We start from the raw sequence: 56,498 nt of genomic DNA, 5'->3' as shown, positions 1-56,498 counted from the left end.
CATGTACTCGACGCCTTCGTCGGTGTGACGCTGGCCGAATACGATCGGACGAATGCCGTGGGGGTCGCGGAAACCGACGATGCCGTAACCGGTGATCATCGCCACCACCGCATAACCACCGACGCAACGGTTGTGCACGTCGATCACGGCGGCGAACACGTCTTCTTCGGTCGGCTGCAGCTTGCCGCGCTGGGCCAGCTCGTGGGCGAACACGTTGAGCAACACTTCCGAATCGGAGCTGGTGTTGACGTGGCGCAGGTCAGATTCGTAGATCTCCTTGGCCAGTTGTTCAACGTTGGTCAGGTTACCGTTGTGCGCCAAAGTGATGCCGTAAGGCGAGTTGACGTAGAAAGGTTGAGCTTCGGCCGAGGTCGAGCTACCGGCAGTCGGGTAGCGCACATGGCCAATGCCCATGTGCCCGACGAGGCGCTGCATGTGACGCTGATGGAACACGTCACGCACCAGGCCATTGTCCTTGCGCAGGAATAACCGGCCGTCGTGGCTGGTCACAATACCGGCAGCGTCCTGGCCGCGGTGCTGGAGGACGGTTAGCGCGTCATACAGCGCCTGATTGACGTTCGACTTACCGACGATACCGACGATGCCACACATGCGACGCAACCCCTACTTAATGAATCTTGACTGAACACAGCTTACTGAGGCGTTTTGGCCGGTAAGAGGTGTTCCTTGAACGGAAGATCAGCGGGTACGCTGATTCCGCTGGCCAGCCACTGACTGCTCCACCCCAGAATGAGGTTCTTGGACCAGTCTGCAACCAATAGAAATTTTGGCACGAGTACCGACTCCTGCCACCACGAATCCTGCTGTACCGGCCCCAGGCTCAACAGCCCGACCGCCACGACCACCAGCAGCGCGCCACGCGCAGCCCCGAAGGCCATGCCGAGAAATCGATCGGTCCCTTCGATGCCGGTGACACGTATCAACTCGCCAATAAGATAATTGACCATTGCCCCCACCAACAGCGTGGCGATGAACATGATGGCGCAGCCCGCGATGACGCGAGCCGAAGGTGTCTCTATGTACCCGGCCAGGTAGACCGACAGTGAACCACCGAACATCCAGGCTACGACTCCTGCAATGATCCAGGTCAGCAACGACAGTGCTTCTTTTACGAAGCCGCGGCTCAGACTGATCAAAGCGGAGATGGCGACGATTGCAACGATCGCCCAATCAACCCAGGTAAATGGCACAGTGCAGCCTACGTACGGATAAGGCGGCGCATTTTAGCAGAGCGCCGGGCTATCGGTAAGCGGTGATTGCGGGTGCTTTGCAAATCAATAGATTGGGAGCGAGCAAGTCGATCTCAACCCCATCACAAAACCAATGTGGGAGCGGGCTTGCTCGCGAATGCGGTGGGCCAGCAACAAATAAGTCGACTGATCTACCGCATTCGCGAGCAAGCCCGCTCCCACATTTGAACCGCGCCGCCAGCCAAAGCCGGTGTTTGTTCAGCCGCGCTCGGGCTGGAAACGCACCACAAACCCGTTGAGGTTCTGCTGACGACCCAGCAAATCGCGCAGGCGATCTGCCTCGGCACGCTCGATCAGCGGCCCCACAAACACACGGTTCTTGCCATCGGCACTGCGGATATAGGCGTTATACCCCTGGGCACGCAGCTTTTTCTGCAAGGCATCGGCGCTTTCGCGATTGGCCAGGCTGGCGAGCTGGATCGACCAACTGATCGGCAAGCCATTAGGGTCGATGCGGCTCTGACCCACATCCGGCTTACCCGGTGCAGCAGGCTGCGGCGCCACAGGCTTGGGCGCTGGCGCCGGTGCAGCCGGTTTGGCGGCGACAGCCGGGGCTGGCGTCGGCTTGACCACCGGCACACTTGGCTGCACCGGCATCGAAGGGGCCTGCGAAGGTGCCTGCTGGGTGACGACCTCCTCCTCGACGGGCACAGGTTCTTCCGGCAACACCTGAGGCTCAGGCACAACTACCGGTTCGACTTGAACCTGGGGCACCACCGGCGCCTGGGGCGCAGCGGGAGCTTCAACCACCACCTGGCGCTGTTCGTCCTGACGGGAAAACAGCATCGGCAGGAAGATCACCGCCAACGCCACCAGCACCAGGGCCCCGACCATTCGCTGCTTGTATGCGCTATCCAGTAATGCCATGTGCAGCTTCCTCCGTGGAGCGCCGGGCCAGCCATTCGAGCGCCTCGGCAACACAATAAAATGATCCGAACAACAGGATTTCGTCTTCGGCCGCAGCCAGCGCACACTGCGCCTCAAGGGCGGCAGTGATGCTTGCATACGACGTCACGGGCGCGCCAAGGTTCTGCAAGGCAGTTTCCAGCTCAACCGCAGGACGGCTGCGCGGCGTATCCAGCGGCGCAACGGCCCAAGACTGTACGCTGCCAAACAACGGCGCTATTACGCCATCAAGATCCTTGTCGGCCAGCAACCCGAACACCGCCAGGCGGCGGCCGGCCGGTGGTGTGCGCGCCAGGCGCTGAGCCAGATAGTGAGCCGCATGGGGGTTATGCCCGACATCCAGCAACAGGTTCAGGCGCTTGCCTTGCCAGTCCAGCACCCGGCGATCCAGGCGCCCCACCACCTTCGTCGCTCGCAGGGTTGCGCCGATCTGCTTGGCATCCCACGGCAGATCCAGCAGCAAATAGGCTTGCAGCGCGAGTGCGGCGTTTTCCATCGGCAGGTTCAGCAACGGCAAATCGAGCAGCTCTACCACCTTGCCACGGGCATCACGCCCACGCCATTGCCAGTGGGTCGCACCGATGTCGAGATTGAATTCACGACCGCGCAGGTAGAACGGGCAATCCAGCTCGCGCACCTTGTCCAGCAAAGGTTGCGGCGGATCCAGGTCGCCACAGAGCGCGGGCCTGCTCTGGCGGAAGATCCCGGCCTTTTCATAGGCCACAGACTCGCGGGTATTGCCTAGATAGTCGGCGTGATCAACACCGATGCTGGTGACCAGCGCCAGGTCGGCATCCACCACGTTGACCGTATCCAGGCGCCCGCCGAGGCCGACTTCCAGCACGACCACATCCAGCTGCGCACGCTCGAACAGCCAGAACGCCGCCAGGGTGCCCATTTCGAAATAGGTCAGGGAAGTCTCGCCACGCCCGGCCTCCAGGGCTGCGAAGGCTTCGCACAGCTGGGCATCAGTGGCTTCTACGCCATTGAGCTGCACCCGCTCGTTGTAGCGCAGCAGGTGCGGCGAGCTGTACACGCCGACTTTGAGGCCCTGGGCCTGCAACAGCGCGGCCACAAAAGCACAGGTGGAGCCTTTGCCGTTGGTGCCGGTCACCGTGATCACACGCGGTGCCGGCTGACCCAACCCGAGGCGGGCCGCTACCTGTTGCGAGCGCTCCAGGCCCATGTCGATGGCGGACGGATGCAACTGCTCAAGGTAGGCGAGCCACTCGCCCAGGGTACGTTGGGTCATAGGTTTGCAGGCACCGGCGGCACGACGATCGGCTCGACTTTAGGCGCGACGTACACAGGCGTCGGCAGGCCCATCATTTGCGCCAGCAGGCTGCCCAGGCGCGGGCGCAACTCGCCACGCGGGATGATCAGGTCGATCGCACCGTGCTCCAGCAGGAACTCGCTGCGCTGGAAGCCTTCCGGCAGTTTCTCCCGCACGGTCTGCTCGATCACGCGTGGGCCGGCAAAGCCGATCAGGGCTTTAGGCTCGCCAACGATCACATCGCCCAACATTGCCAGGCTGGCGGACACGCCGCCGTAGACCGGGTCGGTCAATACGGAGATGAACGGAATGCCTTCTTCACGCAGACGCGCCAGAACCGCCGAGGTCTTGGCCATTTGCATCAGGGAAATCAGGGCTTCCTGCATACGCGCACCACCGGAGGCGGCGAAGCAGATCATCGGGCAACGGTTTTCCAGGGCATAGTTGGCAGCGCGAACAAAGCGCTCACCGACGATGGCACCCATGGAACCGCCCATGAAGGAGAATTCGAAGGCCGAAACCACCACCGGCATGCCCAGCAGCTTGCCGCTGACCGAAATCAGCGCGTCTTTCTCGCCGGTCTGCTTCTGCGCGCCGACCAGACGGTCCTTGTACTTCTTGCTGTCGCGGAACTTGAGACGGTCAACCGGCTCCAGGTCGGCGCCCAGCTCATTACGGCCGCCGGCATCCAGGAAGATGTCGATACGGGCGCGGGCGCCAATACGCATGTGGTGGTTGCACTTGGGGCAAACGTCCAGGGTCTTTTCCAGCTCCGGGCGATACAGTACCGCGTCGCAGGATGGGCATTTGTGCCACAGACCTTCAGGAACCGAGCTTTTCTTCACCTCGGAACGCATGATCGAAGGGATCAGTTTGTCTACTAACCAGTTGCTCATGCTTTCTTTTCTCCAGTACCGGTGGCTTGAACACAGCCCCGCGTATGCCCTTGAGCTAAATTCATATGTGGCGATGACACAGGCGGGACGGGGTCAGACGTTGGACCTGCCATTTCCCGCTCGTATCCTCAGCCTTCCAGACAACCTGCCAGCGCAGGGTTGCCACTTCGTTTCCGGGCCACCCACAGGCGGCGCCGGGCTGTTTTACACAGTGGTAGTTATGGACGGCGGCAGACTGCCAGCCGTCACATCCCACCCCTGCTGTTGCGCACGGCCTGCATGAACGCGCGAATCTTGCTCGGGTCCTTGATCCCCTTGCCCTGCTCCACCCCACCGCTGACGTCGACGGCATACGGCCGAACCTGTTCGATGGCCGCCTGGACATTTCCTGGGGTGAGCCCACCCGCGAGAATAACCGGCTTGCTCAACCCCTCGGGAATCAGCGACCAGTCGAACGCCTCGCCCGTACCACCGGGTACGCCTTCGACGTAGGTGTCCAGCAGAATCCCGCGAGCGCCGGCATACGCGGCGCAGGCTGCGGCAATATCGTCCCCGGCCTTGACCCGCAACGCCTTGATGTACGGGCGCTGATAGCTTTCGCATTCCTCTGGCGATTCGTCGCCGTGGAACTGCAACATATCCAGCGCCACCGCATCCAGGGTCTCGTTGAGCTCGCAGCGGCTGGCATTGACAAACAACCCCACGGTGGTCACGAAGGGCGGCAACGCAGCGATAATCGCCCGCGCCTGCAGCACATTTACCGCCCGTGGGCTCTTGGCATAAAACACTAGGCCAATGGCATCCGCCCCCGCTTCGACTGCCGCCAGCGCGTCTTCTATGCGGGTAATCCCGCAAATCTTGCTGCGAACGGCTGACATGTCGTAGGAACCTCAGGGTTGGTCCGAGAAAGTCCCGGATGGTAACAAAAGCTTTTCCGGGCGTCAGCCGCCAAGTTCGCTGAAACCGGTGAGGAAGTGCGGCCCGATAAAGCGTTCCGGCAGTTCGAACTCGTCGCGGTACTCCACATCCACCAGATACAAGCCGAACGGATGCGCCGTGACCCCGCCCGTGCGGCGGATGCGGCTTTCCAGCACTTCCTTGGCCCACTCCACCGGGCGCTCACCGGTGCCGATGGTCATCAGCACCCCAGCGATATTGCGCACCATGTGATGCAGAAAGGCCCCGGCACGGATATCCAGCACGATCATCTTGCCGTGGCGCGTCACCCGCAGGTGGTGGACTTCCTTGATCGGCGACTTGGCCTGGCACTGCCCGGCACGGAAGGCGCTGAAGTCATGCACCCCCACCAGATGCTGCGCGGCTTCGGCCATACGCTCGGCATCCAGCGGGCGGTGGTTCCAGGTGATTTCTTCATTGAGGTGCGCCGGGCGGATCTGATCGTTGTAGATCACGTAGCGGTAACGCCGGGCGATGGCCTTGAAACGGGCGTGAAAATGCGCGGGCATGACCTTGGCCCAGCTGACACTGACATCATGGGGCAAATTGATATTGGCCCCCATCACCCACGCCTTCATCGACCGCTCGGCCTGGGTGTCGAAGTGCACCACTTGGCCACACGCGTGCACGCCGGCATCGGTGCGCCCGGCACACATCAGCGACACCGGCGAGTTGGCGACTTTGGACAGGGCGTTTTCCAGGGTTTCCTGCACCGTCAGCACCCCGGAGGCCTGACGCTGCCAGCCGCGATAGCGCGAGCCTTTGTATTCCACGCCCAGGGCGATGCGGTAAAAGCCTGCGGCCGCCATTTCGGCAGCCGCGTTATCTATATTTGCCAAGAACTGAGAGCCTGATGAGTTGCGCAAAGGCGGGCATTATAGGGCGTCAGGGTGCATGAGTGGACTTTAAATATGGGAGCGGGCTTGCTCGCAAATGCGCCGTGTCATCCAGCACATCAGCAACTGCACCACCGCATTCGCGAGCAAGCCCGCTCCCACATTTTTCTGCGTCGGCCGTTAGATTCTGCCGAGCATTTCCTTGGCTTCGCTACGCTGACCCTCGTCGCCTTCGGTCAACACTTCGGACAGGATGTCTCGCGCGCCGTCCGCATCGCCCATGTCGATGTAGGCCTGGGCCAAGTCGAGCTTGGTGGCCACTTCATCAGTGCCAGAGAGGAAATCGAACTCTGGCTCATCCTCAGCACCCAGCGCGGCATCTTCAGCCGTGAAGGAAGGCTCGATCGGCGGATGCTCCAGACTCTGTGACAAACGATCCAGTTCAGCGTTGACGTCGTCCAGCTCCGAAGCAAAAGCATCGGGCTTGGCTGCCGGGGCGCTCGGCTCGTCCGCCAGCGACAGGTCAAAGTCTTCTGGCAGGTCGAATTCGTCCAGCGCGGCCGGCGTCAGGGTCGGCGGCTCAACCGGCGGGACATCCTTGATCTGCCCTTCAAGGCCCGACAGGAAGTCGTCATCGGATTTCGACGTCGGCGGGTCCAGTTGCAGGTCCAGGTCAAAGTCCGACAGATCCTGCGCATCGGCCTTGGGCTCAGTCTGTTGTTTGAGCAGCGCTTCAAAGGTTTGCTGGTCTTGCGCGATCTCGGCCGGCGAGGCGGCTTCCAGGTCATCCAGACTCAGGTCGAAATCGGTGTCGAAGGTGTCTGCCTGCGGGGCTGGGGTCGGCTTGTCATCGAGCAGGTCCTTGACGTACTGCGCATCCAGGGCCGCGGCAGCCACTGCGGCACTGACACCCGCCGCCAACACGGCCATGGCCGGGAAACGCGCCTTGAGCTGCTCGACCTGGGCATGGTTCTCACCGTTGGCCACCAACTGGCGCTCCTGGGTGACGAACCCGTCCTTGTTGTTCTGCAGCCCATAGACTTCCATCAGCTTCAAACGCAGGTCGCTGCGCTTGGGCTCGCGCTTGATGGCTTGTTCAAGCACATCCGCCGCCTGGTTCAGATGGCCACGGTCGATATGGGATTGGGCCTGGGCCAGGGCGTCACTGGCGTTTTCCTGAGCCACGGCAACCGCCAACGGCGCCAGCACGGAGGCGACCGTCGGTGCCACTACCGTCTCAACCACCGGCGCCGGCGCGGGCGCAGATGCTGGCGGCGTTGCGGTGGCGAGCTTGACGCTCGGCGGCGGCACTTCAAGGCCCTCGAAGCTGTCAGGCGGCAGGTCTTGATCGATATTGGAAACGAACTCAGGCTCTTCGGCCAACGCCCGTGCCATACGCAGATGTTTCTCTTCTTCGCGGCGAGCATTGCGATGGCGTGCCCACAGCAGCAGAAGCAGCAACACCACCAGCAGGGCCGCACCGCCAAGGATGCCGAGCACAATCGGGTTGGTCAGCAGGTCGTTGAACTTGCCTTCGGTGCTGGCCGGCGCAGCAGCCGGCTTGGCCGGTTCAGGCACTGGCGCTGGTGTTGCAACGGGGGCCGCCGGCTCAGCTGCAGGTTCACCCGGCAACTGCGCGGGCATCGCGGCTGTCTGTGGCTCGCCCGTTTGCGCTTGCAAACGAGCCAATTGGTCATTCTTCAGCTGGATCAGCTTCTGCAGCTTGTCCAACTGGCTTTGCAAGTCGGCGGCACGGCTTTTCAGTTCTTCGTTGTCGCGCCGCGTGGTGTCGAGCTCTTCCTGGGTCATTGCCAGCTTGTCGCTCAGGGCGCGGCTGTCACCGACGGTGCCCTTCGCGCCTTTCTTGGCAGCTTCGGCCGACACCAGACTCAGGTTATCCTTGGCCTGGGTACTCGACGGCGCATTGCCGGCCTGGGTGCGTTTGGTCGCGTCCAACTGCGGCTTGCCGGCCACTTGGCTCTGAGGGCCACGGCGGCCCTGGCGCCAGGCGGCGTTCTGCGCGCTCACTTCGGCAATCGCTTGCGGCTGCGCCAGCGCTGTACTTTGCGTGGTATCTGGCAGGCGCAGGACCTGGCCGGTTTTCAGGCGGTTGATATTGCCGTCGACAAAGGCATCCGGGTTAAGCGCCTGGATGGCCAGCATCGTTTGCTGGACCGAGGCGCCATTGCGGTTCTTTGCGGCAATTTCCCACAAGGTGTCGCGGGACGTGGTGGTGTGCTGGGCAGGCGTGCTGGCGGCTGGCGCGGTACTGGCCGGCGCGCTCGCCGTCGGCGCTGGCTGATCGAACTTGGCCGGGTCGAGCAGTACGCTGTAGTCACGCATCAAACGGCCATTGGGCCATTGCACCTGCATGAGGAAGCGCACATAGGAATCGGGCAGAGGCTTGCTGGAGGTCACGCGCACCACGCTGCGACCTTCGGGGTTGATCACCGGGGTGAACGTCAGGTCATCGAGAAACGCCTGGCGGTCGACACCCGCATCCACGAAGGCCTGGGCCGACGCCAGGCTAGGGGTGATCTCGGACGCCGTAAGGCCGCCCACATCGCGCAATTCGATTTCCACCGACAGCGGCTGGTTCAACTTCGACTTGAGGGTCATCTCCCCAAGTTGCAGCGCCTGCGCCATACCGGAGGACAGCGCCGAGGCGGCCGCTATTGCTAACACCAGTTTGCGAACTTGAACCATAGCCTCATCCTTTGTTTGAACGCTTCCCGCCCTGCGAGAAGGTTGGTAACCGCTGCCATTAGGCATGGCGAGCCGATAGGTCACCGACGCGCTTGTGTTTCACTTGGGACCAAGCATAGCGCCTGGTTAGAATCAATCTACAAATTGCCGCCAAGTATCTTTTACACAAGGCCTTTTATCAACAACTGCGCCAGCTCCACGGCGTTCAGGGCCGAGCCTTTGCGTACGTTATCTGACGTCAGCCAAAGATTTAGTTCCGCCGGGTCGTCGATACCTGCGCGAACTCGCCCTACGTACACCACGTCCTGGCCGACGGCATCGCCTACGGCCGTGGGGTAATCGCCCTCCTCGACCCGCTCTATTCCCGGTGCAGCGTCGAGCGCACGGTTCACCGCGTCCAGGTCGACCGGCGCGGCCAATTGCAGCGACACAGCCAGGCTATCGCCGAAAAACACCGGGGCTTGAACGCAGGTGGCGGAAATCTTTAGTAAAGGTGTTTCCAGCACCGCACGCAGTTCGTGTACGAGACGTTTCTCCAGGGCGGTATGACCTTGGGCATCCGGCGTGCCGACTTGCGCCAGCAGGTTGAACGCCACTTGCCGATCAAAGAACGCCGGTTCCAAGGGACGCACGTTCAACAGTTCAGCGGTCTGGCGCGCCAACTCGCTGACGGCCTCGCGGCCCTGGGCAGAGATGGCCAGGTTAGCGGTGACACTCACGCGCTGGATGTCCACCACACCGCGCAAGGGCGCCAGCACCACCGCGAGGTACGTGGCACAGGGGCTCGGGCTGCCGAGTTGAAAAGGCTTTTTCAACGCGTTCAGCACATGGGCGTTGGCCTGCGGTACCACTTGCGGCGCCTGCTCGGCGGGCAATGCGCCGGACAAGTCAATCACCGCGCAACCAGCGGCGGTGGCACGCGGAGCGAAGCTCAAGGTCACCGCCGGGCCTGCAGCGAAGAACGCCAACTGCACCTTGCTGAAGTCAAACGTGTCGACTTCTTTGACCCGCACGTTCTTGCCCCGAAACGGCACCGAAGCCCCCGCCGAGTTGCTGCCCGCCAGCAAGTACAAGGTGCCCACAGGGAACTCCAGCTCTTCAAGAATCTGCACCAGGGTTTCACCCACGGTACCGGTGGCGCCGATCACGGCGATTTCAAAGGTCTGGGTCATGGGGTTGCCTCGGGCATTACGGGGGAGCGGCACTTTACCGGGTGGTAGAGGGTGAGGCAATTACAGCCCCCCTGATCGTTCCCACGCTCTGCGTGGGAATGCCTCCTGTGACGCTCCGCGTCACGCCTCTAAAGCAGACGCAGAGCGTCCAGAGCTGCATTCCCACGCAGAGCGTGGGAATGATCACAAAGGCAACAAAAAACCCGCGCCTGTCACCAGAACGCGGGTTTCTGTTATTGCTTCAAGCGATCAACGCTCCAGCAAAATCCGCAACATGCGACGCAACGGCTCAGCCGCGCCCCACAGCAGTTGGTCGCCGACGGTGAACGCGCCGAGGAACTGGCTGCCCATGTTCAGCTTGCGCAGACGGCCCACCGGTACATTCAGGGTGCCGGTGACCTTGGTCGGGCTCAGCTCCTGCATGCTGATATCGCGGTTGTTCGGCACCAGCTTGACCCAGGGGTTGTGCTGGCTGATCAGGCCTTCGATATCGGCGATCGGCACGTCTTTGTTCAGCTTGATGGTCAGCGCCTGGCTGTGGCAACGCATGGCGCCAATGCGCACGCAGATGCCATCCACCGGGATCGGGTTCTTGAAGCGACCCAGGATCTTGTTGGTTTCGGCCTGGGCCTTCCACTCTTCACGGCTCTGGCCGTTAGGCAGTTCCTTGTCGATCCACGGGATCAAGCTACCGGCCAATGGCACGCCAAAGTTCTCGGTCGGGTAAGCGTCGCTGCGCATGGCCTCGGCCACACGGCGGTCGATGTCGAGGATGGCGCTGGCCGGGTCAGCCAGTTGATCGGCGACAGCGGCGTGGGTCGCGCCCATCTGCTTGATCAGTTCGCGCATGTTCTGCGCGCCGGCGCCGGAGGCCGCCTGATAGGTCATGGCGCTCATCCACTCCACCAGGCCCGCTTCGAACAGGCCACCCAGGCCCATCAGCATCAGGCTCACGGTGCAGTTGCCGCCCACGTAGTTCTTGGTACCGGCGTCCAGTTGCTGATCGATGACCTTGCGGTTGACCGGATCGAGGATGATCACCGCGTCGTCCTGCATGCGCAGGCTCGAAGCGGCGTCGATCCAGTAACCCTGCCAGCCGGCTTCGCGCAGCTTGGGGAAGACTTCGCTGGTGTAGTCGCCACCCTGGCAGGTCAGGATCACGTCGAGGCTCTTCAACTCTTCAATGCTGTAGGCATCCTTGAGCGGGGCAATATCCTTGCCCACGGACGGCCCTTGGCCACCTACGTTCGAAGTGGTGAAAAACACCGGCTCAATAAGATCGAAATCCTGCTCTTCCAGCATCCGCTGCATGAGCACGGAACCGACCATACCGCGCCAACCGATCAGACCTACACGTTTCATCGCAACTACACCTTGTTAAAAAGTGGGCCGCCTTGCAGCAACAACTGCAAGCGGGCCCGAGAGATTACAGATTCCGCAGCGCGGCGACTACTGCGTCGCCCATTTCTTGCGTCCCGACCTTGGTGCAACCCTGGGACCAGATATCGCCCGTGCGCAAGCCCTGATCCAGCACCAGGCTGACAGCCTTCTCGATGGCGTCCGCCGCATCGCCCAGGTTGAAGCTGTAGCGCAGCATCATCGACACCGACAAAATCGTCGCCAGCGGGTTGGCAATGCCCTGCCCCGCGATGTCTGGCGCCGAACCGTGGCACGGCTCGTACATACCTTTATTGTTGGTGTCCAGGGACGCCGACGGCAGCATGCCGATGGAACCGGTGAGCATCGACGCCTGGTCGGACAGGATGTCGCCGAACAGGTTGTCGGTGACGATCACGTCGAACTGCTTGGGTGCGCGCACCAACTGCATGGCGGCGTTGTCGACGTACATGTGGCTCAGTTCGACGTCCGGGTAATCCTTGGCGACTTCTTCGACGATTTCACGCCACAGCTGGCTGGAAGCCAACACGTTGGCTTTATCCACCGAGCAGACCTTTTTACCGCGCACCCGCGCCATGTCGAAACCGACACGGGCGATACGGCGGATTTCGCTCTCGCTGTACGGCAGCGTGTCGTAGGCCTGGCGTTCGCCATTTTCCAACTCGCGCACGCCCCGTGGCGAGCCGAAGTAGATACCGCCGGTCAGCTCGCGCACGATGAGGATATCCAGGCCCGCCACCACTTCCGGCTTGAGGCTCGACGCGTCGGCCAGTTGCGGGTAGAGGATGGCCGGGCGCAGGTTGCCGAACAGGCCCAGTTGCGCACGGATTTTCAGCAGGCCGCGCTCAGGGCGGATGTCACGCTCGATCTTGTCCCATTTCGGCCCACCCACGGCGCCGAGCAGCACGGCATCGGCAGCCCGGGCGCGGTCGAGGGTCTCGTCGGCCAGCGGCACGCCGTGCTTGTCGATGGCGGCGCCGCCGATCACATCGTGGCTCAGCTCGAAGCCCAGGCTGTACTTGCTGTTGGCAAGCTCAAGGACCTTGACCGCTTCGGCCATGATTTCCGGACCAATACCGTCGCCAGGGAGAATCAGAATCTGCTTGCTCATGCGTTCCTCATTTCATCAAGCGACCCGCCCGTGGGCAGGTCGGGAAAAATCAATCAGCGTTCGGCGAAGACCACCAGCACATCGGTGCTGAAGGTGCCGTCGGCTTGAATGTCGTAATAATCGCGCACTTCCTGGCCCATCGCCTGTTGCAGCTCAAGGATTGCCGCACGCAATACCTCTGGCGTGCGCATGCGCTCGACCCACGAGGTGTATTCCAGGCGCAAGCGCTGGCGACTGCTGTTGCGCACGTGCAGGCCAGCCTCACTCAACTGGCGCATCCACTCGGCGCCGGAGTAATCACGCACGTGGCTGGTGTCGCGCAGCACTTCGACGGTTTGCAGGTAAGTGTCCAACAGGGGGCTGCCCGGTGACAAGACATCCACAAATGCCGCCACGCCGCCCGGCTTGAGCACCCGGCGCACTTCACGCAGGGCCAGGCCGAGGTCGCTCCAGTGATGGGCCGAATAACGGCTGAATACGAAGTCGAACTCACCCTCGGCAAAGGGCAAGCGCTCGGCGGCGCCGTGCACGGTGCGGATGTTGGCCAGGTTGCGGTCCTTGGCGGCGGCAGCCACCACGTCAAGCATCTGCTGGGAGAGGTCGTAGGCCACCACTTCTTTGACCAGAGGCGCCACCTGGAAGCTGACATGACCTGCGCCGCAGCCCAGGTCCAACAGTCGTGCAGCGCCCTGCCCGGCCAGCTCGGCCTGTAGCACAGCGAATTCGGTGCCCTGGGCGTGTACGGCGCTGCTCAGGTAGGCCGAGGCTTGCTCGCCGAATTGTTTTTGCACGACTTGGGAGTGGGCGGTGGTGGTCATGATGTTGTCCTTGAATGTGGGAGCGGGCTTGCTGCGCGAAGAGGCCAGACCTGCTTACATCAAATCAGGCATCGCGAAACAACCAGGGCTGGCTCGCCCGGTGTTTGGCTTCAAACGCGGCAATCGCATCGCCGTCCTGCAAGGTCAGGCCAATGTCATCCAGGCCGTTGATCAGGCAGTGCTTACGGAAGGCATCCACTTCAAAGTGGTACACCTTACCGTCCGGGCGGGTCACGGTTTGCGCGGCCAGGTCCACCGTCAATTGGTAGCCGACATTGGCCTCCACTTGCTGGAACAACTCGTCCACTTCTGCGTCGCTCAAGATGATCGGCAACAGGCCGTTCTTGAAGCTGTTGTTGAAGAAGATATCGGCGTAGCTCGGCGCGATGATGCTGCGAAAGCCGTACTCTTCCAGGGCCCACGGCGCGTGTTCACGGCTGGAGCCGCAACCGAAGTTTTCCCGGGCCAGCAACACGCTGGCACCTTGGTAACGCTCGGCGTTGAGCACAAAGTCCTTGTTCAGGGGGCGCTTGGAGTTGTCCTGGTAGGCGTAGCCCACGTCCAGGTAGCGCCACTCATCGAACAAGTTGGGGCCGAAACCGGTGCGCTTGATCGACTTCAAAAATTGCTTGGGGATGATCTGGTCGGTGTCCACATTGGCACGGTCCAACGGCGCTACAAGGCCTGTGTGTTGGGTAAAAGCTCTCATCGGGTTTTCCTCAGATCAATTCGCGAACGTCGATGAAACGACCGTTGACGGCAGCAGCGGCGGCCATGGCCGGGCTCACCAGGTGGGTACGCCCACCCGCGCCCTGACGCCCTTCGAAGTTACGGTTGGAGGTCGATGCGCAATGCTCGCCCGACTCCAGGCGGTCCGGGTTCATCGCCAGGCACATCGAGCAGCCCGGCTCCCGCCATTCAAAACCGGCTTCGAGGAAGATCTTGTCCAGCCCTTCGGCTTCCGCCTGGGCTTTAACCAGCCCGGAACCTGGCACCACAATGGCTTGCTTGATAGTCGAGGCCACCTTGCGGCCCTTGGCGATCACCGCCGCGGCGCGCAGGTCTTCGATCCGCGAGTTGGTGCAGGAGCCGATAAATACACGGTCCAACTGGATATCAGTGATCGCCTGATTGGCGGTCAACCCCATGTATTTCAAGGCGCGCTCGATGGAGCCGCGCTTGACCAGGTCGGCCTCTTTGGCCGGGTCCGGCACGTTCTGGTCAACGGCCAAGACCATTTCCGGCGAAGTGCCCCAGCTGACTTGCGGCTTGATCTGCGCAGCGTCGAGTTCGACCACGGTGTCGAACACCGCATCGGCGTCGGAGACCAGGTCTTTCCAGGCTTCGACGGCGGCGTCCCAATCGGCGCCTTGCGGCGCGAAGGGGCGACCTTTGACGTATTCGACGGTTTTTTCGTCCGCCGCCACCATACCCACGCGGGCACCGGCTTCGATGGACATGTTGCAGATGGTCATGCGGCCTTCAATGGACAGGTCGCGGATAGCACTGCCGGCGAACTCGATGGCATGGCCGTTGCCGCCTGCGGTGCCGATCTTGCCGATCACAGCCAGTACGATGTCCTTGGCGGTCACGCCAAACGGCAATTGGCCTTCGACGCGTACCAGCATGTTCTTCATTTTCTTGGCCACCAGGCACTGGGTGGCAAACACGTGCTCCACCTCGGAAGTACCGATGCCGTGGGCCAGAGCGCCGAACGCACCATGGGTGGAGGTATGAGAGTCACCGCAGACCACGGTCATGCCCGGCAAGGTTGCGCCCTGCTCCGGGCCGATGACGTGGACGATGCCTTGGCGCACGTCGTTCATCTTGAATTCGGTGATGCCGTATTCGTCGCAATAGTCGTCAAGGGTCTGCACCTGCAACCGCGAGACCTGGTCGGCAATGGCTTCGATGCCGCCTTTGCGCTCAGGAGTCGTCGGCACGTTGTGGTCCGGCGTGGCGATGATGGAGTCGACGCGCCAAGGCTTGCGCCCGGCCAGTCGCAGGCCTTCGAACGCTTGGGGCGAGGTCACTTCATGGATGATGTGACGGTCGATATAGATCAGCGACGATCCATCATCGCGACGTTTCACTTCATGGGAATCCCAAAGCTTGTCGTAAAGCGTTTTGCCGGCCATCAGTCGGTCCTCATCAGCGGTGCTTCTATACGCCGGGCTTTTCAATAACCCTTTGGCTTGTGAGGCTGATGGTATGGCGCTACATTAAATAACTCAAATTCATATTTTTTATGCTTTGGATTACCAACTGGAATAGCACCATGGACCTGGCCAACCTCAACGCCTTTATCGCCATCGCCGAGACCGGCAGCTTCTCCGGCGCCGGCGAACGCCTGCACCTGACCCAGCCGGCCATCAGCAAGCGCATCGCCGGTCTGGAACAACAATTGAAGGTACGACTGTTCGACCGCCTGGGCCGCGAAGTCGGCCTGACCGAGGCCGGGCGGGCCTTGCTGCCCCGCGCCTATCAAATCCTCAACGTGCTGGACGACACCCGCCGGGCCCTGACCAACCTCACCGGCGAAGTCAGCGGCCGCCTCACCCTGGCCACCAGCCACCATATCGGCCTGCACCGCCTGCCACCGATTCTGCGCACCTTCACCCGGCAATACCCGAATGTGGCACTGGATATTCAGTTTCTGGATTCAGAAGTGGCCTACGAAGAAATCCTCCACGGCCGTGCGGAAGTCGCAGTGATCACCCTGGCGCCAGAGCCCCACAACCTGGTACGCGCCACCCGGGTGTGGGACGACCCGCTGGATTTTGTGGTGGCGCCGGAACACAGCCTGATCAGCAACGGTTCCGTCAGCCTGGCGGATATAGCCGGGCATCCGGCGGTGTTTCCCGGAGGCAATACCTTTACCCACCATATTGTCAGCCGCCTGTTCGAGGCGCAGGGCCTGATGCCCAATATCGCGATGAGTACTAACTACCTGGAAACCATCAAGATGATGGTCTCCATCGGTCTGGCCTGGAGTGTGTTACCACGCACCATGCTCGACGATCAGGTGGCAAGTATCGCTTTGCCGGGCATACAGCTCAGTCGCCAGCTAGGCTATATCGTGCACACCGAAAGGACGCTGTCGAACGCTGCGCGGGCTTTCATGAGCCTGTTGGATGCACAGGTCGATCTGCCAGGGTTATCGGCATGACACCGTGCGGGCCAGGGGTTTGGGTCAAACCGCGCGGTTTTCTCAATGAGCCAAGGCCCTTTGATAATGCGCAACCCTGTTGACCCGGTACCCCCCCTGCCCCGCATCTACGCCCTGGACCCTCAAGCGGCGGAACAAAGCTGGGACAGCGCCCCGCAACTGCTGGCGGCCCTCAATGCCGCGCGGCTGGGTGCCTGGTGCTGGGAAATCGACACAGGAAGAATCAGTTGGTCACGGGGCACCCAGGCGCTATTCGGCTTTGACCCGCGCCAGCCTCTGCCCAAGGACCTGGACTACCTCGACCTGCTGGCCCCGCAAGACAGCGCGCGGGTGGTGCGCGGCTTTCATGCGGTGCTCGCCGGAGAGCCCTTCGACCGCGCCATGCACCACCGCATCCAATGGCCCGATGGCAGCCTGCACTGGCTGGAAATCAGCGGCAACCTGGCCCCCGACAAAGCCGGACGGCGACGCATGATCGGGGTGATCCGCGAGATCACCCACCAACGCGACCGTGAACATGCCCTCAGCCATTCGGAAAAGCGCTTCGCCACACTCTTCCACCTGTGCCCGAACATGGTGCTGCTGACGCGCCAGGCCGACGGCTTGATCAGCGAAGCCAACCAGTATTTCGAGATGCTGTTCGGCTGGCCAGTGGCCGATGCCATCGGCCGCACCACCCTGGAACTGGGCCTGTGGCGCCATCCGGAACAGCGGGCTCTGCTGGTCAAGGCCACCCAGCGCAAAGGCGAACCCATCACCATGGAAGTGCAGTTCTGCGCCAGCAACGGCCAGATCCATGACGGCACCCTCAGCGCACAAAAGGTCGAACTGGACGGCGAGGCGTACCTGATCAGCACGTTCCTGGACACCACCGAACGTAAAAACGCCGAGCAAGCACTCAAGGACAGCCAGGAGCGCCTGGACCTGGCTCTGGATTCCGCGCAACTGGGCACCTGGGATTGGCACATCCCCAGCGGCATGCTCTACGGCTCGGCGCGTGCCGCCCAGTTGCACGGGCTGGAACCCGCGCCGTTCCATGAATCCTTCGATGCGTTTTTTGAGGGCATGTCCGATGAAGACCGCGAGGGTATGCGCCATGCGTACCGCAGTTTGCGCGAAGGCCCGGACGGCAACTATCAGTTGACCTACCGCGTGCAAATGGAAGACGGCAGCCCGCGTTACCTGGAGAGTCGCGCACGCCTGTATCGCGATGAGTCAGGCAAGCCCCTGCGCATGGCCGGCACCTTGCTGGATATCACCGACCAGGTCGAGCGCGAGCAACGGCTGACCGCCTCGGAGGAAAAGTTCGCCAGCCTGTTCCAGGCCAGCCCCGACCCGATCTGCGTCACCTGCCTGGACAGCGGCGCGTTCATCGAGATCAACCCGGCGTTTACCCAGACGTTTGGCTTTACAGCCGCCGAAGTACTCGACAAAAGCGCCGAACAAATCGGCCTGTGGGACGACTCCAGCAAGCGCCTGCAACGCATCGAGCAGGTGATTCGCGAGCAGGCCCTGAGCAATGTGGCCATCGTGGTGCATCACAAGGACGGCCAAAGCCTGACTTGCATGATTTCCAGCCGTTTAATCAAGGTCAGCGACCAGCCGTGCATCGTCACCACGCTGCGCGATATTACCCAACAGCAACGCTCGGAAGCCGCACTCAAGGCCAGCGAAGAGAAGTTCGCCAAGGCGTTCCACTCCAGCCCCGATGCGATTTCCATCACCGAGCGCGACACCGGCCGCTATGTGGAGGTCAACGATGGCTTTTGCCGCCTGACCGGTTACCGCACCGAAGAGGCCATCGGCCTGACCCTGTACCAGATCGGCATCTGGGCCGACGAAAACCAACGCGCCGCACTGTTGGCCGAGTTGCAGATCAAGGGGCGCATTCACCACCTGGAAATGCTCTGGCGCAACAAGCGTGGCGAGGTACTGGCGGTGGAGGTCTCGGTGGAGCCGATCACCTTGAATGAAACCCCCTGCCTGCTGCTGACCGCACGGGATGTGAGCCTATTGAAGAACGCCCAGGCACAAATCCGGCACCTGGCCTATCACGACCCGCTGACCAACCTGCCGAACCGCGCACTGCTGATGGACCGCCTGAGCCAGCAGATCGCCCTGCTCAAGCGCCACAACCTGCGCGGCGCCCTGCTGTTTCTGGACTTGGACCACTTCAAGCACATCAACGACTCCCTCGGCCACCCCGTTGGCGATACCGTGTTGAAAATCGTCACCGCGCGCCTGGAAGCCAGCGTGCGCATGGAGGACACCGTGGCGCGCTTGGGCGGCGATGAGTTTGTGGTATTGCTCAGCGGCCTGGAGGGCACCCGCCAGACGGTCAGCAGCCAAGTGCAAGCGCTGGCCGATACCCTGCGCGAATTGCTCTCGGAGCCGATGTTTCTCGACGGTCATCGGCTGCAGGTCACACCCAGCATCGGCGTGGCACTGATCCCCGACCACGGCACCACACCCGCCGATTTGCTCAAGCGCGCCGACATCGCCCTGTACCGCGCCAAGGACTCCGGGCGCAACACCACGCAGATGTTCCACAACAGCATGCAAAGAACCGCTAGCGAACGCCTGCGCATGGAGACTGACTTGCGCCTGGCCTTGTCACGCGGCGAATTCAGCGTGCATTACCAGCCCCAGGTGGATGCGCGCGGCAACCGGATAGTCGGCGCCGAGGCCCTGGTGCGCTGGCAGCACCCACAATTGGGCGCGCAGTCACCGGCGGAATTTATCAAGGTATTGGAAGACAGCGGCCTGATCCTGGAGGTCGGCACCTGGATTCTCGATGAAGCCTGCGGCGCCTTTGCCCAGTTGATTGCCGATGGCCTGGTAGACCCGCTCAATTTCAGCCTGTGCGTGAATATCAGCCCCCGGCAGTTTCGCCAGAACGACTTTGTGGAACGGGTGGAGCACAGCCTCAAGCAACACGGCCTGCCGTTCAGCCTGCTGAAACTGGAAATCACCGAAGGCATCGTGATCCAGAACCTGGACGATACCGTGGTGAAGATGCGTCGCCTGAAAAAACTCGGCGTGAGCTTTGCAATGGATGATTTCGGCACCGGCTACTCATCCTTGACCTACCTCAAGCGCTTGCCGGTGGATGCGCTGAAGATCGATCAGTCGTTCGTGCGCGATGCGACCCACGACCCCAATGATGCAGAAATCATCCGCGCCATTGTGGCCATGGCGCGCAGCCTGAACCTGGAAGTCATCGCCGAGGGGGTGGAAACCCTGGAGCAACTGGCGTTCCTGCAAAAGCTCGGCTGCCATTTATTCCAGGGCTATTTGCACAGCCGACCGTTGCCGATCGAGGGGTTCAGGCAACTGCTGGAGTAAGGCTGCCGGTTAAACGGCTGTTGGATGCGGCATGCCCAGCAGGCGGCTGACTTGGCCCAAGTCCGTCTCGCGGCGCAGGGCCGTGAACAACTCCACTGCCTCCGGGTAGTTGCGCGTGAGCATCGCCAGCCACTGTTTCAAGCGGCCGGGCGCCTGCTTTTCCGTGAGTTGCGCCACCGACTGGCGCCAGAACTCCTGAAGCATCGGCTGCATCTGCGCCCAGGTCATCTCGACCACGTCTTCGCCGGCCTTGGCCGCCACAATCTGCCGCGCCAGGTCGGGCCGCGCCACCAGGCCACGGCCCAGCATGATGTCTTCGGCGCCGCTGATTTCGCGGCAGCGCTTCCAGTCTTCGACGCTCCAGATATCGCCATTGGCAAACACCGGCACCTTGACCACGTCCTGCACCCGCGGGATCCATTCCCAATGGGCCGGCGGCTTGTAGCCATCGGCCTTGGTGCGCGCATGCACCACGATATGCGCCGCGCCGCCCTCGGCCAGGGCCGTGGCGCACACCAGCGCGCCATCCGGGCTGTCGAAGCCCAGGCGCATCTTGGCGGTCACGGGAATATGCGCCGGTACGGCACGACGCACATGCTCGACGATCTGGTTGAGCAGCTCCGGCTCCTTGAGCAGCACCGCGCCACCTCGGGATTTATTCACGGTCTTGGCCGGGCAACCGAAGTTCAGGTCGATGACCTCAGAGCCCAGCTCACAGGCCAGGGCGGCATTTTCCGCCAGGCACACCGGGTCAGAACCGAGCAACTGCACCCGCAACGGCACACCCGCCGCCGTGTGGGCACCGTGCAGCAGTTCAGGCGCGAGCTTGTGGAAATAGGCAGGCGTGAGCAGGCGGTCGTTGACCCGGATAAATTCGGTCACGCACCAGTCGATACCGCCCACGTGGGTCAACACGTCCCGCAGGATGTTGTCGACCAACCCCTCCATGGGCGCCAAAGCAATTTGCATGGAAAACACTCAACAAAAATCGTGGCGCAGTTTACTGGGTTTCCCGCGGCAACCGTTAACCCCCTGTCAGGGCGGGGCCGTAACCTTCAATAAACTCGGCGGGCATGCGCTTGGGCTTGCCGCTGGACAACTCAATACATACGAAGGTTGTTTGCGCGCGCAGCAGGGTCGCGCCGTCACGGGGGCGTACCAGTTGGAAACGGCGGGTCATCTTCAGGCGCTGGTCCCAGTCGACGATCCAGGTGGCCAGTTGTAACTCATCGCCCTCATAGCCTGCCGCCAGGTAGTCGATCTCATGGCGTACCACGGCCATGGCGCGGTCGAGGCGGCGGTATTCGGTGAGGTCCAGCCCCAGGCGCTGGGAATGGCGCCAGGCACAACGCTCCAGCCATGAGACGTACACCGCATTATTGGCGTGCCCCAGGCCGTCGATGTCCTCAGCCGCAACCTGCAGATCGATGATGAACGGCGTTGCCAAATCCCAGCCCATGCCTTGCTCCAGTCGATTGATGTCGGCGGGGCAGTGTATCAGGCGATCTGGCGCTCCTGTAGACGGCAGCCGGCCAATAGGGCGAGCACAGCATCGATGACCTGCGGGTCGGCGAGCACTTTCTGGTGGCCGCCCTGCTCCAGGCGCAGCAGGCGGCTGTCGAACCAGGCTTCGTGAATGGCTTGAGCCGCCCTGACCGGAACAAAGGTGTCGTCTTCGGCGTGGACGATCAGGCCGGGAATGTTCAGTTGGTAGTGGGCCACGTCCAAATGCTTGAGCGCCATGCCCATGCTCAACTCCACCTCTTGGATAAAGGCTGAGCGCGCCCGTGGCGGCAAGCCGACCATGCGGGTGAACCCGCGTAGCACATCCAGAAAGCGCGACGGTGCGGCAATGCTGACCAATGCCTGCGTACGCAACCCCAACTGCACCGCCAACATCGCACTGGCGCCGCCCATGGAATGGCCGACCACCGCATACAGCGGCGGCAGCTCGGCCGCCGCCTCAAGCATGGCGCGGGCAAACAGCAGTACATGGGCTTCACGCCCTGGCGAACGGCCGTGAGCGGGACCGTCCAGGGCAATTACCGAATAGCCGTTGTCGACCAACGCCGTGATCAAGCTAGCGAACTGGGTGGGCCGGCCTTCCCAGCCATGCATCAGCAGCACCGCCGGGCCATGCCCCCATCGCAACGCCGACAGGCCGAAACGCAGGGTGATGCGCTCCGACTGGGCCAACAGCGGCAACTCCCAGTCACGCGGCGGCAGATCGCGCGGGGTCATGAAGGTGCGACGCATCTTGCTGGCGACCGCATGCGGCGCAAGGCGCCCCACCGTGCCATTGAAACCACGAACCCAGGTCAATGCGCCCATCTCGCGTCCCCTTTTTCAGCGTACCGCCGACTTGGCCGCACGTATCACCCGATCCGATAACTCGCCCGGCCCCAGCGCCCGCGCCAGGGTCAGCCCCCCGACCATCAAGGCCATGTCCGCCAGGGCTTTGTCGATCTCTTCAGGGCTGCCGGCCAGTTGCGCAGCCATCAACTCGACGTGCTCGTTCAAGACCTCGCGAAAAGCGTCCGGTAAGCGCCCCATCTCCCCCACCGTCGCGGGCAACGGGCAGGCCTGGGTCGTGGAGTCGCGGTGCTTGCGTGACAGATAAAACGCGGCGACCAACGTGCGGCGCTCTTCGCCGGTCAGCTGGTCATCCAAGTCATCGATGGAGGCGCGGCGCTGCGCCAACAACTGGTTGAACGCTTCCAGCATCAGTGCGTCTTTGCTTTCAAAGTGCGCGTAGAAGCCTCCTACCGTCAGCCCAGCCGCCCCCATCACTTCGCCCACACTGGGCTCAGCCGGGCCACGCTGGATCAACGCCGCGCTGGCAGCCTGCAAAATACGTTCGCGGGTTTGCGCTTTTTTATCGCTCATCGTAGCCTCCGTCTCTCATGGGTTTAATATTATTACCATAATAATATTTGGCAAGCGACAAGCACGACCGCCGGTCAGAACAGAAAAATGGGTAATAAAGGAGGGAATTGGCCAAACGCCAGACAAACAAAAGGGCCATTCAATAATTGAATGACCCTTAAAAATCCCGCAGAGCGGGTAATCGTGGCGTCCCCTAGGGGACTCGAACCCCTGTTACCGCCGTGAAAGGGCGGTGTCCTAGGCCACTAGACGAAGGGGACACAAACCTTCTATACAACTGATCAGCGCTGAGAACTGATCGATTCAAGGACGGTGTGGCCGGAACCTTGAACCTGTAAAATTGGTGGAGCTAAACGGGATCGAACCGTTGACCTCTTGCATGCCATGCAAGCGCTCTCCCAGCTGAGCTATAGCCCCGGATTTTTCGTCTCGCGACGCAGCAGACCTTTCGAGCTGCTTGTTGAAACTGGCGTCCCCTAGGGGACTCGAACCCCTGTTACCGCCGTGAAAGGGCGGTGTCCTAGGCCACTAGACGAAGGGGACAAAACCTTCTGTACATCTGATCAGAGCTGAGACCTGATCAATTCAAGGACGGTGTGGCCGGAACCTTGAACCTGGAAATTGGTGGAGCTAAACGGGATCGAACCGTTGACCTCTTGCATGCCATGCAAGCGCTCTCCCAGCTGAGCTATAGCCCCTCATCGGTGAGGACGGGGCGAATCTTAATGGCGGTTTGGGAACGTGTCAAATTTATTTTCAACAATTTCCAAAATTTTTTGCCGGGATAACAATCACTTACCGACGAAACCCCGAAAAACCGGGGTTTCGTGCCCTAAGCGGCCTGCTTAAGCGATAGCGCCCAGCAGCTTTTCCCATTCCTTGTTTTCTTTCTTCGATACACCCCCAAGCAAATCAAGGGCTTGGCGTAGACGGAAACGAGTCAAGTCCGGGCCGAGAATTTCCATCGCATCAAGCACCGACACCGAACTGGCCTGCCCGGTGATTGCGGCAAACATCAGCGGCATGGCATCGCGCAGTTTTAGCTCCAGGGATTCCACCACCGCCTGGATGGTCGCGGTGATCGCATCCTTCTCCCACTGACGCAGGCTTTCAAGCTTCCACAGAATCAACTGCATCAGCTGGCGCACCTGATCACCGGAAAGCTTCTTGGACTCGAACAGCTTGGGATCGGGATTCACGCCACCAGCAAAGAAGAAACTGGCCAAGGGTGCGACCTGGCTGAACGTCTCTACCCTGCCCTGCACCAACGGCGCAATTTTCATCATGTACTCGGGGTTCAATGCCCACTGCTGCACACGGGAGGCAAACTCCTCCACGGGCAAGTCACGCAGCCACTGACCATTGAGCCACGACAGCTTCTCGATATCGAAGATCGGCCCACCGAGGGAGACGCGGGACAGGTCGAAGTTGTCGACCATTTCCTGCAGCGAGAACTTCTCGCGCTCGTCCGGCATAGACCAGCCCATGCGACCCAGGTAGTTGAGCATCGCCTCAGGCATAAAGCCCATGCGCTCGTAGAACGTCACCGACGTCGGGTTCTTACGTTTGGACAGCTTGCTCTTGTCCGGGTTACGCAGCAGCGGCATGTAGCACAGCTGCGGTTGCTCCCAGCCGAAGTATTCGTACAGCAGGATCAGTTTCGGCGCCGATGGCAGCCACTCTTCGCCGCGCAGCACATGGGTGATGCCCATCAGATGGTCATCGACCACGTTGGCCAGGAAGTACGTCGGCAAGCCGTCGGTCTTCATCAGCACCTGCATGTCCATGCGGTCCCACGGGATTTCGACGTCACCGCGCAGCATGTCCGGCACCACGCATACGCCTTCGCTTGGCACTTTCATACGAATGACGTGAGGCTCACCGGCGGCCAGGCGCGCAGCCACTTCTTCCTTGGACAACAGCAGCGCACGGCCATCGTAGCGCGGAGTTTCGCCACGGGCCTGTTGCTCGGCGCGCATCTGGTCCAGTTCTTCGGCGGTGCAGAAGCACGGGAAGGCATGGCCCATATCGACCAGTTGCTGGGTGTACTGCTTGTAGATGTCGCTGCGCTCGCTCTGGCGATACGGGCCATGCGGGCCGCCGACATCCGGACCTTCAGCCCAGGTAATGCCCAACCAGCGCAGGGCATCGAAAATCTGCTGTTCGGACTCACGGGTGGAGCGCAGTTGATCGGTGTCTTCGATCCGCAGGATGAACTCACCGCCATGCTGCTTGGCAAAGCAGTAGTTGAACAGGGCGATGTAAGCAGTACCGACGTGGGGATCCCCAGTAGGCGATGGCGCAATGCGCGTGCGGACGGTGGTCATGGCAGGTCTCGAATGGGCGATATAACTGAAAATTGAAACAAGGGGCGAATGGTAACAGCCTGGGTGATTTCTGGAAAACCGAGGCGCGGCCATCGCAGGCAAGCCAGCCCCCACATTGACCGTGTTCACAGATCAATGTGGGAGCCGGGCTTGGCCGCGATGAGGCCAGCCCAATCTACGCAAATCAAACAGCCAACAGACGCTCACGCAACTTGCCAATCTCATCACGCGTCTGCGCCGCCGCTTCAAACTCCAGATCCCGCGCCAGCTGGTACATTTTTTCTTCCAACTGCCGAATCCGCTTGGTGATCTCACTCGGCGAGCGCAGTTCGTTCTCGTACTTGGCACTTTCCTCGGCAGCCTTGGCCATGCCCTTGCGCTTCTTGCTGCGCGAGCCTGGCACGGTGGCGCCTTCCATGATGTCGGCAACGTCCTTGAACACGCCCTTGGGGGTGATGCCGTGTTCCAGGTTGAACGCGATCTGCTTGTCGCGACGACGCTGGGTCTCGCCAATCGCACGCTCCATGGAACCGGTGATGCGGTCCGCATACAGGATCGCCCGCCCATTGAGGTTCCGCGCCGCTCGGCCGATGGTCTGGATCAGCGAGCGTTCGGAGCGCAGGAAGCCCTCCTTGTCCGCATCCAGGATCGCCACCAGCGACACTTCCGGCATGTCCAGGCCTTCGCGCAGCAGGTTGATCCCCACCAGCACATCAAAGGTGCCCAGGCGCAGGTCGCGGATGATTTCCACGCGTTCCACAGTGTCGATGTCCGAGTGCAGGTAACGCACGCGCACGCCGTGGTCGGCCAGGTAATCAGTCAAGTCTTCGGACATGCGCTTGGTCAGAGTGGTGACCAGCACCCGCTCTTCCAGGGCCACACGCTTGTTGATTTCCGAGAGCAAGTCGTCGACCTGGGTCAGCGCGGGGCGGATTTCGATTTCCGGGTCCACCAGGCCAGTGGGACGTACCAGTTGCTCGATGACGCGGCCCGCGTGCTCGGCTTCATAGTTGCCGGGCGTAGCGGAGACGAAGATGGTCTGCGGGCTGATGGCTTCCCACTCGTCAAAGCGCATCGGCCGGTTGTCCAGCGCCGACGGCAGGCGGAAACCGTATTCCACCAGGGTTTCCTTGCGCGAACGGTCGCCCTTATACATGGCGCCCACCTGCGGCACGCTGACGTGGGATTCGTCGATCACCAGCAAGGCGTCCGGCGGCAGGTAGTCATAGAGCGTCGGTGGCGGCGCCCCGGAGTCACGGCCCGACAGGTAACGCGAGTAGTTTTCGATGCCGTTGCAGTAACCCAGTTCCAGGATCATCTCCAGGTCGAAGCGAGTGCGCTGCTCCAGGCGCTGGGCTTCCACCAGCTTATTGTTGGAGCGCAAGTATTCCAGGCGCTCGGCCAGTTCGACCTTGATGCCCTCGATGGCGCCCATCAAGGTTTCGCGTGGGGTCACGTAATGGCTTTTGGGGTAGAAGGTGAAGCGTGGCAGCTTGCGGATCACTTCACCGGTCAACGGGTCGAAGGCTGACAGGCTTTCGACCTCATCATCGAACAGCTCGATGCGAATCGCTTCCAGGTCGGATTCCGCCGGGTAGATGTCGATCACATCGCCGCGCACCCGGAAGGTGGCGCGGGCAAAATCCATGTCGTTACGGGTGTACTGCAAGCTCGCCAGGCGCCGCAGCAATTCGCGCTGGTCGAGTTTGTCACCACGGTCGACGTGCAGCACCATCTTCAGATAGGTTTCCGGGCTGCCCAAGCCGTAGATGCACGACACCGTGGTGACGATGATCGCGTCTTTGCGCTCCAGCAGTGCCTTGGTGGCCGACAGGCGCATCTGCTCGATGTGGTCGTTGATCGACGCATCCTTCTCGATAAAGGTATCGGACGACGGCACATAGGCTTCGGGCTGGTAGTAGTCGTAGTAGGAAACGAAATACTCCACCGCGTTGTTCGGGAAGAACGCCTTGAACTCGCCATAGAGCTGCGCCGCCAGGGTTTTGTTCGGCGCCAGCACCAGGGTCGGGCGGTTGGTCTGGGCGATCACGTTGGCGATGCTGAAGGTCTTGCCGGACCCGGTCACCCCAAGCAGCGTCTGGTGCGCCAGGCCGGCTTCAATGCCTTCGACCATCTGACGAATGGCTTCCGGTTGATCGCCGGCGGGTTCAAAACGGGTAACGAGCTGGAAATCCGACATAACGTACCTCGTGAAGTCACCCCAGACTCGACACCGCCAGGGACGAAATAGCTCAGCAACCCGCGAATAATCATCGCAGGTTGCAGGAAAAAACCATGATAGCTGTAGAAGTGGTGTCAAATGTGACGGGTTTCAAGGCCGTCGTCCTACGCGACCTTGCTCGCCAATGTTGCAATAAGACTAACGGTCAGCAAATAAACCGAAAAACATGGCCGAAAAGCCGTTTCCGTTGTCGCTCTCAGCCGTGATGGCCTCTATACTAGCTCCCCGTTTGTGCACCGCTCTAGTGCATTCGGCTGGAGCGCGACACGTCCCTCCTACCCCCCATAGAGCTGCCGCAAAAATGAGCCTGTTCTCCGCTGTCGAAATGGCACCACGCGATCCAATCCTGGGCCTCAACGAAGCATTCAACGCCGACACACGGACCACCAAGGTGAACCTTGGCGTGGGCGTTTACTGCAACGAGGAGGGGAAGATTCCACTCTTGCGTGCCGTTGCCGAAGCGGAAGCCATTCGTGTGGCGCAACATGCCGCCCGTGGCTACTTGCCAATCGACGGCATCGTGGCGTACGACCAAGCCGTGCAAAAGCTGCTGTTTGGCGCTGAGTCGCCGCTGTTGAGCGCCGGCCGTGTGATTACCGCCCAGGCCGTGGGCGGCACAGGCGCGCTGAAAATCGGCGCCGACTTCCTCAAGCAACTGCTGCCCAACGCCGTCGTCGCCATCAGCGACCCAAGTTGGGAAAACCACCAGGCGCTGTTTGAAAAAGCCGGTTTCCCGGTGCAGGCCTACCGCTACTACGACGCCGCCACCCACGACGTGAACCGTGCCGGCCTGCTCGAAGACCTCAACGCCCTGCCGCCACAGTCCATCGTGGTGCTGCACGCCTGCTGCCATAACCCGACCGGCGTCGACCTCAGCCCGGCCGACTGGCAAAACGTGCTGGACGTGGTCAAGGCCAAGAACCTGGTGCCGTTCCTCGACATGGCCTACCAGGGCTTCGGCGACGGCATCCACGAAGACGCCGCCGCGGTGCGCTTGTTCGCTGAATCGGGCCTGACCTTCTTTGTGTCCAGCTCGTTCTCCAAGTCGTTCTCCTTGTATGGCGAACGCGTAGGCGCGCTGTCGATCGTCAGCGACTCCAAAGAAGAAAGCGCGCGCATCCTGTCCCAGGTCAAGCGTGTGATTCGCACCAACTACTCCAACCCGCCGACCCACGGCGCAGCCATCGTCGCCGCGGTACTCAACAATCCGGAACTGCGTGCCCAGTGGGAAGCCGAACTGGCCGAGATGCGCCTGCGCATCCGCGGTATGCGCGAGCAGATGGTCGCCGAACTGGCCAAGGCCGCGCCAAGTCACGACTTCAGCTTCGTTGGCCGCCAGCGCGGGATGTTCTCCTACTCCGGTTTGAGCGTTGAGCAAGTCACCCGTCTGCGCAGCGAGTTTGGTATCTACGCACTGGATACCGGCCGTATCTGCGTAGCGGCGCTGAACCAATCGAACATTGGTGCCGTGACCAAGGCGATTGTCGAGGTGCTGTAAGCAAGCCGGCAAACGTAAGACGAAGGGGGAAGCCACTGGCTTCCCCCTTTTTATTGGCGAACACACTAGACTGAACGCCGACTGCCTCTTTGCTGCGAGAACCCTAATGAGAAACGATGACCTGGACCTGCGCGCCGACCGCGACGAACTGCACGACTACGCCCCACGCGCACCGCAAGCCAAGCGCCAGAAGAGCCTGGTGTTGCAGGTTGCGCTGGGAGTATTCCTCGGTGGGTTGGCGTTATGGCTGGTACAACTGGGCGCGACGGCAATCATGGCCAAACTGGCCATGGGCACCCTGCAGTTCGGCGGCTGATGTACGACACCTGTGGGAGCTGGCTTGCCTGCGATAGAGGCGGTTCAGTTAAAGATTCATTGACTGACACACCGCTATCGCAGGCAAGCCAGCTTTCACATTTGATCTAGGATGCTGGCAGATTGCGTTCTTCCAGCAGTTTTACGAAGCTGTTCAAGCTTTGTGACACCGTGCCCCGCCGCCAGATCAGCCAGGTATTCAAGATACGAAATGTGTCGGGCAGCGGCCACACACTCACCGCCGCACACCCCGGCATACTCTCCAGCATGCTGCGTGGCATCAGCGCCAGCCCGGCCCCGGCGCTGACACAGGCCAACATGCCGTGGTACGACTCGATCTCGAAGATCCTGCCCGGCACCGCGCCATCCTGTGAGAACCAGCGTTCGAAGTGATGCCGGTAAGAGCAGTTGGAGCGAAACGTATAGATGTTCTCGCCATTCACATCCTGGCCGCGGGTGATCGGCGCGTGATGCAGTGGCGCAATCACCACCATCTCTTCCTCGAACACCGCCACACCCTCTAGCGTGGAATGCAGCACCGGCCCATCGACAAAGGCCGCCGTCAGCCGGCCCGACAGCACACCTTCGATCATGGTGCCCGAGGGACCCGTGCTCAGGTCTAGCTCGACCTTGGTGTATTGCTGGTTATACGCCGCCAGTAACGCAGGTATACGCACGGCCGCCGTGCTCTCCAGCGAGCCCAGGGCAAAGGCGCCTTGGGGCTCCTCCCCCGCCACCGTCGCACGGGCTTCTTGCACAAGGTCGAGAATGCGCCGCGTATAGCCAAGGAAATTCCACCCGGCCGGCGACAGGCGCAGGCGGCTTTTCTCGCGGATAAACAACTCCACGCCCAGGTCCTGCTCCAGTTGTTTGATGCGCGTGGTGAGGTTCGATGGCACGCGATGAATCAACTGCGCGGCGGCGCTGATGCTGCCTTGCTCGGCAACGGCCTTGAAGATTTCCAGCTGCACCAGATCCAAATCATTCTCCAATCATGTACATGATCGTTCCCACGCTCTGCGTGGGAACGCTGCCTCGGACGCTCCGCGTCCGATCGTTGGCGCATAGGTCTTTGACGCGGAGCGTCATGGGATGCATTCCCACGCAGAGCGTGGGAACGATCTAATATCCAATTCATTCTCCATTCATGAACGTATTGCTTAATATTATTCAGTTTCCAGAAAACATACAGCCCCGTACGCTGGCCCCATTCCTCATTCAGCCGGACGGTGCCATGAACAATGCTATCTCCCACCAGACCCACGCCCTGTCGATCAACCCCGCCAGCGGCGAAACAGTCGGCAGCTACCCCTATGAAAGCGCGGAACAGCTGAACGCCGCCCTCGCCCGCTCGACCGATGCCTTCCGCACCTGGCGCCGCACGCCTGTGAGCCAGCGCGCCGAATACCTGCTGGCCCTGGCTGCCGCCCTGCGTGAGCAAGCTGAAGACATGGCGCAAATGATCACCCTGGAAATGGGCAAACCCATCGCCCAGGCCCGTGCCGAAATCGAAAAGTGCGCCCAACTGAGCGAATGGTACGCCGCCCACGGCCCGGCCATGCTCGCCCCGGAGCCCACCCTGGTGGACAACGGCAGCGCCCGGATCGAATACCGCCCACTGGGCCCGATCCTCGCGGTAATGCCGTGGAACTTCCCGGTATGGCAAGTACTGCGCGGCGCGGTGCCGACCCTGCTTGCCGGCAACACCTACGTGCTCAAACATGCGCCCAACGTAATGGGCAGCGCCTACCTGATCCAGCAAGCGTTGCGCAAAGCCGGTTTTGCCGAAGGCGTGTTTGAAGTCATCAACGTAACCCAGGACGGCGTGTCCACCGCCATCGCCGACCCACGCATCGCCGCCGTGACGCTCACCGGCAGCGTGCGCGCCGGCATCGCCATCGGCTCACAGGCCGGGGCCGCGTTGAAGAAATGCGTGCTGGAACTAGGCGGCTCCGACCCCTTTATCGTGCTCAACGACGCTGACCTCGACGCCGCCGTACAAGCCGCCGTCATCGGCCGCTTCCAGAACAGCGGCCAAGTCTGCGCCGCCGCCAAGCGCTTGATCATCGAAGCGGGCGTGGTTGAAGCCTTCACCGCCAAATTCCTAGAAGCCAGCCGCGCCCTGGTAATGGGGGAACCCACCTCGACCGCCACCTATATCGGCCCCATGGCGCGCTTTGATCTGCGTGACGAACTGCACGGCCAGGTCCAGGCGACCCTGGCAGAAGGCGCCACGCTGCTGCTGGGTGGCCATAAAGTCGCGGGCGCGGGCAATTACTACGAACCGACCGTACTGGCCGACGTTACCGACCAAATGACGTCGTTCAAACAGGAACTGTTCGGCCCCGTGGCCTCGATCATCACCGCCCGCGACGCCGAGCACGCCGTGGCGCTGGCCAATGACAGCGAGTTTGGCCTGACCGCGAGCATCTTCACCAGCGACTCGGCAAAGGCGCGGGCTATTGCCGATCAGTTGGAAACCGGCGGGGTCTTTGTCAACGCGTTCAGCGTCTCAGACCCGCGGGTGGCGTTTGGCGGCGTGAAGAAAAGCGGGTTCGGCCGCGAGCTGTCGCACTTCGGTGTACGCGAGTTCTGCAACGCACAAACGGTGTGGCTGGACCGCAAGTAAAGCTGCAACGGCTAGGCGTCGTCGGTGCGCGCATCGAACGCCGCCTGCGCCTGCAGCACCGCTTCCGAATGGCTGAGCGTCCAGGCGTAAAGCGCCTTGAACGGCTCTTCCAGCGTCCCCCCCAGCGGCGTAATGCTGTACTCCACCGCCACCTGCGAAGACGCGATGACCCGGCGCGCCAGAATGCCACTGCGCTCAAGACGGCGCAGGCTCTGGGTCAGAGCTTTTTGCGTGATGCCGTCCAGGCGACGCCTGATTTCATTGAAGCGCAACGGTTTTTCGCACAAAGAGCCCAGTATCAGCACCGACCACTTGTCGGTGATCTGATCAAGCAATAATCGGCTGGAGCAATCGGCTTTGAATACCTTGGGCACGGTACCGTCTTGAGTCAGCGCCGGGTCATGATCGAGCATGTGGTTTCCTCTGGGATACCTGATAGCTTTAAAGTGCCTAATTGATATTAGGTATACACAATATACTATCAAGACTCATTTCAAATGGAGTCTCTGGCAATGAGTGTTACGAATCTGGATGCTTTGTTTCAGCCATTTGCGCTGAAATCCCTGGCCCTGAAAAATCGCATCGTCATGGCACCCATGACCCGTTCGTTTTCCCCCACCGGTGTACCAGAAGAAAACGTCGCCGCCTATTATCGCCGACGTGCCGAACACGACGTCGGGCTGATTCTCTCAGAAGGCACCGCCATTGATCGCCCCGGCGCACGTAACGACCCCGGCGTCCCGCTGTTCCATGGCGACCAGGCATTGGCGGGCTGGAAACAGGTCATCGACGGCGTGCATGCGGCAGGCGGCAAAATGGGGCCGCAAATCTGGCATGTCGGATCGGTGGGCAATCCCTTCAACGACTGGGCGCCCGAGACAGGTATCGAAGGCCCTTCCGGCCTCGCCGCACCCAGTACGCCACGCGGTGACGCGATGAGTGATGAAGCCATCGCCGATACGATTGCGGCTTACGCCAAGGCGGCTGCCGACTCCAAACGGTTAGGGTTTGATACCGTTGAAATACACGGTGCACACGGTTACTTACTCGATCAGTTCTTCTGGGAAGGCACCAATCAGCGTCCCGACCAGTTCAATGGCGCATCCATCAAGGAGCGCTCGCGTTTCGCCGCAGAGGTGGTCAAGGCGATACGTGCAGCAGTAGGCCCGGCGTTCCCCGTGATATTGCGGGTGAGCCAGTGGAAGCAGCAGGATTACAGCGCGCGCCTGGTGACCACGCCGAACGCCATGTCGGACTGGCTGGTGCCGTTGGTGGAAGCGGGTGTCGATATCCTGCATTGCTCACAACGGCGTTTCTGGGAAGCCGAATTTCCCGAACTGGATGGCGAGCAGGGGCTGAACTTCGCCGGCTGGGCCAAGAAACTCACCGACGCGGCGACCATCAGCGTGGGCTCGGTCGGCCTGTCCGGGGACTTTCTTGCCGCCTTCGGAGGCGAAAGCTCTCAACCCGCCAGCCTGGATAATCTAGTGCACAGGCTTGAACGCGAAGAATTTGACCTCATCGCCGTTGGCCGCGCATTACTGAGCGACCCACAGTGGGCCAGCAAAATTCGCACGGGAGAGACCTCCAGCCTGAAAGCCTTCAGCCCATCTGATCTTGCTGAGCTCATCTAGCCAATAGGCCCAAGTCAGCCCCGACTATGCCGTCGCACGCACTGCACCAACCCGTCCAGTGCCGGGGGATTCACCGGCGCGAGCACACAAACCGTGTGCTCACGCTTGCCCTCCGCCACTGTCAGGGTGTAATGCACCCGGCCTGGGTTGCCAGGCTCGGGATCGGTACTTTGTGGCAACTTGAAAAAATCCGACGCTTCAATCAGTTGCCGCAACTCCTGCTGATCAGGCTCGGGCAGCGCGTCCAACTCCACCGTGCGCGGCTTGGCCAACCCCGGAAAAAACGCCGGTCCGCCGCTTTCCTTGATCGAAATTCGCATGGCTGTTCCTCGCCGCACAGGCGGCTTCGTCAAACGTTTATGCCCACCGCTTTCCAGCCTTCCTTGACTGCCTTTTGCTCAGCTTTGTTCACACCATAAAGCTGGCCGGCAATATCGTGCGTGATACGTGCAAAACGCAAAAACCCGGAATTGGGCCGCAACCGCGAATCGCGCAGTGCGTCATACCAGATACGCCCGGCACGCTCCCAGGCGAACCCGCCAATCCGGGTGGCCACCTGATAGAACGCGTGGTTGGGAATGCCAGAATTGATATGCACGCCACCATTGTCCTCGTAAGTGTGCACAAAATCATCCATGTGCCCAGGCTGCGGGTCTTTGCCCAGCAGCTTGTCATCAAACGCAGTGCCTGGCGCCTTCATCGAGCGCAGCGCCGTGCCCTTGATCTTTTTGGTAAACAGCCCCTTGCCGATCAACCAGTCGGCGTCCTCGGCCTTTTGCTTCAGCGCGTACTGCTTGATCAGCGAACCAAACACATCCGACAACGACTCGTTCAGCGCACCGGATTGATTAAAATACATCAGCTTGGCTTCATCCTCGGTCACGCCATGGGCCAACTCATGGCCAATGACGTCGAGTGCCACGGTGAAGCGGTTGAACAGCTGCTGGTCGCCATCGCCGAACACCATCTGGGTCGAATTCCAGAACGCATTGTTATAGTCCTGGCCGAAGTGCACCGTGGCGTCCAGCGCCATACCCGCATCGTCGATGGAGTTGCGGTCGAAGACCTGGTCGAAAAAGTCGAAGGTTGCGCCCAGGCCGTCATAGGCTTCGTCCACCGCGGCATCGCCACTGGCGGGCTGCCCTTCGCCGCGAATCAGCTTGCCGGGCAGGCTGTCGGTGTTTTCGGCACTGTAGATCGAGCGTTGCTTCTCGGCGCCCACGGCCAGTGCCATGCGGGCCGGGCCCTTGGCGGGTACCGCGACCATACGCAACGAGCGGAACGTGCTGTCCTTGGCGCGCGTGCGTAATGCGACCTCCCGTTGGGCTTTATCCCCGTGGCGGGCGATCTGGTCGAGCATGTACGGCGGGATCAGGCAAAAAATCGGGTTGCGCAGTTGGCGAACACACATGAGCTGGCTCCTTTTTGGCGTGTGATGAACGTCCGGGTAACGGTTTTCAGGATAGTCCTGAGTTCGCCACCTGGGCCAAATTGTCATGAGTTTGTGTTTCAGTGGTGTTTATCCGAGGCCCATAAGGAACATGCCCATGCCTGCCCGCACAGCTAACATCGACCTTTCCCATCGCCCAAGGCTCGCCGACCTGCGCCCATTGGTCGCAGCCAGCCCCAGCCTGCTGGAAGCCAGAGCCGCGACGCCGCGTGTCACAGCAGCCAAGGACCTCAAAAACCGCGCGGGCTATGCCGACGACTTCCTCAGCGACTTCGTGGTGCCATGGCCCACGGTTGACCAGCCACTGGCAGGCGACGTGCAACCCAAGCGTCTGGACTACACGCATTTCTCCATCACCCTGTCGCGCTCTCGACGACTGGCGCTGTACGTGGGGGTGAATATCGACGGCGCCAAGCATGTAGACATCACCCGCAGCAACGACACCTGGGCCTACGATGGTCGCCTACCCCTGGAGGCGCAGGTAGGTGAAGAGCTCTATGCCGGCAATGGCCTGGACCGCGGCCACCTGGTACGGCGCCAGGATCCCAATTGGGGCGACGAGGCGACCACCGCCAACTTCGACACCTTTCACTTCACCAACTGCTCGCCACAGATGAGCGGCTTCAACCAGAAGACGTGGCTGGAACTCGAAGACTACATCCTCGACAACACCCAGCGCTGGAAAGCCCGGGCCACGGTATTTACCGGACCAGTGTTCGCCGATGACGACCGACTTTACCGTGGCGTGAAAATCCCCAAGGCGTTCTGGAAAGTGGTGGCCTACCTCAGCGACGAGGGCAAGCCGTCCGCCAGCGCCTACATGATCGACCAAAGCCGCGAGCTGGGCCAACTCGACCTGGTATTCGGCCCGCTGCGAACCTACCAGCGCAGTGTGATTGCGATCGAACAATTGACCGGCATCCGCTTCGCCAACCTGGCCGACTACGACGGCTTCAGCAACGAAGAGCGCGCCACAGGCACCCGGATCGAAGCGCTGATCCGCGGCCCCCAGGATATTCGGCTCTGACGCTTCTTTTGTAGCAGCGAGCTTGCTCGCGAAGACCAGGAAAGCGCCGCGGGGCATCAGGTGCCCAGCGTTATCGTTGACGACCTTCGCGAGCAAGCTCGCTCCTACAGGGATGATCGCTTACCATACGGCCGCCGGTTCCCGTATGGGACTAACAGGGAATTCGAAACGCCGCACGCGGCGTGAACCGAAACTGCCCCCGCAACTGTAGATGCCGAGCCTGCCCTTGAATGCCACTGGACCACGTCCGGGAAGGCGGGGCATGGCGACGACGCATCAGTCAGGAGACCTGCCGGCCCAGCTAATTCACTAACCGGCGGGGTGTCCGGGAAGGACATCCTGGCCCTGCGCATCAGCAGCGCCCATGGGCGTATTTCCGAGCCGTACCTCCCCTGCTGCACCTACGGTTCACAAGGAGATCGCCTCATGCTGCCACGCGTTACCGCCCTGATCGCAGGTTTGAGTGTGTGTGCCCTGGCGCAAGCCGCGCCCACTCAGTACCCGCTGACCCTGCAAAACTGCGGCAGCACCCTGACCTTCCAGCACGCCCCCGCCCGCAGCGTGACCATCGGCCAGGCCGCCACCGAGATGCTCTACGCCCTGGGTGTGGGCGACAAGGTGGTCGGCACTTCGCTGTGGTTCAACAACGTGGCGGCGCAGTACAAGGCCCAGGACGATCACATCGAGCGCCTGGCCAACAACGAGCCCAGCTTTGAAGCCGTACTCGCCAAGCGCCCGCAACTGGTGGCCGCCGAGCTGGAATGGGTGGTGGGCCCCCAAGGCGTGGTCGGCACCCGTGAGCAGTTTCATGAACTGAAGATCCCCACCTACCTGTTGCCGTCCGACTGCGAAGGCAAGGACAACCTGGTGGGCGCCGATGGCACGCGATTGGAGCCCTTTCGCATCGAGACGATCTACCAGAGCCTCCAGCAACTGGCGCAGATTTTCGACGTGCAGGATCGCGGCCAACAACTAACCGACGAACTCAAGGCGCGCCTGGCCAAATCCGTCGCCACGGCCCAAGGCAAGGGCTTGCAGCAAGCCAGTGCACTGGTGTGGTTCTCCAGCGCCGAAATGGCCAGCGACCCTTACGTAGCCGGCCACAAAGGCGTGCCGCAATTCATGCTGCAAGCCCTTGGCCTGCGTAACGTGGTGCAGTCCGATGAGGAGTGGCCCGCCGTCGGCTGGGAAACCATCGCCAAGGCCAATCCCACCTTCCTGGTGATCGCACGCATGGATCGCCGTCGCTACCCGGCCGACGACCATGAAAAGAAACTCGCCTTCCTGCGCAGCGACCCCGTGACCCGCAACATGGACGCGGTGAAGAACAACCGCATCATCATCCTCGACGCTCTGGCCTTGCAGGCGAGCCTGCGCACCTTCGAGGGCCTTGAACAACTGGCGGCCGCCATTGACGGCTACCACCTGGGCCAATGATGCGCACCCTACTCGCCCTGGCGTTGCTGCTGCTCGCCCTGCTCGCTGGCGTCGCCATCGGTGAAACCGCCATCGAACCGCAGGTAGTGCTGCAGGTGCTCGCCAATAAACTCTGGGCCGCCGGCTATGTACTGGACCCCATCGACGAAGGCGTGGTGTGGAACTACCGCCTCACCCGTGCCCTAGTGGCCGCAGCTTGCGGCGCAGGGTTGGCAACGTGCGGGGTGATCCTGCAATCGCTGCTGCGTAACCCGCTGGCCGACCCGTACCTGCTGGGCATCAGCGCCGGCGCGTCAACCGGCGCGGTGCTCGTGGCCTTGATCGGCGTGGGCGGTGGCCTGGTGTCGTTGTCGGCGGGCGCGTTTGTGGGGGCGATGGCGGCCTTTGCGCTGGTGACGCTGCTGGCGCGGGCCAGCGGATCGTCCAGCGGTACCGGGCAGATCATCCTCGCGGGCATCGCCGGTTCACAGTTGTTCAATGCCCTGACGGCCTTCCTGATCACCAAGTCGGCCAGCTCCGAACAAGCCCGCGGCATTATGTTCTGGCTGCTGGGCAACCTCAGCGGCGTACGCTGGCCGTCGGTGTGGTTGGCGGTGCCGGTGGCGGTCGTGGGGCTCGCGGTGTGCCTGTGGCACCGGCGTGCACTGGATGCGTTCACCTTCGGCAGCGACTCGGCGGCCTCCCTCGGCATCCCGGTGCGCCGCGTGCAATTTGTGCTGGTGGCCTGCGCCGCGCTGGTGACGGCGGTGATGGTGTCCATCGTTGGCTCCATCGGGTTTGTCGGCTTGGTGATTCCCCATGCGGTGCGCCTGTTGCTTGGCACCGGGCATTCGCGCTTGCTGCCGGCCAGCGCCTTGGGGGGCGCGCTGTTTCTGATCGCTGCAGACGTGCTGTCGCGCACCTTGATCAAGGGCCAGGTGATTCCGGTGGGGGTGGTGACCGCATTGGTAGGCGCGCCGGTGTTTGCGCTGATCCTGATTGGCCGGAGGAATGCGCGATGAGCGTGCTCAGTTGCCGCAGCCTGGGCTTCAAAGTGCGTGACGCGCAGTTGCTGCGTGACATCGACCTGGACGTGCAGTTGGGTGAGACCCTGGGTATCGTCGGGCCCAATGGTTCAGGCAAATCCACCCTGCTCAAATTGCTGGCTGGTTTGCGTGTGCCGGCCAGCGGTGAGGTTCGCCTGGGTGGCAAGCGGCTCGGTGAGTTGTCGCGCCGCACCATCGCGCAACAGCTGGCGGTGGTGGAGCAACAGGCCGACACCGACGACGCCATCCGTGTGTTCGATGCCGTGGCCCTGGGCCGCACGCCATGGCTGTCGGCGTTGAGCCCGTGGTCACGCGAGGACGACGCCATCGTGCACCAGGCCCTGCATGACGTAGACGCCACCCACCTGAGCCAACGCGCCTGGCGCAGCCTCTCCGGTGGCGAGCGCCAGCGCGTGCACATCGCCCGCGCCCTGGCGCAACGCCCGCAGATTTTATTGCTGGATGAGCCGACCAATCACCTGGATATCCAACATCAACTGGCGATCCTCAAAGGCGTGCAAGGCTTGCCAGTGACCACCTTGATTGCGCTGCATGATTTGAACCAGGCGTTGACCTGTGATCGCCTGGCCGTGCTGGATCGCGGGCAACTGGTGGCGCTGGGCGCGCCGCTGCAAGTGCTGACGCCACAGCGCTTGCAAGAGACCTTCGGCGTGCAGGGGCATTACCTGACGGACCCGTTCGACGGCGCGCAAATCCTGCGCCTGCGCTCCAACTGAATCCGTAGGTTGGGGCAGCTTGCTCTGGTGACGGTCTGACGGCCAACTGCGGTCCAAATGTGGGAGGGGGCTTGCCCCCGATGAGGGAGTGTCAGCAAATACATCGGTGATTGGCCCACCGCTAGCGGGGGCAAGCCCCCTCCCACACTTCACCTACAGAGGCCGATGCATGTGGGTGGTTTGCCATATCGGGTCGGCCTCGACATCCACCACCTCAAACCCCTGCCTGCGCCAGAAATCAATCGCACCGGGCAGAAACGGATGGGTATGCAAGTACATCATCTCCACGCCATCGGCCCGCGCCAGCGCCTCCAGCGAGCGGTATAACCGGCCCGCCAGGCCCAAGCGTCGCGCTGCCGGGAGCACATACAGGCGCACGACTTCCACCGTGTTGCGCCCCTGGTAGTTCAACTGCGGGAAGCGGCCGTCATAGGGCCGATAAGCCACCGAGGCAACGATCCGGCCTTCGGCACGAGCAATCAAAAACCGCCCGCCACCCTCAAGGTAGATCGCTTCAAACTGCGCCAGATCGTGGGGGACACCGGTGGCACTGAGCGTGGGAAACAGTTCATCCCGCGCCAGCAAAGCGAAGCTCAGCACCTGGGGAATGTCAGCGGCCTGCACCGCCTCGATACTAACGCTCATCGCCAAGGATGCGGCTCGTTATCCACTGGCGAGCGTAAGCCAACACGCGATCGGCCATCGCCACCGGAAAGTGAATAAACCCGTGTGCCGCTTCTGGCAGCAAATGAGCCTCCACCGTTGGCCATCGCTCGGCAATCAGCAGGGTGTCATCCTTGAGCGGGTCCAGTTCACCCACAAACATCAACGCGGGCGGCAGCCCTTCAAAGTCCCCATACAAGGGCGACAAAGGCGGCTGCCGGCGCGCCTCATCGCTGATCCCCGGCGTCAGCAGGCGCAGCGCCTGGACCATGCCAGGACCGTCCAGCAACAAGGTGCCCGGCCCGGCCGTGCGCACACTGGGCGTGCCGGTCAAATCGTAGACGCCGTAATACAACACCGCGCCGCTTACCCGCTGGAGCAACTCGGGCCATTGCTTGAGCGCCAACAAAGTGGCCGCCGCCAAGTGCCCGCCGGCCGATTCACCGACAAAAAACACCGGCAGGCCGGCAAACTCCGGGCAGTCCGCCAGGAGCCAGCGCGCAGCCGTCAGGCAGTCTTCCAGCAGCCCTTCAATTGGCGTATCCACCGCCAGCCGATAATCCACCGACACCACCGCCACGTCGCACGCATTCACCATGCCGAGGTTCAGGTCGTCATCCATTTGCGCATTGCCGATCACCCAGCCACCGCCATGGATGTCCAGCACTACGCCTTTGGGCCTGCCATTGGGGCGCAAGATGCGCACGGGCACCGTGCCCAGCCTTTTCAGCTCAACCACGGGCGCCTTCTTGAACGTCTGGCTAGCGCGTAGCAGTGCCTGGATCAGACGCGGCGTCACGCGGTTGCGTACTTTAAAGCGCGGCATCCACGCCAGTCTCTGATTGAAGCGGCGCATCTGGGCCAGTTCGGGCTCGCTGGCAGGCCAATGCTGGTAGGCCATCAGCGGTTATTGCGCAGGATCGAGAAGTTCAACGCCGCGGCCACGCACAGCCACGCCAGATACGGGAACAGGATCAGCCCGGTGATCAAATCCAGGCGCACGGCCAGCACCACCATCGCTGCCACGGTGAGCCACAAGAGCACGATTATCACCATCCCGGCGAACAACCGATGGGCACCAAAGAACACCGGCGTCCACAGGGTGTTCAACGCAATTTGCGCCGCCCACAGGGCCAACACCATTTCGCTGCCGGGGATCAGGGTCAAGCGGTAACCGGCCCAGGCCAGCAGCAGGTAGATGATCGTCCAGGCCACTGGGAACAGCCAATTGGGTGGGGTGAAACTGGGCTTGACCAGGGATTCGTACCAGGCGCCGGGTTTGAAGATCACGCCAGTGCTGGCGGCGGCGGCGCAGGCAAGCAGGAAGATGAAAAAGGTCATGGTCGGTCCTTGAGGTCCAGTGGATGGAAAACAGTACACTGCTTTTAAGTGACTCAAGCAACCGCGGATAAATTCAATGGGGGCGGCAAAATACCCGCGCTTCTACGCGTCATGAAAATTGGTTATGGTCGGCGAAATCCAGCACCGTTGCCCGAGACATCCCCTTGCCCCAGCTTACCGATCACCGCAGCCGCCCCTGGTCAGTGTTCCTGATCTTCCTGCGCCTGGGCCTCACCTCTTTCGGCGGGCCGATTGCACACCTGGGCTATTTTCGCCAAGAGTTCGTCACCCGCCGCCGCTGGCTCAGCGAGCGCAGCTATGCCGAACTGGTCGCCCTGTGCCAGTTCCTCCCAGGCCCGGCCAGCAGCCAGGTCGGTATCGCGTTGGGCCTGTCCCAAGCAGGTTACCGGGGCGCGGCGGCAGCCTGGGCCGGGTTCACCTTGCCGTCGGCCATCGCCCTGATTCTGTTTGCCCTGGGGCTGGCCCACTACGGCGGCGCCCTCCCCCATGGCGCGCTGCACGGCCTCAAGGTTGTCGCCGTGGCGGTGGTGGCCCAGGCCGTGTGGGGCATGGCACGCAACCTGTGCCGAGGCGTTTTACGGGTGGCGTTGATGTTGATCGCCGCCTGCGTGGTGGTGCTGCAACCCTCCGCCTGGGCTCAGGTCGGGGTCATGGTGGCTGCAGGCGTGGCTGGCCTGTTGTTGTTCAAGCCCGAGAGCAGTGCCGAGCCCGACGCCCTGCCCATCGCCATCAGCCGCCGCACCGGAGCCCTGTGGTTGATGCTGTTTTTGCTGTTGCTGGTGGCCTTGCCACTCCTCGCCGCATGGGCGCTCAACCCCACGCTGGCGCTGGTGGACGCCTTCTACCGCACCGGCGCGCTGGTATTCGGCGGCGGCCACGTGGTGTTGCCATTGCTGCAAGCCGAAGTGGTGCCCAGCCAATGGGTCAGCAACGATGTATTCCTCGCCGGCTACGGCGCCACTCAAGCTGTGCCCGGCCCACTATTCACCTTCGCCGCCTTCCTCGGCGCCTCCATGACCCACGCCCCGAGCGGTTGGCTTGGCGGGGTGATCGCGCTGCTGGCGATCTTCGCCCCGTCGTTCCTGCTGATCTTCGGCGCCTTGCCCTTCTGGGCCGACCTGCGCAAAAGCCCGCGTACCCAGGCGGCGCTCGCCGGGGTGAACGCGGCGGTGGTTGGCCTGTTGTTGGCGGCGCTGTACCAGCCGGTGTGGACCAGTGCGATTTTCAATGGGTATGACGCCGCACTGGCGTTGCTCGCACTGATCGCGCTGATGGTGTGGAAGCTGCCGCCATGGTTGGTGGTGTTAGGTTGCGGCGTACTCGGGGGGTTACTGGATTTGTGAGCGGGGGCTCAGCCCGGCTCGACAATCTTGAGCCACGGCCAACGCGCCTGATAACTCCTGGCCTTGTGCAAAAACAGCGCCGGCTCCGGATGCAAAGGGTTGATGCGCAAGACACCCTGCTCCACATCCTCCAAGCCATAAGGCGCATACACCTCGCCCGAGGCAATATCCAGCGCAATGCACGTACCCGCCACCAGGTAACGGTCAACCCCTTGCCGGGCCGAATGCAACTGCGGGTAAGGCCGGCCAAACCGCTGCCCATACCAAAGGTGCACCCGCGCCTGATTCCTGACCTCCACATTCACCCCCAGGTCTTGGAATAGCACCTGCGCCGCACGAATTACCGCGTCTTCCGCCTCGTAGGACAGGTCCTCGTCAAAGTAAAAAACGTCATAGTCCTTCACGCCCTGAGCCGCCGGCAGATTCGCCTGATGGTTCCACACCGCCTGGAACAAACAGCCCGCCGTGAGCATGCACTGCTGGACACCAAGCTCCGGCAGGCGCGCGGTGATTTGCGCGTTGATAGGATTGGCCATGGCCAATTCGAGCAAGGTGTCGACAGTCAATGTCATGTTCAGTCCTCCATCGTCAGCGCCAACCATAACACCTGAATATGGCACTCCTGTAGGAGCAAGCTTGCCCGCCAAGCGCCCTGCCCTGGCTGATGATTATCCCTTCACTCAATAGCTCGGCCACTCGCCGCGTCTTCCTAATCCACGTAAAACGACTCGGCGAGTTGGATGTTGATGAAGTGGGGCGGGGGGTTACCGTGCGGTTGCCGGCAGCTCCTGGCACCACTTGATAGAACGCAGCGCTTCCTCGGCAGGCACAAGCGCGTAGCGCGAGTAAAACATTGTTCCGCTGAAACGACGGCCGTCGACTTCACCCAAGGTCTGCCCATCCTTGTAGTCAGAGGTGCTGAGTTGATCGGCGATGTAATACACCTTGCCATTCTCAACGGTGATATCGAAACGCTGGTTAACCATACCGCTGATGATCGGTGGCGAGGTGGAGGCAACGCTGTGCTTGCCGGCGGGAATGCCGGCCTTGAAAAAACTACCGGAAGGCAAGCTGCCGACGGTGCGGCCATCGACCTGAATAGTCGGGGCGACCCCGCCACCGATGCTCGCCGCCGTGCGATAAAAGTAAACCGTGGCCTCATCCGCACGAGGTTCCGCCGGTGACGTGAAGAACGGTTGGCCTTTGAGGTCCGGACCGCTGATGCAACCGGTCAGTGAGGCCAGGGCTGCGAACAGGCCGACCCAGAGTAGCGTAGAGCGCTTCATGCATGAATTCCTTGAACGTGGATCAATGGGCGGCGGGTTTGATGACTGTCACCGGTACCGACTTCAAATCGTGCACAACCCTTTACCGAAGTCAGTGGCATCAGAACTCGGCCAAGGCGCAAAACCACTCTTCGGCGTCAGATTCACGATGTTCCGGTCCTTGAGCATCGGGTACTTGCGCTTGAGCGCCTGCACCGTGTCCTCGGCATTGTTCACGTTTGACAGGCAAAAGCGCAGGGCATCGACGCGCAGATCGCCGATATAAAGGGTTTCCCCGGCCTTCACCGAGAAAGCCGCAGGCACAGGGCGCGCCATCGACTTGCCCGCGTAATACACGTAATGCCACTGCGTGTACTCATACTCACCCGGTGGCACTTCATACATGAAGTAATGACCCAGCACAGAGGGTGATGGCTGATCATCTTCATTGCCCAGCGTCGTCAGCCGTAATACGGTGCTGGGGGCTCCCTGTTGCTTGATCTCAACCACCAGCCCATGGGGCTGCATCATCGGAAAGCTCTCACCAACCGAACCCACGATGATCGCCTTACTTGGGTCCGGTGCGTGCTTGCCGTCGTAGCGTGACGTAGCGCACCCGGACAGAAGAGACACGCAGAGCGCGACCGCGCCCCAGACGAGATATTTACTGCTGACTTTCCCTAGCATTGGTTTTTTTCCGATCAGTAATCTTGCAGTTCGTGGAGCCCAGCCGAGCGAACCAAACGTTCGCACATCTGGTGCTTCATTGCTGGCTCGTCGGCCTCTATTGTCCAGCTACCCGCACCTTGATAACAACCCACGCTTGACCCACTCCTGTAGGAGCGAGCTTGCTCGCGAAAAACCCAAACGATCACGCAGCGCCTGAAGGCAAAATCCGATTCCCCTGCCGCACCTTGCTCCATTGCCTACGCCTGCGTCAGAATCCGCCGGCTTGTGCGCTGAGGTGGCCGTCTCTAAGGTGGCTCGGTCGCTGAATTGTTCAGTGATTCGGGTTTAGTAGCCTGAGCGTGGGTATCTATTAGTGCATGAGTTTCATCAATCAGACAGTGCGTCTGTGCTTGATGGTGGCTGTGCGTAGGGCGTCTTCGGGCGCGCCGGCTTTAGATATCCACCGGTCTACTAACCTGCGTACAGCTGCCACCCACTGTTTAGTAGCGGAAAGGTGGTGGCATCACTCAGGATGTCTACTCATGCCAAAAGCAGATTCAACAACGCTCTTCACCGTCGCCCCCAACACCAGCAACGAAACCCTCATCACCAACAGCTACGAAACCTTCACCAGCGTCAGCACCCTGCTGCTCGACCTGTCCGAAGACCTCAACGGCAAACACCGCGACATCGCCCTCGCCATACACCAACTGAGCGAACTGGGCGTACTCCTCACCGCCAGACTCCTGGACCGCGAAGCGCCCTGCCCTGGCTGATGATCAGCTCTTCAATTCATTAGATCGATGATCTCGTCGCGTCGTTGTAAGCCACATACAACGACTCGACGATTTGGCGCTTGATGGCTTTGGTGGATTCAGCCTCAGCACAAAGCCCTCTGCGATGACGAGAGCGACGACTGCTTTAAAAGTGCGCTTGTACTTTCGCTGGCTCGAAACTGATGGGCGATGAGTTTCCTAATCCGCTCAAGTACTAGCTGGCTTCGCGATGCGGTATCCTAACCAACTCGTTAAACAAGGAAGAATAACGCGCTCGTCGTCATTTCTGTCGTATCTCAAACTCCCAGCTGTTCTGCTGATTGCCGGTCTCACAACCGCTTGTTCCAACTACCACTACAAGGATTACCAAGGCGATTGGGCACCGGAGTTGATGACGCCATATGACCTGTCCAATAACGCGGCCAATGCGCCAGTGGTGTATTTCGCCACCACCCGTTTTCGCGGATTGGGAGTAAAATTCCATCGATTGCTGCTGGCCACGCATGTGGACGACCAACTACTAGAGGGTTCCGGGCGGCGCTCAATCCTTGACGTTTCCGGCAAGCAGGCACTGCGCTTGACCCCAGGCAAACACTCCTTGAGCTGGTGTTGGGTATCGATGAATGCCTTGGGTACCGGTGGCGCCAAGTGCGGCTTCGGTGCTCGCGATGTGGAATTCCGCGCAGGCCAGCGATATGTCGTGGACTTCACCACCCGCGACGACATCAATGGGCCCCCGGGGCGTCAGGTCTCGACCATTACTATCGAATCCGAGATTCGAAATCTGGACACCCATGAAGTGATCTATCCGGTGAGAGGTATTGCAGAGCTGGAGAAGGAATAACGATTGCGACGATCACCGTCACAAACTGAGTTGGGCGGTGATCGAATGCTACGTGGCAAAGGAGAGCATCCGACGCTAACCTGCCCTCCACGAAGGGCAGCAATCGGCCAGAAGCAGACGTTCAGCGATTGGGGCTAAACGATGTCTGCGCCCCCATCAGGAGCTTGAGAAAGCTTTCAGCCTCTGAGCGGTTCTGGAACATTAAAGTGAAGGTGCCCAGAGTAAGCAAGCAGCAAGGGGGAGATTCGATTTCTTCGAAAACGATTTTCACAGACGTCCTCCAGTCAAACCTTAATTACGTAGTTACAGGACGTAGCGGTTTGACCTGCCTTCCATCCTGAAACACCCGATCCTTACCATCATGCTTCGCTTTATACATATTGCTGTCGGCGCATTTGAGCACTGCGGACATGTCCGATGTCGCTCGGAACTGCGCGACGCCCGCGCTGCAAGTGAACTGATGCGGAGGCAATACACTGCAACGGATGTTGCCCAGCAGGCGCAATGCGTACTCATGAGCAACCGCATCATCTTCGCCCAACAACAAGACACCGAATTCCTCACCTCCAATCCGCCCGACACTGTGGCTGCCAGGGGTGGATTTCAGGCACGCGGCCATGGCACACAAAATCTTGTCACCGACATCGTGACCGTACTGATCGTTTTTTAATTTAAATTCGTCAATGTCTAACATTATAAAGTAGCCGCTGCGGCCTTCTGCCAATGCATTTTGGAAGAACCCCATAAAGGCCCGTCGATTAAGTAAGGAGGTGAGAAAATCTGTCTCCGCCAATGTCCTGAATTCACTTTCGACCAACAACACTGAGCGCATGTTTCTTAGATAGGTAAAGCTGAGAGTAAACCCTATGGACATGGAAGCAACGCAAAAAATGACCAGATAAACTTCCAGTTCCCGGTAAAAGCCAACGTCCAAATTGGGCCACATCAGTATCCAGACCAGCAATGTAGAGAGAAGATAGTCCTGAACCGTGACGAATAAGATAGCACTGCTTACCACGATGATCACAGCTAGGGGCAGCGTAAAGACGCGCAGCTGCACATTGGTGTCAATCACATGCGCAAAGCCGAGTGACAAAATCAATATATACACGCCGCCGAGCATTCTCCATATGCGAAAATCAGCAACTACGCGATGAACGCACCAAATAACCAACAACGATGCTGTAACCAACATATTTAACAGATTTAACGTTGTCGCAGGCTCAATCAGCACCACACAAAGCCAGGAAACAATTCCCGCCATTTCAATCTTGGTTACCGCTGGTGATAGCAGTGTACGCATTCTTGGTATGATTTTGAAAGTCGCCGGCATCCCTAAACTCCTTTTCCGAAACGGCCTGAATGTGATGTCAACGTCTGGGCAATACCTAATCAATGAATTAAGTGTGCTTTGGCATCCAAATTCCTGTTATCAATCGGAAAAACCGTACGCAAAAACTTCCATATTGCTTTCACCAAAGGAGGAGGCGTTACCGCGACGCAGATAAAGCGTTCAATGCAGATCGCTGGTGACTCTACCAATGGCTTTCACTACTTGCTTTGCGCCTGACTGGATAGCTGCCATCGCCATACCTGCCTGTTCGGACAGTTCCAATAAAACGTTGGCTTGGTCTCTGCTGCACTGGACATGCAACGCGGCTTCGCCGGCCAATTCTCGATTTTGCCTGACCACACCGTTAATCTCCTGGGTGGCCGCACTGGTACGGCCGGCGAGCTTGCGCACTTCATCCGCCACGACAGCGAATCCTCGTCCATGCACTCCAGCGCGTGCAGCTTCGATAGCGGCGTTAAGCGCCAAGAGATTGGTCTGGGTGGCAATGGCGCCGATCGTGTCGACGATGGAAGCGATCAACTGCGACTGCGATTCAAGCGCGGTCATGCTGTCGGTCACCAAGGCCATCTGTTGGGAAATATTCTGTGTGCCGAGCACGGAGTCGGCGACCAGTTCCATCCCTCGGTTAGCTTTCACATCGGTATCTAGCGACACGTCGTAAGCCATGGTCGCTGCTTGTTTGATTCCGTCGGCTTTTTCAACTTGCTCGGTCACTACGCTGGCGAATTTGGCAATTTTATAAACCCGACCGGAAGCGTCTCTGATGGGATTGTAAGTGGCCTCCAGCCAAACCACTTTTCCGCTTTTATCTACCCGGCGAAAGCGACCAGCGTTAAACACGCCCTTGTTCAGACTCCTCCAGAATTCGTCGTAATGCGCCGACGCCACGTCCTCCGCCAGGCAGAACAGACGGTGATGCTTGCCCTGTATCTCCGCAAGGCTGTAACCCATCGCCTGGACGAACGATTCGTTGGCGTGGACGACCTCACCCGCGAGACTGAACTGGATCATCGCCATCGAGCGGTTCAGTGCGCTGAACATTTCGATAATCTCCTGTTCGTCCCGCGCCAGCGCAGGTGCAACCATGCCGTAGCCTTGAAACGTCCGGTTCGCTGCAGCGATCCAGCCTATATTGAGTGTCACAGCACGGCCGTCGGAGGCACGATAGCGTTGCCGTTCGATGGCGCACAGGTTGGGTGCAAAATCATTCTGCGGTTGCGCGTTGATGTTACTCATTACCATTTTTGAAAGCTGTTCCAGCGAGTATCCCAGCGTTTGCGCAAACCGCTGGTTGGCCGAGATAATCCGGCCAGCTCCATCGACACGAACTGAAAGAAACACCGCTTCGACGTCGGCGACTGTCCCGAGCGCCAGGCACAATTGCTCTTGGCAGGTAAAAAGAGCATTCTTCAACTGGCGATTAAACACGCTGAACTCCGGCATAAAAATTACAACAAAAAGGACATTGCTTAGTGATGAAATCGCTCCCCAAAATAACAAGCGAACTCGCGCTAACGCTCACACACAGCGAATACCGCCAGGCTCGTTTCCTACTTCGCTCTCATCAACTCCCAACTCCATGCTGACACGGGCAATTGCAAAGTAGATTGACATGGCCCGCCGCATCAATTCGAGAAAGGCCGGACTCAACCCCACCAAACGTTTGTCGCATTTGAAATAGCCCTGTAACTGGCCTTCTTTGATCATGCGCTGCATGTGTGTTTTGGACACGCCCAGACGCGATGAAAGCTCCACGTAAGAGGATACGTTGTAGCCGGTCTCTAACGAGCCGGTGCGCAGGGCATCGGCATAGAGTGCGAGCATCGGCAGATGACCGCCGTCCCGATTGAGAATCCATTTCGCTTCAGGCAACAGCTTGTCGAGCAGGAAGTCCCCTTCAAGTATCTTGGCAAACCCTCGAAAAAATACGCGCAATAGATCAACATTCTTCCCCACAACCGATAACCCACTGTCGTATGGAGAGATCATCTGCGAAGGCAGCAAATAAGATTTGATTAGCTGCACGGTATTGCTTAGCGCTTTTTCCGTAGGTCGGAAACTACGTTGACGCCCGTCCTGCACATGTAACCGAACATCCAGATATCCGGCAAGGGACAAAAATGAACAATAAGAATCCAGGCTATTTCGAGACATATAGCCACGTTCGTAGCAGAATGCCTTTACTCTGGATAAAGGAACTTTCTCGTCTTTGTAGCTGAAGCTCAATAAAGACAGGGCAACCATGAATCGGTCATATTTCAACAAATTTTTATAAAACGAAGGCTTTTCTCGATAGCTTTCCATGACCAAATCGAAATGCAGCAGAACAGCTTCATCTATATTGGCTCGGGTCATTTCCGAACTGGTCTCTTTCAAATACTCAAGCAGATCAGTCTTGTTCATCGAAGTTACACAACCTTTAGCCGGCAATATCAAACTGCTACCATTCGCAATACGCACAGTATATGCGTATTCGAACCGCTGGCAGGTTCACCCCAAAAATGTTTTATGACCTGACGCGCTTCGATCGCAGCTCACCCGAGCGTGTCTGATCGATGCCCACCGGCCTAAAGGTGAGCTGCGTGCAAGAATCTCTTCGACCAATAGCAGCCATCAACGCGTCACTATAATTCCCGCCCTTGCATCATGATGCTCGCCACGATCCCCTCGTGGCACCGAACTATAGTTGGTGCATCTAACCCATCTTGGAGTGGGCCAGCGCGAATTCATCGTCCAGGATCCCGACGGTTATCTCATCAGGTTGGTAGAGCGGTTGGGTGAGAGGCGGATTTGCTCAATCTGAATTTGAATCTGAGCCAAGCCGATATTCAGGTTTGGGGTTCAGCGGACGTAGTTCAACGTCCGCTAATGGCCGATTTCTGCCGTTCGTGCAGGCCAGCAATCGCAAACCCGATGCCCAGAGCTAACCCCCCGGTATCTGATACACAACCGAATCATATTTTTCCGCCGTCCGCCTTTCGATGACGACTCCCCCCAGAGCTTCAGCAATACGTCGACTCGCACGGTTCTGCATCGCAACAGGGTAAATGAAGTGCTTTGCTGCCACCCACTGGCTAGCCCATTGAACAACCGCCCGCACCGCTTCCCACCCAAAGCCCAACCCATGTTTATCTTCACGGATCCAGATCCCCAACTCCGGTGTTTCACTGCCGGTATGGTGCAGCCCGACCAAGCCGGTAAAACGAGCACCTACCCGCTCCCTGACTGTGAACACGATGTCGCTGCCATCCGCTATCGCAGGCAGCCACTGCCCCCAAACTTGCGCGTACTCTTCCAGTGAGGCAGGCGGTTCCCAGGACATGTAGCGAGTCAGAGACGGTGAGATACAAGAGAACGACTCAACAGCGTCCTGCTCGCAGAAGGGCTCGATGCTCAGGCGTTGCGAGAGAATGCGGATCGCGTGGGTGTCCACTGGCATTGCAATTTCCTTCCTGGGGGCCGTTACTCCATGTATGCCGTGAACATACCATGCGGGTCGCTTCATCAGTATCAGGCTCTCTATACTGAGCCCCCAGGATGGTAGCTAGAGCACCCAATATGCCCGTCGCACCCAATCAAAATTCCCCCATCATTTTGGTCCCAGCCCAACAAAGCGACTTGGATAATCTGGTAGCCATTCGAATCGAGGCCATGCGCGAAAGCCTGGAGCGTGTTGGGCGATTTGATCCAGCCCGTGCGCGGGAGCGGTTTGTTGGCGGCTTTGAAGCTCGCGACACACGCTATATCGAGGCGTCTGGAGAGAGGGTGGGTTTCGTAGTGGTCAAACATCACCCCAATGAACTCTTGCTCGACCACTTGTATGTAAGGCCGAGCGCGCAAGGTTCAGGGGTAGGGTCTGCTGTTCTCTCTCAGATTTTCAAAGAGGCGGATGCGGCTGCGCTGCCTATCAAAGTAGGGGCTCTCAAAGAAAGCGCTTCGAATCGCTTTTATACCCGCCATGGCTTCCAGTTCATCGAAAGCAGTGAATTCGACAATTATTATGTTCGTCAGCCTATTCCGGCGATTGGCGCTCATTCCGGAACCATGGGCTGACTGGTACTAGCCCTTCAGTTCACCAGCCCGATTGCTCGCCGCGTCGTCATACGCCACATACAGCGACTCTGCGATTTGGCTTTTGATCGCCTTGGTGGCCTCCAGCCCCAGCACAAAACCCTCGGCTTTACCGCCAGCACGGTTGAGTTCTTCATGGGTGGAGGCGCCAGTAATGGCGTCAAGCAGCTTGGCGGCGTGGGGGCCGACGCCTTTGGGGAGGGAGATCTGGTCGATGGACATTATCGCTACCTTGAAAAATGGAGTTCGGGAGCGAGTGAAACCACTGCCGGGGCTGGCATGGTAGACCTGTTTGCCATGAAAGGGGTCGCTTTACGCGCAGCGGCGCTATTCTTTGCGGCTACGCAGTGAGATGGGGCCATTGGTAAATCTGGAGGGGCTTATGGAGTATTGCGTTGAGGGCTACTGCCTTCGGCCATTGGCATGTGACGATTTCGAGCGGATCAGCCGTTACGAACGCGTCAATCGCAAGCATCTGCAACCCTGGGAGCCGCTCAGGGACGAGGAATACTTCACCACGGGCAACGCCAAGGCCAGGGTCGAGCAGCAGGTCAACAATATGCAGGCTGACAACGCTCTGTGTTTCCTCTTGCTTGCCGAAAGCGGAGAGGTTCTAGCGCGGTGTAACTACACGAACATTGTGAGGGGCGTTTTTCAGGCCTGTCATCTCGGCTTTTCGTTGGCGGAATCTGCCCAAGGTCGCGGCTTGATGAATAAAACGCTTCAGGTCACTAACCGACACTGTTTTGAGCAGTTGGGTCTTCACCGGATCATGGCCAATCATTTGCCCCGCAATGTGCGGAGTGAACGCCTTCTGGAGTCGCTGGGGTTTGAGAAGGAGGGACATGCGCGAGCCTATCTAAAAATCGCTGGCGTTTGGGAGGACCATACGTTGAGATCGTTGATCAACCCTGAACAATAAGCGCCCCACCCCACTCAGGAAAAAGCTGATGTCTACCGAGCCCCTCTGCCTGGTTTTCGTACCCGCCCTGGCCGCCGTGCTGACCGCCGCCGAATCGAAAAAAGGCGCACCTCTCAGCGAAGTCGAAGTGTGCAATATCCGCGACCAGGCCACTTGCATTGCGGTAACCTTCTCCACCGCGTTGGCGATGGAACAAGAACGGGGTTACCCGGATATCGTTGCCGAGGATTGCTGGAATGAGTGGCAACGGTTGCGTCCTTCGCTTCAATAGCGCCCGCTCTGATCAGCATAGGTATCTACACAACTCTGTAGCGCTCAACGGTAACCACGATGCGAAGCGAGCCGCTGTTGATCTTGATCTTGATCTGCTTTTGATCTCAGGCGCCCCGTTAAACCACGCTGGCCCAACGCAGGGTTGAGTTGCGAGTGGTGGGGCAAGAGCGCTTTGCTTACTTTCGCGCTTTTCGAAAGTGAGCCGCCGTCAGGGCGGAACCCTAAGTGGCCGTTACCGCAGGAATGGATATGTACTCGGTACAGCTGTGTCGCCTATAAGGCCGCCTTCGCGAGCAAGCCCGCTCCCACAGTTTGATTGCGGGGTGTCAGGTAGATTGGCGTCGGCTGGCAGGCCGCCATCGCAGGCAAGCCAGCTCCCACAGTTGGATCGCTGAGTGTCAGGTAGATTGGCGTGGGCTGGCAGGCCGTCATCGCAGGCAAGCCAGCTCCCACAGTTGGATCGTGGGGGGTCAGGTAGATTGGCGTCGGCTGGCAGGCCGTCTTCGCAGCGATGCGGCGACCCGACAAGCCAGCTCCCACATTTGGATTTCGGAGCGTCAGATGGATATGCGCCGGCTGTCAGGCCGTCACGGGAGCAAGCTGCCTTGCCACAGATTTAGCGTCGTGCCGAAGTTGTGTAGATAGCTATGCTCTGATCAGCGCCCCAACCCACTCCCAGGATTCACGGACTTCCTTTATGCCCCCGGCCTCACGCGACCACGCCCGTATCGAACGCCGCCTCATCGCAGCCCTGACCGACGCCTGCGAGATCGCAAAGGCCGAAATCCCGGGCTTCGACTGGTTGACCCACACCGTCGACTACCGCGCCTTCCCCCAAAGCCTGCGGGTGATCTGGGTGTTCGACAGCGTCGCGAGCAAGGCTCACGCCCTCGCGACCGGGGCGGACGTACGTATGCGCGAGCTGACTACCGCCGCGCTGAATGACGCTGACGTGCACGTCCCGAACATCGCCCGCTGCGTCAGTTTCGATTCCGAAGAGGAATGCCACCTTCGGCATGGCGGCGATTGGCGTCGGCGGCTGGCTACTCTCCGGGCGATCTGAATCGTGCCACGGGTTGCTGACTTCGCTATTGCACCTTACACGTCAGCCAAGCCCCCCAGAACAGGCTGCTGAAGAAACGGGTCGCGTCGCCGAAGCCAGCGTCGTGCAACAGCTTCTGCACTGCGGCCTCGGAATGTGGCGGGTCGGCGCCTTGAAGGATTTTGCCGAGCTTGGCCTTCACTTCGTCCGGGGTGGCGCCATGCTGACGCCACCGTTGGCCCCATGCCGCCAGCAGCAACGGCTGGCTGGCATACGCATAGTGATTGCCCGCGACGATCAGCGGTGCCCCCGGTTTCAGGTGCGCCCGAATCGATCGCAGCATTCGGGCCTTGGCGTCGTCACCCTCCAGATGGTGGAGCACACCGATCAAGGTGGCGGCGTCGTATGATGCGTCTGCTGCCAGGTCTTCAAGCGTCCCGAGATGCAGGGTGGTTCTATCAAGCAAGTGGTTGGCTTCCAACTGCTGCCTTGCCGCGTCGAGCATCGGCTGGGAGGGATCAACCGCCATGAAGCGCCATTCCGGTTCAAGGCTGGCCATGGCGATGATCTCCTGCGCCGTACCGCCGGCGCCGACCACAAGTACCTTGGCCGAAGGGGCATCACCAAGGCTTGCCGCGAGCATGCAGGCTGCCAGGTCCTGGCACGCGTCATAGCCCGCCAACGCGATACGGCTTTGTCGTGCGTACTCGTTGGCTCTTGAGGTATCGAATTTGTCAGCAGGATTGGATGAGGATGAGTTCAAGGCGGTTCTCCGTGGCCTTGACGCAAATTACGTTAACCGTGGCAGTAAGAAAAATGCATTAATTTTATGTGCTGCATTCCCATAGGGAATGCGCACCGGGACCTCCCCATGACTTGGCTCCCCCTAGAATGCTCAGCCAGGAATAGCGGGCTGGAGCGTCTAAGGTGCAAGCTCCCTCACCCTGGATACTGCGTTGCGCAGACCCACGGCATCTATTCCACGAGGCGAAGGAGCTGGCCGTTTGTTAAAAACTACTTATCACACACCTGCAATCTGCCAATCACTCTTGGGCTTTGTTCACTACGTTGCGATCTTCATCCACCTGGTACGGCGTGTCAGCCTCTACCCCGTCCTTTCCTGTCGTCGCTACGACGTTGGTGTAGCGCTTGCCGTCCCAGCAACGAAATATCAGCGTGGAATGCTCTCCCGCCGTTAAGGTCGAGCCGAGGCTGGCAACGAGCCGGCTGTGGGCCCCCGCAGTCAAGATGCTGTTTTTACCGGCCGTCAACCGGCTGCGGTCGCCCGCCATCAGCACGCAGTCATTGCCAGCGGTGAGTTTGCTGCGGTCTCCGGCGGTAAGGTAGCTGTTGCTGCCGGCCAGGAGTTTGCTGCGATCGCCGGCGGTCTGGATGCTGTCGGCGCCAGCGATAAGCTTGCTGCGTTCACCGGCCATTTGGGTACTGTCGGCACCGCAAATAAGGGTGCTGCGGTAGCCGGCGGTTTGTGAACTGCTTTTGCCGGCGATCAACATGCTTTTATGCCCGGCAGTTTGCGTGCTGCCATGCCCCGCAATCAATGAGCTGCGGTGGCTCGCCACTTGGTTGCTGCCGTATCCAGCCGTGAGGGTGCTGTGCATGCCGGAGGTGAGGCTGCTGCCATAACCGGCGGTGAGCACGCTGCGCAGCCCGCTGATCAAGGTGCTGCCATAACCGGCCGTCAGGAAGCTGCGAATGCCGCTGGTGAGCGTGCTGCCGTAGCCGGCGATCAACGAACTGTCTTGGCCTGCGGTGCCGGTGCTGCCGTATCCGGCGGTGAGGGTACTGTCGCGCTCGGCGGTTTGAGTACTGCCATAACCGGCGGTCAACGTGCTTTCGTAGCCCGCGGTCTGCGTGCTGCCGTAGCCGGCAATCAACGAGCTGGAAAATCCGGTGGTCTGGGTACTGCCATAACCGGCGGTGAGCGAACTGCTGTCCAGTGCGGTGAGTGTGCTGCCATAACCCGCCGTCAGTGTGCTTTCATAACCGGCCGTCTGAGTACTGCCATAACCCGCTACCAGCGTACTTTTATAGCCTGTGGTTTGGGTGCTGCCGTAGCCGGTTGTAAGGGAACTGTTGTACTCCGCGGTTTGGGTACTGCCGTAACCCGAGGTCAGCGTGCTTTCATAACCGGTGGTCTGGGTGCTGCCGTAGCCCGCGATCAATGAGCTGTGGAAGCCCGCCGTAGAGGTGCTGCCGTAGCCGGTCGTGAGCGAGCTGTTTTCCTGGGCAGTCTGGGTGCTGCCATAGCCTGCCGTGAGGGTACTTTCATGCCCGGCTGTCTGCGTGCTGCCGTAACCGGCGATCAGTGAACTGTCGGGGCCGGCGGTTCCTGTGCTGCCGTAACCGGCGGTGAGCGAGCTGCCTTCCTGGGCGGTTTGCGTACTTCCATAGCCTGCGGTGAGGGTGCTGCTATGCCCAGCGGTCTGCGTACTGCCGTAGCCGGCGATCAGGGTGCTGGCATACCCCGCCGTGCCGGTGCTGCCATAACCGGCCATCAGGTCGCTGTTTTCCTGGGCTGTCTGGGTGCTGCCATACCCTGCGGTAAGGACACTTTTATAGCCTGCGGTTTGGGTACTCCCGTAGCCCGCGATCAGCGAGCTTTTTGCGCCCGCGGTGCCCGTACTGCCGTAGCCAGCCGTAAGCGTGCTGCCTTGTTGGGCGGTTTGGGTGCTGCCGTAACCGGCGATCAACGAGCTGTCGGAACCTGCCGTGCCGGTACTGCCATAGCCGGCGATGAGGTCGCTGCCTTTTTGTGCCGTTTGAGTACTGCCGTAGCCCGCCGTCAGCGGGCTTTCTTCTCCAGGGGTTTGGGTCTGTCTCTTTTAAAC

52 protein-coding genes, 4 tRNA genes, 4 pseudogenes and 1 riboswitch (1 of these 61 running past the window's edge) are annotated in these 56,498 nt (G+C 60.5%); of the genes and pseudogenes, 18 read left to right on the top strand and 42 right to left on the bottom strand.

The genetic code is table 11. The features are described from left to right. The 14 genes from purF to leuC form a co-directional block, all read right to left on the bottom strand. Window positions 1-612: the 5' end (the start) of an amidophosphoribosyltransferase gene (gene purF / locus BMH52_RS00790; RefSeq protein ID WP_003192537.1), read on the bottom strand. 894 nt of this gene lie to the left of the window's left edge; 612 of the gene's 1,506 nt are visible here — the first part of the coding sequence; it begins with the start codon at window positions 610-612; its stop codon lies off the left edge, out of view. Window positions 613-653: 41 nt separating this feature from the next. Further along, window positions 654-1,211 (bottom strand): CvpA family protein, encoded by a 558-nt coding sequence (locus tag BMH52_RS00785; RefSeq protein WP_014719151.1) that lies wholly within the window; start codon window positions 1,209-1,211, stop codon window positions 654-656. A 258-nt stretch (window positions 1,212-1,469) separates the two neighbouring features. Next, window positions 1,470-2,138, bottom strand: coding sequence for an SPOR domain-containing protein (locus BMH52_RS00780; protein ID WP_014719152.1), 669 nt, complete (start codon window positions 2,136-2,138; stop codon window positions 1,470-1,472). Beyond that, a complete protein-coding gene (folC, locus tag BMH52_RS00775) occupies window positions 2,122-3,429 on the bottom strand; it encodes a bifunctional tetrahydrofolate synthase/dihydrofolate synthase (protein ID WP_019820868.1) in 1,308 nt (435 codons plus the stop codon). Before folC ends, BMH52_RS00780 begins: the two co-directional genes overlap by 17 nt. Beyond that, window positions 3,426-4,346: an acetyl-CoA carboxylase, carboxyltransferase subunit beta gene (gene accD, locus BMH52_RS00770; protein ID WP_073842554.1), complete on the bottom strand. Its 921-nt coding sequence runs from the start codon at window positions 4,344-4,346 to the stop codon at window positions 3,426-3,428. The genes folC and accD overlap by 4 nt, the downstream gene beginning before the upstream one ends. A gap of 245 nt (window positions 4,347-4,591) precedes the next feature. Next, window positions 4,592-5,224: a phosphoribosylanthranilate isomerase gene (locus BMH52_RS00765; protein ID WP_072433788.1), complete on the bottom strand. Its 633-nt coding sequence runs from the start codon at window positions 5,222-5,224 to the stop codon at window positions 4,592-4,594. A 63-nt stretch (window positions 5,225-5,287) separates the two neighbouring features. After that, window positions 5,288-6,112 (bottom strand): tRNA pseudouridine(38-40) synthase TruA, encoded by an 825-nt coding sequence (gene truA / locus BMH52_RS00760; RefSeq protein WP_003192549.1) that lies wholly within the window; start codon window positions 6,110-6,112, stop codon window positions 5,288-5,290. A gap of 207 nt (window positions 6,113-6,319) precedes the next feature. Beyond that, window positions 6,320-8,845 carry a FimV/HubP family polar landmark protein gene (locus tag BMH52_RS00755; RefSeq protein WP_072433787.1) on the bottom strand — a complete coding sequence of 842 codons (2,526 nt, stop codon included), beginning with the start codon at window positions 8,843-8,845 and terminating at the stop codon, window positions 6,320-6,322. Window positions 8,846-9,006: 161 nt separating this feature from the next. Continuing rightward, the gene (locus BMH52_RS00750) at window positions 9,007-10,017 is read right to left on the bottom strand and encodes an aspartate-semialdehyde dehydrogenase (RefSeq protein WP_072433786.1); all 1,011 of its coding nucleotides are present in this window, start codon (window positions 10,015-10,017) and stop codon (window positions 9,007-9,009) included. A 249-nt stretch (window positions 10,018-10,266) separates the two neighbouring features. Next, complete coding sequence (gene asd / locus BMH52_RS00745; protein WP_003192554.1) at window positions 10,267-11,379, bottom strand: aspartate-semialdehyde dehydrogenase; 1,113 nt, start codon at window positions 11,377-11,379, stop codon at window positions 10,267-10,269. A 64-nt stretch (window positions 11,380-11,443) separates the two neighbouring features. Next, a complete protein-coding gene (gene leuB, locus BMH52_RS00740) occupies window positions 11,444-12,526 on the bottom strand; it encodes a 3-isopropylmalate dehydrogenase (protein WP_003192555.1) in 1,083 nt (360 codons plus the stop codon). A 53-nt stretch (window positions 12,527-12,579) separates the two neighbouring features. Further along, a complete protein-coding gene (locus BMH52_RS00735; protein ID WP_073842552.1) occupies window positions 12,580-13,344 on the bottom strand; it encodes a class I SAM-dependent methyltransferase in 765 nt (254 codons plus the stop codon). Window positions 13,345-13,408: 64 nt separating this feature from the next. After that, window positions 13,409-14,053 carry a 3-isopropylmalate dehydratase small subunit gene (gene leuD / locus BMH52_RS00730; RefSeq protein WP_003192559.1) on the bottom strand — a complete coding sequence of 215 codons (645 nt, stop codon included), beginning with the start codon at window positions 14,051-14,053 and terminating at the stop codon, window positions 13,409-13,411. 10 nt (window positions 14,054-14,063) lie between these two features. After that, window positions 14,064-15,482, bottom strand: a complete 1,419-nt coding sequence (gene leuC, locus BMH52_RS00725; RefSeq protein ID WP_003192562.1) for a 3-isopropylmalate dehydratase large subunit — start codon at window positions 15,480-15,482, stop codon at window positions 14,064-14,066. A 140-nt stretch (window positions 15,483-15,622) separates the two neighbouring features. Between leuC and BMH52_RS00720 the strand changes: the two genes are divergently transcribed. Further along, entirely contained in the window at window positions 15,623-16,513 is an 891-nt protein-coding gene (locus BMH52_RS00720) for a LysR family transcriptional regulator (RefSeq protein ID WP_014719162.1), read from the top strand. Window positions 16,514-16,579: 66 nt separating this feature from the next. Continuing rightward, on the top strand, window positions 16,580-19,858 hold the full coding sequence (locus tag BMH52_RS00715; protein ID WP_073842550.1) for an EAL domain-containing protein: 3,279 nt from the start codon (window positions 16,580-16,582) through the stop codon (window positions 19,856-19,858). A 9-nt stretch (window positions 19,859-19,867) separates the two neighbouring features. Here BMH52_RS00715 and BMH52_RS00710 read toward each other — a convergent pair whose 3' ends face one another. From BMH52_RS00710 to uvrB, 10 genes are all read right to left on the bottom strand, one after another. Beyond that, the gene (locus BMH52_RS00710) at window positions 19,868-20,827 is read right to left on the bottom strand and encodes a tRNA-dihydrouridine synthase (RefSeq protein WP_073842548.1); all 960 of its coding nucleotides are present in this window, start codon (window positions 20,825-20,827) and stop codon (window positions 19,868-19,870) included. A 55-nt stretch (window positions 20,828-20,882) separates the two neighbouring features. Continuing rightward, window positions 20,883-21,317, bottom strand: a complete 435-nt coding sequence (locus tag BMH52_RS00705) for a thioesterase family protein (RefSeq protein WP_020300953.1) — start codon at window positions 21,315-21,317, stop codon at window positions 20,883-20,885. A 38-nt stretch (window positions 21,318-21,355) separates the two neighbouring features. Next, window positions 21,356-22,189: an alpha/beta hydrolase gene (locus tag BMH52_RS00700; protein ID WP_019820855.1), complete on the bottom strand. Its 834-nt coding sequence runs from the start codon at window positions 22,187-22,189 to the stop codon at window positions 21,356-21,358. Window positions 22,190-22,204: 15 nt separating this feature from the next. Then, entirely contained in the window at window positions 22,205-22,744 is a 540-nt protein-coding gene (locus BMH52_RS00695) for a TetR/AcrR family transcriptional regulator (RefSeq protein WP_014719166.1), read from the bottom strand. Window positions 22,745-22,928: 184 nt separating this feature from the next. After that, window positions 22,929-23,004, bottom strand: a tRNA-Glu gene (locus tag BMH52_RS00690). A gap of 81 nt (window positions 23,005-23,085) precedes the next feature. Continuing rightward, window positions 23,086-23,161: transfer RNA gene (locus tag BMH52_RS00685), tRNA-Ala, on the bottom strand. Window positions 23,162-23,211: 50 nt separating this feature from the next. Continuing rightward, window positions 23,212-23,287 (bottom strand) — tRNA-Glu (locus BMH52_RS00680). A gap of 79 nt (window positions 23,288-23,366) precedes the next feature. After that, window positions 23,367-23,442 (bottom strand) — tRNA-Ala (locus BMH52_RS00675). A 147-nt stretch (window positions 23,443-23,589) separates the two neighbouring features. Further along, on the bottom strand, window positions 23,590-25,071 hold the full coding sequence (gltX, locus tag BMH52_RS00670; protein WP_019820852.1) for a glutamate--tRNA ligase: 1,482 nt from the start codon (window positions 25,069-25,071) through the stop codon (window positions 23,590-23,592). A gap of 184 nt (window positions 25,072-25,255) precedes the next feature. Then, window positions 25,256-27,271 carry an excinuclease ABC subunit UvrB gene (gene uvrB, locus BMH52_RS00665; protein WP_003192575.1) on the bottom strand — a complete coding sequence of 672 codons (2,016 nt, stop codon included), beginning with the start codon at window positions 27,269-27,271 and terminating at the stop codon, window positions 25,256-25,258. A gap of 343 nt (window positions 27,272-27,614) precedes the next feature. Between uvrB and BMH52_RS00660 the strand changes: the two genes are divergently transcribed. Together BMH52_RS00660 and BMH52_RS00655 are read left to right on the top strand one after the other, a co-directional pair. After that, window positions 27,615-28,811, top strand: a complete 1,197-nt coding sequence (locus tag BMH52_RS00660; protein ID WP_073842547.1) for an amino acid aminotransferase — start codon at window positions 27,615-27,617, stop codon at window positions 28,809-28,811. Window positions 28,812-28,917: 106 nt separating this feature from the next. Continuing rightward, window positions 28,918-29,127 (top strand): hypothetical protein, encoded by a 210-nt coding sequence (locus BMH52_RS00655; RefSeq protein ID WP_005789784.1) that lies wholly within the window; start codon window positions 28,918-28,920, stop codon window positions 29,125-29,127. A gap of 106 nt (window positions 29,128-29,233) precedes the next feature. Here BMH52_RS00655 and BMH52_RS00650 read toward each other — a convergent pair whose 3' ends face one another. After that, window positions 29,234-30,106, bottom strand: coding sequence for a LysR family transcriptional regulator (locus BMH52_RS00650; RefSeq protein ID WP_019820847.1), 873 nt, complete (start codon window positions 30,104-30,106; stop codon window positions 29,234-29,236). A 254-nt stretch (window positions 30,107-30,360) separates the two neighbouring features. On the opposite strand from BMH52_RS00650, the gene BMH52_RS00645 reads away from it, so the two are divergent. Next, window positions 30,361-31,755, top strand: coding sequence for an aldehyde dehydrogenase family protein (locus tag BMH52_RS00645; protein ID WP_073842709.1), 1,395 nt, complete (start codon window positions 30,361-30,363; stop codon window positions 31,753-31,755). An 11-nt stretch (window positions 31,756-31,766) separates the two neighbouring features. Here the strand turns inward: BMH52_RS00645 and BMH52_RS00640 are convergent, their stop codons facing one another. Beyond that, entirely contained in the window at window positions 31,767-32,168 is a 402-nt protein-coding gene (locus tag BMH52_RS00640; RefSeq protein ID WP_038450891.1) for a helix-turn-helix domain-containing protein, read from the bottom strand. A gap of 99 nt (window positions 32,169-32,267) precedes the next feature. Here BMH52_RS00640 and BMH52_RS00635 point away from each other — a divergent pair, with 99 nt between their 5' ends. Further along, window positions 32,268-33,389: an NADH:flavin oxidoreductase gene (locus tag BMH52_RS00635; protein ID WP_038450893.1), complete on the top strand. Its 1,122-nt coding sequence runs from the start codon at window positions 32,268-32,270 to the stop codon at window positions 33,387-33,389. 14 nt (window positions 33,390-33,403) lie between these two features. On the opposite strand, the gene BMH52_RS00630 is transcribed toward BMH52_RS00635, so the two are convergent. Beyond that, window positions 33,404-33,709 (bottom strand): protealysin inhibitor emfourin, encoded by a 306-nt coding sequence (locus BMH52_RS00630; protein ID WP_072433780.1) that lies wholly within the window; start codon window positions 33,707-33,709, stop codon window positions 33,404-33,406. A 29-nt stretch (window positions 33,710-33,738) separates the two neighbouring features. After that, window positions 33,739-34,800 (bottom strand): M4 family metallopeptidase, encoded by a 1,062-nt coding sequence (locus BMH52_RS00625; RefSeq protein WP_014719172.1) that lies wholly within the window; start codon window positions 34,798-34,800, stop codon window positions 33,739-33,741. 136 nt (window positions 34,801-34,936) lie between these two features. Here BMH52_RS00625 and BMH52_RS00620 point away from each other — a divergent pair, with 136 nt between their 5' ends. The 4 genes from BMH52_RS00620 (at window position 34,937) to BMH52_RS00605 (ending at window position 39,065) form a co-directional block, all read left to right on the top strand. Further along, a complete protein-coding gene (locus BMH52_RS00620; RefSeq protein ID WP_073842545.1) occupies window positions 34,937-35,866 on the top strand; it encodes a DNA/RNA non-specific endonuclease in 930 nt (309 codons plus the stop codon). A 118-nt stretch (window positions 35,867-35,984) separates the two neighbouring features. Beyond that, window positions 35,985-36,178, top strand: a riboswitch (cobalamin riboswitch). Between the two features lie 114 nt (window positions 36,179-36,292). Further along, entirely contained in the window at window positions 36,293-37,303 is a 1,011-nt protein-coding gene (locus BMH52_RS00615; RefSeq protein WP_038450897.1) for an ABC transporter substrate-binding protein, read from the top strand. Then, a complete protein-coding gene (locus BMH52_RS00610; protein ID WP_003192595.1) occupies window positions 37,300-38,304 on the top strand; it encodes an iron ABC transporter permease in 1,005 nt (334 codons plus the stop codon). Before BMH52_RS00615 ends, BMH52_RS00610 begins: the two co-directional genes overlap by 4 nt. Continuing rightward, the gene (locus BMH52_RS00605) at window positions 38,301-39,065 is read left to right on the top strand and encodes an ABC transporter ATP-binding protein (RefSeq protein ID WP_073842543.1); all 765 of its coding nucleotides are present in this window, start codon (window positions 38,301-38,303) and stop codon (window positions 39,063-39,065) included. Before BMH52_RS00610 ends, BMH52_RS00605 begins: the two co-directional genes overlap by 4 nt. Window positions 39,066-39,218: 153 nt before the next feature. Here the strand turns inward: BMH52_RS00605 and BMH52_RS00600 are convergent, their stop codons facing one another. Genes BMH52_RS00600 through BMH52_RS00590 form a run of 3 tightly spaced genes read right to left on the bottom strand, consistent with a single transcriptional unit; the run spans window position 39,219 to window position 41,069 of the window. Then, entirely contained in the window at window positions 39,219-39,710 is a 492-nt protein-coding gene (locus tag BMH52_RS00600; RefSeq protein ID WP_073842541.1) for a GNAT family N-acetyltransferase, read from the bottom strand. Continuing rightward, window positions 39,700-40,629, bottom strand: a complete 930-nt coding sequence (locus BMH52_RS00595; protein WP_073842539.1) for an alpha/beta hydrolase fold domain-containing protein — start codon at window positions 40,627-40,629, stop codon at window positions 39,700-39,702. The genes BMH52_RS00600 and BMH52_RS00595 overlap by 11 nt, the downstream gene beginning before the upstream one ends. Beyond that, entirely contained in the window at window positions 40,629-41,069 is a 441-nt protein-coding gene (locus tag BMH52_RS00590) for a TspO/MBR family protein (RefSeq protein WP_003192600.1), read from the bottom strand. The genes BMH52_RS00595 and BMH52_RS00590 overlap by 1 nt, the downstream gene beginning before the upstream one ends. A gap of 164 nt (window positions 41,070-41,233) precedes the next feature. On the opposite strand from BMH52_RS00590, the gene chrA reads away from it, so the two are divergent. Further along, window positions 41,234-42,433, top strand: a complete 1,200-nt coding sequence (gene chrA / locus BMH52_RS00585) for a chromate efflux transporter (protein ID WP_073842537.1) — start codon at window positions 41,234-41,236, stop codon at window positions 42,431-42,433. 8 nt (window positions 42,434-42,441) lie between these two features. Here the strand turns inward: chrA and BMH52_RS00580 are convergent, their stop codons facing one another. The 3 genes from BMH52_RS00580 to BMH52_RS00570 form a co-directional block, all read right to left on the bottom strand. Then, entirely contained in the window at window positions 42,442-43,005 is a 564-nt protein-coding gene (locus tag BMH52_RS00580; RefSeq protein ID WP_073454115.1) for a nucleotidyltransferase family protein, read from the bottom strand. A 192-nt stretch (window positions 43,006-43,197) separates the two neighbouring features. After that, window positions 43,198-43,719, bottom strand: coding sequence for a DUF2846 domain-containing protein (locus BMH52_RS00575; RefSeq protein ID WP_058410026.1), 522 nt, complete (start codon window positions 43,717-43,719; stop codon window positions 43,198-43,200). Window positions 43,720-43,782: 63 nt separating this feature from the next. After that, the gene (locus tag BMH52_RS00570) at window positions 43,783-44,385 is read right to left on the bottom strand and encodes a hypothetical protein (RefSeq protein ID WP_073842535.1); all 603 of its coding nucleotides are present in this window, start codon (window positions 44,383-44,385) and stop codon (window positions 43,783-43,785) included. Between the two features lie 524 nt (window positions 44,386-44,909). On the opposite strand from BMH52_RS00570, the gene BMH52_RS00560 reads away from it, so the two are divergent. Both BMH52_RS00560 and BMH52_RS00555 read left to right on the top strand, forming a co-directional pair. Continuing rightward, window positions 44,910-45,143, top strand: coding sequence for a DUF6124 family protein (locus tag BMH52_RS00560; protein ID WP_072433770.1), 234 nt, complete (start codon window positions 44,910-44,912; stop codon window positions 45,141-45,143). A gap of 391 nt (window positions 45,144-45,534) precedes the next feature. Further along, window positions 45,535-45,987 carry a hypothetical protein gene (locus BMH52_RS00555; protein ID WP_232964678.1) on the top strand — a complete coding sequence of 151 codons (453 nt, stop codon included), beginning with the start codon at window positions 45,535-45,537 and terminating at the stop codon, window positions 45,985-45,987. Window positions 45,988-46,282: 295 nt separating this feature from the next. Here BMH52_RS00555 and BMH52_RS00550 read toward each other — a convergent pair whose 3' ends face one another. The 4 genes and pseudogenes from BMH52_RS00550 to BMH52_RS00540 form a co-directional block, all read right to left on the bottom strand. Beyond that, on the bottom strand, window positions 46,283-47,320 hold the full coding sequence (locus tag BMH52_RS00550; RefSeq protein ID WP_073842529.1) for a GGDEF domain-containing protein: 1,038 nt from the start codon (window positions 47,318-47,320) through the stop codon (window positions 46,283-46,285). Between the two features lie 180 nt (window positions 47,321-47,500). After that, window positions 47,501-47,866, bottom strand: a pseudogene (locus BMH52_RS29875) (methyl-accepting chemotaxis protein); the annotation flags it as partial. Window positions 47,867-48,052: 186 nt separating this feature from the next. Further along, window positions 48,053-48,784, bottom strand: a pseudogene (locus tag BMH52_RS29870) (PAS domain-containing protein); the annotation flags it as partial. Between the two features lie 75 nt (window positions 48,785-48,859). Continuing rightward, entirely contained in the window at window positions 48,860-49,744 is an 885-nt protein-coding gene (locus tag BMH52_RS00540; RefSeq protein ID WP_073842527.1) for a hypothetical protein, read from the bottom strand. A gap of 307 nt (window positions 49,745-50,051) precedes the next feature. On the opposite strand from BMH52_RS00540, the pseudogene BMH52_RS29440 reads away from it, so the two are divergent. After that, a pseudogene (locus BMH52_RS29440) lies at window positions 50,052-50,144 on the top strand (VOC family protein); the annotation flags it as partial. A gap of 120 nt (window positions 50,145-50,264) precedes the next feature. Here the strand turns inward: BMH52_RS29440 and BMH52_RS00530 are convergent. Beyond that, complete coding sequence (locus BMH52_RS00530) at window positions 50,265-50,780, bottom strand: GNAT family N-acetyltransferase (RefSeq protein ID WP_073842525.1); 516 nt, start codon at window positions 50,778-50,780, stop codon at window positions 50,265-50,267. Window positions 50,781-50,899: 119 nt separating this feature from the next. On the opposite strand from BMH52_RS00530, the gene BMH52_RS00525 reads away from it, so the two are divergent. Continuing rightward, on the top strand, window positions 50,900-51,394 hold the full coding sequence (locus BMH52_RS00525; RefSeq protein ID WP_073842523.1) for a GNAT family N-acetyltransferase: 495 nt from the start codon (window positions 50,900-50,902) through the stop codon (window positions 51,392-51,394). A gap of 6 nt (window positions 51,395-51,400) precedes the next feature. On the opposite strand, the gene BMH52_RS00520 is transcribed toward BMH52_RS00525, so the two are convergent. Then, a complete protein-coding gene (locus tag BMH52_RS00520) occupies window positions 51,401-51,634 on the bottom strand; it encodes a hypothetical protein (protein ID WP_003192651.1) in 234 nt (77 codons plus the stop codon). A 160-nt stretch (window positions 51,635-51,794) separates the two neighbouring features. Here BMH52_RS00520 and BMH52_RS00515 point away from each other — a divergent pair, with 160 nt between their 5' ends. The 3 genes from BMH52_RS00515 (at window position 51,795) to BMH52_RS00505 (ending at window position 53,670) form a co-directional block, all read left to right on the top strand. Beyond that, window positions 51,795-52,334 carry a GNAT family N-acetyltransferase gene (locus BMH52_RS00515; RefSeq protein ID WP_072433765.1) on the top strand — a complete coding sequence of 180 codons (540 nt, stop codon included), beginning with the start codon at window positions 51,795-51,797 and terminating at the stop codon, window positions 52,332-52,334. A 28-nt stretch (window positions 52,335-52,362) separates the two neighbouring features. Then, the gene (locus tag BMH52_RS00510) at window positions 52,363-52,605 is read left to right on the top strand and encodes a hypothetical protein (RefSeq protein ID WP_057700787.1); all 243 of its coding nucleotides are present in this window, start codon (window positions 52,363-52,365) and stop codon (window positions 52,603-52,605) included. Window positions 52,606-53,304: 699 nt separating this feature from the next. Beyond that, window positions 53,305-53,670 (top strand): hypothetical protein, encoded by a 366-nt coding sequence (locus tag BMH52_RS00505; protein WP_072433763.1) that lies wholly within the window; start codon window positions 53,305-53,307, stop codon window positions 53,668-53,670. 25 nt (window positions 53,671-53,695) lie between these two features. Here BMH52_RS00505 and BMH52_RS00500 read toward each other — a convergent pair whose 3' ends face one another. Beyond that, on the bottom strand, window positions 53,696-54,412 hold the full coding sequence (locus BMH52_RS00500; protein ID WP_032904106.1) for a class I SAM-dependent methyltransferase: 717 nt from the start codon (window positions 54,410-54,412) through the stop codon (window positions 53,696-53,698). 280 nt (window positions 54,413-54,692) lie between these two features. Further along, window positions 54,693-56,483: pseudogene (locus BMH52_RS00495) on the bottom strand (Ice nucleation protein); the annotation flags it as partial. Between the last annotated feature and the right edge of the window lie 15 nt (window positions 56,484-56,498).

It is taken from the genome of Pseudomonas sp. BTN1 (assembly GCF_001907715.1).
Taxonomy (GTDB): Bacteria; Pseudomonadota; Gammaproteobacteria; order Pseudomonadales; family Pseudomonadaceae; genus Aquipseudomonas; species Aquipseudomonas paracarnis.
The sequence above is the reverse complement of the archived record's forward strand: the minus strand, read 5'-3'. Positions and strand labels throughout refer to the sequence as shown.

Coding starts and splice junctions, on each gene's coding strand:
- accD (WP_073842554.1), bottom strand. CDS start 4,346: ATGAGCAACTGGTTAGTAGACAAACTGATCCCTTCGATCATGCGTTCC.
- BMH52_RS00610 (WP_003192595.1), top strand. CDS start 37,300: ATGATGCGCACCCTACTCGCCCTGGCGTTGCTGCTGCTCGCCCTGCTC.
- leuC (WP_003192562.1), bottom strand. CDS start 15,482: ATGGCCGGCAAAACGCTTTACGACAAGCTTTGGGATTCCCATGAAGTG.
- BMH52_RS00660 (WP_073842547.1), top strand. CDS start 27,615: ATGAGCCTGTTCTCCGCTGTCGAAATGGCACCACGCGATCCAATCCTG.
- BMH52_RS00615 (WP_038450897.1), top strand. CDS start 36,293: ATGCTGCCACGCGTTACCGCCCTGATCGCAGGTTTGAGTGTGTGTGCC.
- BMH52_RS00645 (WP_073842709.1), top strand. CDS start 30,361: ATGAACAATGCTATCTCCCACCAGACCCACGCCCTGTCGATCAACCCC.
- BMH52_RS00655 (WP_005789784.1), top strand. CDS start 28,918: ATGAGAAACGATGACCTGGACCTGCGCGCCGACCGCGACGAACTGCAC.
- BMH52_RS00605 (WP_073842543.1), top strand. CDS start 38,301: ATGAGCGTGCTCAGTTGCCGCAGCCTGGGCTTCAAAGTGCGTGACGCG.
- BMH52_RS00620 (WP_073842545.1), top strand. CDS start 34,937: ATGCCTGCCCGCACAGCTAACATCGACCTTTCCCATCGCCCAAGGCTC.
- BMH52_RS00710 (WP_073842548.1), bottom strand. CDS start 20,827: ATGCAAATTGCTTTGGCGCCCATGGAGGGGTTGGTCGACAACATCCTG.
- BMH52_RS00525 (WP_073842523.1), top strand. CDS start 50,900: ATGCCCGTCGCACCCAATCAAAATTCCCCCATCATTTTGGTCCCAGCC.
- BMH52_RS00765 (WP_072433788.1), bottom strand. CDS start 5,224: ATGTCAGCCGTTCGCAGCAAGATTTGCGGGATTACCCGCATAGAAGAC.
- BMH52_RS00700 (WP_019820855.1), bottom strand. CDS start 22,189: ATGGGCGCATTGACCTGGGTTCGTGGTTTCAATGGCACGGTGGGGCGC.
- BMH52_RS00705 (WP_020300953.1), bottom strand. CDS start 21,317: ATGGGCTGGGATTTGGCAACGCCGTTCATCATCGATCTGCAGGTTGCG.
- BMH52_RS00595 (WP_073842539.1), bottom strand. CDS start 40,629: ATGGCCTACCAGCATTGGCCTGCCAGCGAGCCCGAACTGGCCCAGATG.
- folC (WP_019820868.1), bottom strand. CDS start 3,429: ATGACCCAACGTACCCTGGGCGAGTGGCTCGCCTACCTTGAGCAGTTG.
- BMH52_RS00555 (WP_232964678.1), top strand. CDS start 45,535: ATGACGCCATATGACCTGTCCAATAACGCGGCCAATGCGCCAGTGGTG.
- truA (WP_003192549.1), bottom strand. CDS start 6,112: ATGGCGGCCGCAGGCTTTTACCGCATCGCCCTGGGCGTGGAATACAAA.
- uvrB (WP_003192575.1), bottom strand. CDS start 27,271: ATGTCGGATTTCCAGCTCGTTACCCGTTTTGAACCCGCCGGCGATCAA.
- gltX (WP_019820852.1), bottom strand. CDS start 25,071: ATGACCACCGTCCGCACGCGCATTGCGCCATCGCCTACTGGGGATCCC.
- BMH52_RS00580 (WP_073454115.1), bottom strand. CDS start 43,005: ATGACATTGACTGTCGACACCTTGCTCGAATTGGCCATGGCCAATCCT.
- BMH52_RS00560 (WP_072433770.1), top strand. CDS start 44,910: ATGCCAAAAGCAGATTCAACAACGCTCTTCACCGTCGCCCCCAACACC.
- BMH52_RS00570 (WP_073842535.1), bottom strand. CDS start 44,385: ATGCTAGGGAAAGTCAGCAGTAAATATCTCGTCTGGGGCGCGGTCGCG.
- BMH52_RS00530 (WP_073842525.1), bottom strand. CDS start 50,780: ATGCCAGTGGACACCCACGCGATCCGCATTCTCTCGCAACGCCTGAGC.
- BMH52_RS00720 (WP_014719162.1), top strand. CDS start 15,623: ATGGACCTGGCCAACCTCAACGCCTTTATCGCCATCGCCGAGACCGGC.
- BMH52_RS00510 (WP_057700787.1), top strand. CDS start 52,363: ATGTCTACCGAGCCCCTCTGCCTGGTTTTCGTACCCGCCCTGGCCGCC.
- BMH52_RS00575 (WP_058410026.1), bottom strand. CDS start 43,719: ATGAAGCGCTCTACGCTACTCTGGGTCGGCCTGTTCGCAGCCCTGGCC.
- BMH52_RS00780 (WP_014719152.1), bottom strand. CDS start 2,138: ATGGCATTACTGGATAGCGCATACAAGCAGCGAATGGTCGGGGCCCTG.
- BMH52_RS00750 (WP_072433786.1), bottom strand. CDS start 10,017: ATGACCCAGACCTTTGAAATCGCCGTGATCGGCGCCACCGGTACCGTG.
- BMH52_RS00505 (WP_072433763.1), top strand. CDS start 53,305: ATGCCCCCGGCCTCACGCGACCACGCCCGTATCGAACGCCGCCTCATC.
- BMH52_RS00520 (WP_003192651.1), bottom strand. CDS start 51,634: ATGTCCATCGACCAGATCTCCCTCCCCAAAGGCGTCGGCCCCCACGCC.
- BMH52_RS00755 (WP_072433787.1), bottom strand. CDS start 8,845: ATGGTTCAAGTTCGCAAACTGGTGTTAGCAATAGCGGCCGCCTCGGCG.
- BMH52_RS00600 (WP_073842541.1), bottom strand. CDS start 39,710: ATGAGCGTTAGTATCGAGGCGGTGCAGGCCGCTGACATTCCCCAGGTG.
- leuB (WP_003192555.1), bottom strand. CDS start 12,526: ATGAGCAAGCAGATTCTGATTCTCCCTGGCGACGGTATTGGTCCGGAA.
- BMH52_RS00640 (WP_038450891.1), bottom strand. CDS start 32,168: ATGCTCGATCATGACCCGGCGCTGACTCAAGACGGTACCGTGCCCAAG.
- asd (WP_003192554.1), bottom strand. CDS start 11,379: ATGAAACGTGTAGGTCTGATCGGTTGGCGCGGTATGGTCGGTTCCGTG.
- BMH52_RS00550 (WP_073842529.1), bottom strand. CDS start 47,320: ATGCCGGCGACTTTCAAAATCATACCAAGAATGCGTACACTGCTATCA.
- BMH52_RS00515 (WP_072433765.1), top strand. CDS start 51,795: ATGGAGTATTGCGTTGAGGGCTACTGCCTTCGGCCATTGGCATGTGAC.
- BMH52_RS00590 (WP_003192600.1), bottom strand. CDS start 41,069: ATGACCTTTTTCATCTTCCTGCTTGCCTGCGCCGCCGCCGCCAGCACT.
- BMH52_RS00540 (WP_073842527.1), bottom strand. CDS start 49,744: ATGAACAAGACTGATCTGCTTGAGTATTTGAAAGAGACCAGTTCGGAA.
- BMH52_RS00735 (WP_073842552.1), bottom strand. CDS start 13,344: ATGACCACCACCGCCCACTCCCAAGTCGTGCAAAAACAATTCGGCGAG.
- BMH52_RS00695 (WP_014719166.1), bottom strand. CDS start 22,744: ATGAGCGATAAAAAAGCGCAAACCCGCGAACGTATTTTGCAGGCTGCC.
- BMH52_RS00635 (WP_038450893.1), top strand. CDS start 32,268: ATGAGTGTTACGAATCTGGATGCTTTGTTTCAGCCATTTGCGCTGAAA.
- BMH52_RS00715 (WP_073842550.1), top strand. CDS start 16,580: ATGCGCAACCCTGTTGACCCGGTACCCCCCCTGCCCCGCATCTACGCC.
- BMH52_RS00625 (WP_014719172.1), bottom strand. CDS start 34,800: ATGTGTGTTCGCCAACTGCGCAACCCGATTTTTTGCCTGATCCCGCCG.
- BMH52_RS00630 (WP_072433780.1), bottom strand. CDS start 33,709: ATGCGAATTTCGATCAAGGAAAGCGGCGGACCGGCGTTTTTTCCGGGG.
- leuD (WP_003192559.1), bottom strand. CDS start 14,053: ATGAGAGCTTTTACCCAACACACAGGCCTTGTAGCGCCGTTGGACCGT.